The sequence below is a fragment of the Nocardia australiensis genome (genome assembly GCF_020733705.1).
Taxonomy (GTDB): Bacteria; Actinomycetota; Actinomycetes; order Mycobacteriales; family Mycobacteriaceae; genus Nocardia; species Nocardia australiensis.
On record NZ_JAJFZM010000003.1, the window covers coordinates 113767 to 171437 of the forward strand.

General features: G+C 66.4%; 56 protein-coding genes and 2 pseudogenes (2 of these 58 only partly in view). 16 read left to right on the forward strand and 42 right to left on the reverse strand.

The window, feature by feature from the left end:
• The 10 genes from pyk to LKE06_RS19850 all read right to left on the reverse strand — a co-directional run.
• On the reverse strand, window positions 1–314 hold the 5' portion of the coding sequence (gene pyk / locus LKE06_RS19805) for a pyruvate kinase (RefSeq protein ID WP_228000795.1). It extends 1105 nt beyond the left edge of the window; 314 of the gene's 1419 nt are visible here — the first part of the coding sequence; it begins with the start codon at window positions 312–314; its stop codon lies off the left edge, out of view.
• A 103-nt stretch (window positions 315–417) separates the two neighbouring features.
• Entirely contained in the window at window positions 418–1086 is a 669-nt protein-coding gene (locus tag LKE06_RS19810) for an amino acid ABC transporter permease (protein WP_228000796.1), read from the reverse strand.
• A gap of 11 nt (window positions 1087–1097) precedes the next feature.
• Window positions 1098–1850, reverse strand: a complete 753-nt coding sequence (locus LKE06_RS19815) for a transporter substrate-binding domain-containing protein (RefSeq protein ID WP_372477393.1) — start codon at window positions 1848–1850, stop codon at window positions 1098–1100.
• A 193-nt stretch (window positions 1851–2043) separates the two neighbouring features.
• Window positions 2044–2631 carry a TM2 domain-containing protein gene (locus LKE06_RS19820; protein WP_228000797.1) on the reverse strand — a complete coding sequence of 196 codons (588 nt, stop codon included), beginning with the start codon at window positions 2629–2631 and terminating at the stop codon, window positions 2044–2046.
• A gap of 281 nt (window positions 2632–2912) precedes the next feature.
• Window positions 2913–4244 (reverse strand): prolipoprotein diacylglyceryl transferase, encoded by a 1332-nt coding sequence (lgt, locus tag LKE06_RS19825; protein ID WP_228000798.1) that lies wholly within the window; start codon window positions 4242–4244, stop codon window positions 2913–2915.
• A 76-nt stretch (window positions 4245–4320) separates the two neighbouring features.
• Entirely contained in the window at window positions 4321–5121 is an 801-nt protein-coding gene (trpA, locus tag LKE06_RS19830) for a tryptophan synthase subunit alpha (protein ID WP_228000799.1), read from the reverse strand.
• A complete protein-coding gene (trpB, locus tag LKE06_RS19835; protein WP_228000800.1) occupies window positions 5118–6392 on the reverse strand; it encodes a tryptophan synthase subunit beta in 1275 nt (424 codons plus the stop codon). The genes trpA and trpB overlap by 4 nt, the downstream gene beginning before the upstream one ends.
• Complete coding sequence (trpC, locus tag LKE06_RS19840) at window positions 6389–7207, reverse strand: indole-3-glycerol phosphate synthase TrpC (RefSeq protein ID WP_228000801.1); 819 nt, start codon at window positions 7205–7207, stop codon at window positions 6389–6391. Before trpC ends, trpB begins: the two co-directional genes overlap by 4 nt.
• 139 nt (window positions 7208–7346) lie before the next feature.
• On the reverse strand, window positions 7347–8108 hold the full coding sequence (locus LKE06_RS19845) for a TIGR02234 family membrane protein (RefSeq protein WP_228000802.1): 762 nt from the start codon (window positions 8106–8108) through the stop codon (window positions 7347–7349).
• Window positions 8105–9658 carry an anthranilate synthase component I gene (locus LKE06_RS19850; protein ID WP_228000803.1) on the reverse strand — a complete coding sequence of 518 codons (1554 nt, stop codon included), beginning with the start codon at window positions 9656–9658 and terminating at the stop codon, window positions 8105–8107. Before LKE06_RS19850 ends, LKE06_RS19845 begins: the two co-directional genes overlap by 4 nt.
• 149 nt (window positions 9659–9807) lie before the next feature.
• On the opposite strand from LKE06_RS19850, the gene LKE06_RS19855 reads away from it, so the two are divergent.
• The 4 genes from LKE06_RS19855 to LKE06_RS19870 all read left to right on the forward strand — a co-directional run bounded on the left by LKE06_RS19855 (window position 9808) and on the right by LKE06_RS19870 (window position 11994).
• On the forward strand, window positions 9808–10107 hold the full coding sequence (locus LKE06_RS19855; protein WP_228000804.1) for a hypothetical protein: 300 nt from the start codon (window positions 9808–9810) through the stop codon (window positions 10105–10107).
• A gap of 50 nt (window positions 10108–10157) precedes the next feature.
• Window positions 10158–10619: a peroxiredoxin gene (locus LKE06_RS19860; protein WP_228000805.1), complete on the forward strand. Its 462-nt coding sequence runs from the start codon at window positions 10158–10160 to the stop codon at window positions 10617–10619.
• Between the two features lie 91 nt (window positions 10620–10710).
• Window positions 10711–11328: a permease gene (locus LKE06_RS19865; RefSeq protein WP_228000806.1), complete on the forward strand. Its 618-nt coding sequence runs from the start codon at window positions 10711–10713 to the stop codon at window positions 11326–11328.
• A gap of 201 nt (window positions 11329–11529) precedes the next feature.
• Window positions 11530–11994: a MarR family winged helix-turn-helix transcriptional regulator gene (locus tag LKE06_RS19870; RefSeq protein WP_228000964.1), complete on the forward strand. Its 465-nt coding sequence runs from the start codon at window positions 11530–11532 to the stop codon at window positions 11992–11994.
• Between the two features lie 20 nt (window positions 11995–12014).
• Here the strand turns inward: LKE06_RS19870 and hisI are convergent, their stop codons facing one another.
• From hisI to LKE06_RS19945, 14 genes and pseudogenes are all read right to left on the reverse strand, one after another.
• Window positions 12015–12362 carry a phosphoribosyl-AMP cyclohydrolase gene (gene hisI, locus LKE06_RS19875; RefSeq protein ID WP_228000807.1) on the reverse strand — a complete coding sequence of 116 codons (348 nt, stop codon included), beginning with the start codon at window positions 12360–12362 and terminating at the stop codon, window positions 12015–12017.
• A 64-nt stretch (window positions 12363–12426) separates the two neighbouring features.
• The gene (locus tag LKE06_RS19880; RefSeq protein ID WP_228000808.1) at window positions 12427–12567 is read right to left on the reverse strand and encodes a hypothetical protein; all 141 of its coding nucleotides are present in this window, start codon (window positions 12565–12567) and stop codon (window positions 12427–12429) included.
• 68 nt (window positions 12568–12635) lie between these two features.
• Window positions 12636–13817: a serine/threonine-protein kinase gene (locus LKE06_RS19885; protein WP_308188398.1), complete on the reverse strand. Its 1182-nt coding sequence runs from the start codon at window positions 13815–13817 to the stop codon at window positions 12636–12638.
• Window positions 13818–13873: 56 nt separating this feature from the next.
• Complete coding sequence (hisF, locus tag LKE06_RS19890; RefSeq protein ID WP_228000809.1) at window positions 13874–14647, reverse strand: imidazole glycerol phosphate synthase subunit HisF; 774 nt, start codon at window positions 14645–14647, stop codon at window positions 13874–13876.
• Between the two features lie 60 nt (window positions 14648–14707).
• The gene (locus LKE06_RS19895) at window positions 14708–15517 is read right to left on the reverse strand and encodes an inositol monophosphatase family protein (RefSeq protein WP_228000810.1); all 810 of its coding nucleotides are present in this window, start codon (window positions 15515–15517) and stop codon (window positions 14708–14710) included.
• A 4-nt stretch (window positions 15518–15521) separates the two neighbouring features.
• Window positions 15522–16253 (reverse strand): bifunctional 1-(5-phosphoribosyl)-5-((5-phosphoribosylamino)methylideneamino)imidazole-4-carboxamide isomerase/phosphoribosylanthranilate isomerase PriA, encoded by a 732-nt coding sequence (priA, locus tag LKE06_RS19900; protein WP_228000811.1) that lies wholly within the window; start codon window positions 16251–16253, stop codon window positions 15522–15524.
• Between the two features lie 203 nt (window positions 16254–16456).
• On the reverse strand, window positions 16457–17092 hold the full coding sequence (hisH, locus tag LKE06_RS19905) for an imidazole glycerol phosphate synthase subunit HisH (RefSeq protein WP_228000812.1): 636 nt from the start codon (window positions 17090–17092) through the stop codon (window positions 16457–16459).
• Window positions 17089–17721 carry an imidazoleglycerol-phosphate dehydratase HisB gene (hisB, locus tag LKE06_RS19910; RefSeq protein WP_228000813.1) on the reverse strand — a complete coding sequence of 211 codons (633 nt, stop codon included), beginning with the start codon at window positions 17719–17721 and terminating at the stop codon, window positions 17089–17091. The genes hisH and hisB overlap by 4 nt, the downstream gene beginning before the upstream one ends.
• Before the next feature lie 46 nt (window positions 17722–17767).
• A complete protein-coding gene (locus LKE06_RS19915; RefSeq protein WP_228000814.1) occupies window positions 17768–18901 on the reverse strand; it encodes a histidinol-phosphate transaminase in 1134 nt (377 codons plus the stop codon).
• A pseudogene (gene hisD, locus LKE06_RS19920) lies at window positions 18898–20232 on the reverse strand (histidinol dehydrogenase). Before hisD ends, LKE06_RS19915 begins: the two are co-directional and overlap by 4 nt.
• A gap of 609 nt (window positions 20233–20841) precedes the next feature.
• A complete protein-coding gene (locus LKE06_RS19930) occupies window positions 20842–22470 on the reverse strand; it encodes a serine/threonine-protein kinase (protein WP_308188399.1) in 1629 nt (542 codons plus the stop codon).
• Window positions 22471–22555: 85 nt separating this feature from the next.
• On the reverse strand, window positions 22556–24307 hold the full coding sequence (locus LKE06_RS19935; RefSeq protein ID WP_372477394.1) for a penicillin-binding transpeptidase domain-containing protein: 1752 nt from the start codon (window positions 24305–24307) through the stop codon (window positions 22556–22558).
• A gap of 37 nt (window positions 24308–24344) precedes the next feature.
• Window positions 24345–25208, reverse strand: coding sequence for an arylamine N-acetyltransferase family protein (locus LKE06_RS19940; protein ID WP_228000816.1), 864 nt, complete (start codon window positions 25206–25208; stop codon window positions 24345–24347).
• Between the two features lie 191 nt (window positions 25209–25399).
• A complete protein-coding gene (locus tag LKE06_RS19945) occupies window positions 25400–26401 on the reverse strand; it encodes an alpha/beta hydrolase family protein (RefSeq protein WP_228000817.1) in 1002 nt (333 codons plus the stop codon).
• 195 nt (window positions 26402–26596) lie between these two features.
• On the opposite strand from LKE06_RS19945, the gene LKE06_RS19950 reads away from it, so the two are divergent.
• Window positions 26597–27775, forward strand: a complete 1179-nt coding sequence (locus LKE06_RS19950; protein ID WP_228000818.1) for a winged helix DNA-binding domain-containing protein — start codon at window positions 26597–26599, stop codon at window positions 27773–27775.
• A 203-nt stretch (window positions 27776–27978) separates the two neighbouring features.
• Here the strand turns inward: LKE06_RS19950 and LKE06_RS19955 are convergent, their stop codons facing one another.
• From LKE06_RS19955 to nadA, 5 genes and pseudogenes are all read right to left on the reverse strand, one after another.
• Complete coding sequence (locus LKE06_RS19955) at window positions 27979–28842, reverse strand: alpha/beta fold hydrolase (RefSeq protein ID WP_228000819.1); 864 nt, start codon at window positions 28840–28842, stop codon at window positions 27979–27981.
• A 162-nt stretch (window positions 28843–29004) separates the two neighbouring features.
• A pseudogene (locus LKE06_RS33470) lies at window positions 29005–29100 on the reverse strand (carboxylating nicotinate-nucleotide diphosphorylase); the annotation flags it as partial.
• A 40-nt stretch (window positions 29101–29140) separates the two neighbouring features.
• A complete protein-coding gene (gene nadC / locus LKE06_RS19965) occupies window positions 29141–30001 on the reverse strand; it encodes a carboxylating nicotinate-nucleotide diphosphorylase (RefSeq protein ID WP_228000820.1) in 861 nt (286 codons plus the stop codon).
• Between the two features lie 146 nt (window positions 30002–30147).
• Window positions 30148–31791, reverse strand: a complete 1644-nt coding sequence (locus LKE06_RS19970) for an L-aspartate oxidase (protein WP_228000821.1) — start codon at window positions 31789–31791, stop codon at window positions 30148–30150.
• A 70-nt stretch (window positions 31792–31861) separates the two neighbouring features.
• On the reverse strand, window positions 31862–32869 hold the full coding sequence (nadA, locus tag LKE06_RS19975) for a quinolinate synthase NadA (RefSeq protein ID WP_372477397.1): 1008 nt from the start codon (window positions 32867–32869) through the stop codon (window positions 31862–31864).
• 124 nt (window positions 32870–32993) lie between these two features.
• Between nadA and LKE06_RS19980 the strand changes: the two genes are divergently transcribed.
• Window positions 32994–33752, forward strand: a complete 759-nt coding sequence (locus LKE06_RS19980; protein WP_228000822.1) for an NUDIX hydrolase — start codon at window positions 32994–32996, stop codon at window positions 33750–33752.
• A 179-nt stretch (window positions 33753–33931) separates the two neighbouring features.
• On the opposite strand, the gene LKE06_RS19985 is transcribed toward LKE06_RS19980, so the two are convergent.
• The 4 genes from LKE06_RS19985 to bioB form a co-directional block, all read right to left on the reverse strand.
• Window positions 33932–34111 carry a hypothetical protein gene (locus LKE06_RS19985; protein WP_228000823.1) on the reverse strand — a complete coding sequence of 60 codons (180 nt, stop codon included), beginning with the start codon at window positions 34109–34111 and terminating at the stop codon, window positions 33932–33934.
• A gap of 431 nt (window positions 34112–34542) precedes the next feature.
• Window positions 34543–35214 (reverse strand): DUF2567 domain-containing protein, encoded by a 672-nt coding sequence (locus tag LKE06_RS19990; RefSeq protein WP_228000824.1) that lies wholly within the window; start codon window positions 35212–35214, stop codon window positions 34543–34545.
• Window positions 35214–35441: a biotin synthase auxiliary protein BsaP gene (gene bsaP / locus LKE06_RS19995; protein ID WP_228000825.1), complete on the reverse strand. Its 228-nt coding sequence runs from the start codon at window positions 35439–35441 to the stop codon at window positions 35214–35216. The genes LKE06_RS19990 and bsaP overlap by 1 nt, the downstream gene beginning before the upstream one ends.
• Window positions 35442–35475: 34 nt before the next feature.
• Complete coding sequence (gene bioB / locus LKE06_RS20000; protein ID WP_228000826.1) at window positions 35476–36489, reverse strand: biotin synthase BioB; 1014 nt, start codon at window positions 36487–36489, stop codon at window positions 35476–35478.
• A 138-nt stretch (window positions 36490–36627) separates the two neighbouring features.
• Here bioB and LKE06_RS20005 point away from each other — a divergent pair, with 138 nt between their 5' ends.
• Window positions 36628–37212, forward strand: coding sequence for a TetR/AcrR family transcriptional regulator C-terminal domain-containing protein (locus tag LKE06_RS20005; RefSeq protein ID WP_228000827.1), 585 nt, complete (start codon window positions 36628–36630; stop codon window positions 37210–37212).
• Window positions 37213–37288: 76 nt separating this feature from the next.
• On the opposite strand, the gene LKE06_RS20010 is transcribed toward LKE06_RS20005, so the two are convergent.
• Window positions 37289–38449, reverse strand: coding sequence for a lipase family alpha/beta hydrolase (locus LKE06_RS20010; protein ID WP_228000828.1), 1161 nt, complete (start codon window positions 38447–38449; stop codon window positions 37289–37291).
• A gap of 230 nt (window positions 38450–38679) precedes the next feature.
• Between LKE06_RS20010 and LKE06_RS20015 the strand changes: the two genes are divergently transcribed.
• From LKE06_RS20015 to LKE06_RS20025, 3 genes are all read left to right on the forward strand, one after another.
• The gene (locus LKE06_RS20015; RefSeq protein ID WP_228000829.1) at window positions 38680–39711 is read left to right on the forward strand and encodes a FecCD family ABC transporter permease; all 1032 of its coding nucleotides are present in this window, start codon (window positions 38680–38682) and stop codon (window positions 39709–39711) included.
• Complete coding sequence (locus LKE06_RS20020) at window positions 39708–40487, forward strand: ABC transporter ATP-binding protein (RefSeq protein WP_228000830.1); 780 nt, start codon at window positions 39708–39710, stop codon at window positions 40485–40487. Before LKE06_RS20015 ends, LKE06_RS20020 begins: the two co-directional genes overlap by 4 nt.
• A 163-nt stretch (window positions 40488–40650) precedes the next feature.
• Window positions 40651–41676 (forward strand): ABC transporter substrate-binding protein, encoded by a 1026-nt coding sequence (locus tag LKE06_RS20025; RefSeq protein WP_228000831.1) that lies wholly within the window; start codon window positions 40651–40653, stop codon window positions 41674–41676.
• Window positions 41677–41754: 78 nt separating this feature from the next.
• Here the strand turns inward: LKE06_RS20025 and LKE06_RS20030 are convergent, their stop codons facing one another.
• Together LKE06_RS20030 and LKE06_RS20035 are read right to left on the reverse strand one after the other, a co-directional pair.
• The gene (locus tag LKE06_RS20030; protein ID WP_228000832.1) at window positions 41755–42222 is read right to left on the reverse strand and encodes an SRPBCC family protein; all 468 of its coding nucleotides are present in this window, start codon (window positions 42220–42222) and stop codon (window positions 41755–41757) included.
• 71 nt (window positions 42223–42293) lie between these two features.
• Window positions 42294–42887, reverse strand: coding sequence for a TetR/AcrR family transcriptional regulator (locus LKE06_RS20035; RefSeq protein ID WP_228000833.1), 594 nt, complete (start codon window positions 42885–42887; stop codon window positions 42294–42296).
• A 69-nt stretch (window positions 42888–42956) separates the two neighbouring features.
• Between LKE06_RS20035 and LKE06_RS20040 the strand changes: the two genes are divergently transcribed.
• Complete coding sequence (locus tag LKE06_RS20040) at window positions 42957–43874, forward strand: TIGR03620 family F420-dependent LLM class oxidoreductase (RefSeq protein ID WP_228000834.1); 918 nt, start codon at window positions 42957–42959, stop codon at window positions 43872–43874.
• Window positions 43875–44101: 227 nt separating this feature from the next.
• Here the strand turns inward: LKE06_RS20040 and bioD are convergent, their stop codons facing one another.
• From bioD to LKE06_RS20055, 4 genes are all read right to left on the reverse strand, one after another.
• Entirely contained in the window at window positions 44102–44764 is a 663-nt protein-coding gene (bioD, locus tag LKE06_RS20045; RefSeq protein ID WP_228000835.1) for a dethiobiotin synthase, read from the reverse strand.
• Entirely contained in the window at window positions 44761–44892 is a 132-nt protein-coding gene (locus LKE06_RS32650) for a hypothetical protein (RefSeq protein WP_255649457.1), read from the reverse strand. Before LKE06_RS32650 ends, bioD begins: the two co-directional genes overlap by 4 nt.
• On the reverse strand, window positions 44889–46043 hold the full coding sequence (locus tag LKE06_RS20050; RefSeq protein ID WP_228000836.1) for an 8-amino-7-oxononanoate synthase: 1155 nt from the start codon (window positions 46041–46043) through the stop codon (window positions 44889–44891). Before LKE06_RS20050 ends, LKE06_RS32650 begins: the two co-directional genes overlap by 4 nt.
• Before the next feature lie 169 nt (window positions 46044–46212).
• Complete coding sequence (locus LKE06_RS20055; RefSeq protein WP_228000967.1) at window positions 46213–47475, reverse strand: adenosylmethionine--8-amino-7-oxononanoate transaminase; 1263 nt, start codon at window positions 47473–47475, stop codon at window positions 46213–46215.
• 268 nt (window positions 47476–47743) lie between these two features.
• On the opposite strand from LKE06_RS20055, the gene LKE06_RS20060 reads away from it, so the two are divergent.
• The 4 genes from LKE06_RS20060 to treY all read left to right on the forward strand — a co-directional run bounded on the left by LKE06_RS20060 (window position 47744) and on the right by treY (window position 52770).
• Complete coding sequence (locus LKE06_RS20060; RefSeq protein WP_228000986.1) at window positions 47744–47998, forward strand: cupin domain-containing protein; 255 nt, start codon at window positions 47744–47746, stop codon at window positions 47996–47998.
• Complete coding sequence (locus tag LKE06_RS20065; protein ID WP_228000837.1) at window positions 47988–48131, forward strand: hypothetical protein; 144 nt, start codon at window positions 47988–47990, stop codon at window positions 48129–48131. Before LKE06_RS20060 ends, LKE06_RS20065 begins: the two co-directional genes overlap by 11 nt.
• Before the next feature lie 83 nt (window positions 48132–48214).
• Window positions 48215–50335, forward strand: a complete 2121-nt coding sequence (gene glgX, locus LKE06_RS20070) for a glycogen debranching protein GlgX (RefSeq protein WP_228000838.1) — start codon at window positions 48215–48217, stop codon at window positions 50333–50335.
• Window positions 50332–52770 carry a malto-oligosyltrehalose synthase gene (gene treY / locus LKE06_RS20075; RefSeq protein WP_228000839.1) on the forward strand — a complete coding sequence of 813 codons (2439 nt, stop codon included), beginning with the start codon at window positions 50332–50334 and terminating at the stop codon, window positions 52768–52770. Before glgX ends, treY begins: the two co-directional genes overlap by 4 nt.
• Here treY and LKE06_RS20080 read toward each other — a convergent pair.
• Together LKE06_RS20080 and LKE06_RS20085 are read right to left on the reverse strand one after the other, a co-directional pair.
• On the reverse strand, window positions 52663–53925 hold the full coding sequence (locus LKE06_RS20080) for a T6SS phospholipase effector Tle1-like catalytic domain-containing protein (RefSeq protein ID WP_228000840.1): 1263 nt from the start codon (window positions 53923–53925) through the stop codon (window positions 52663–52665). The genes treY and LKE06_RS20080 overlap by 108 nt on opposite strands.
• A gap of 124 nt (window positions 53926–54049) precedes the next feature.
• Window positions 54050–54871: a methyltransferase domain-containing protein gene (locus LKE06_RS20085; RefSeq protein WP_228000841.1), complete on the reverse strand. Its 822-nt coding sequence runs from the start codon at window positions 54869–54871 to the stop codon at window positions 54050–54052.
• Between the two features lie 258 nt (window positions 54872–55129).
• Between LKE06_RS20085 and LKE06_RS20090 the strand changes: the two genes are divergently transcribed.
• Window positions 55130–57671, forward strand: partial view of an ATP-binding protein gene (locus tag LKE06_RS20090; RefSeq protein ID WP_228000842.1) — the 5' portion only. Its footprint extends 182 nt past the window's final position; 2542 of the gene's 2724 nt are visible here — the first part of the coding sequence; it begins with the start codon at window positions 55130–55132; the stop codon falls past the right edge of the window.

Consider the following 57671-nt stretch of genomic DNA (forward strand, 5'->3'; position numbering starts at 1 on the left):
ACACGATCGTGCGTGCCGACGATGTCGTCAACGGTGATCCGGACCTCTTCGCCGGTCGCCCACACCGTGCGGTCCTCGACGAACCTGCCGAGCCGGATCTTCGGGCCCTGCAGGTCAGCGAGAATACCGACGGCACGACCGAGGTGGTAGGAGGCCTGTCGCACCTTCTTGTAATTCTCGGCGTGGTCGGCGTGTTCGCCGTGGCTGAAATTAAGCCGCGCCACATCCATGCCGCTCTCGACGAGTTCTCGAATACGGTCCTCGGTGGCAGTGGCCGGGCCGAGAGTGCACACAATCTTCGTCCGTCGCATCACGAGTAGAGCCTAGTCCCGCATGGGGTGGTCGACATGTCGCGGCCTCGGTGAAACCTGGGTGAAAAATATGCACCGCGCCTTGGCGAACGATACGAACCCGGCCTCATCGCGCGATGTGCCGACTCAGCCGCGTTTCCAGACGGGTCTGCGCGAAGCCGAGGATCAGGCAAATTACCCAGTAATAGATCGCCGCGACACCATAGAGCGCGAAGAAATCGAACGTCGGAGCCGCCGCGATCTGAGCCACCCGCAGCAGTTCGGTCACCAGGATCGTCGAGGCCAGCGAGGTGTCCTTCACCAGGGAGATGAGTGTGTTGGACAGCGGCGGCACTGCGATGCGCGAAGCCTGCGGCAGGATGATCAGCCGCATCATCTGCCGATACGACAGGCCCAGTGCCTGCGCGGCTTCCCACTGTCCCTTGGCCACGCTCAGGATCGCCGCGCGAACCACCTCCGCCGCGTAGCCGCCGACATTGAGGCTGAATGCGATCACCGCCGCCGGAAACGAGGCCAGCACGATATGGAATTGCGGCAGTGCGTAGAACACGATGAACAGCTGTACCAGCAGGGGCGTTCCCCGGATGATCGAGATATAGAACTGGGCGATGGCCGAGACCAACCGCACCGGCGACATTCGGGCCAGCGCCACAATCACCGCGAGAACCAGGCCGATCGCGAAACTGATCGCGGTCAGCGGGATGGTCTTGGTGATCGTGGCCTGCAACATCGGCCACAGGTTGTGCCAGATGAGTTCCCGCGTAGCGGCATCCATGGCTGTGGCTGCTACTTGCTGACGTCGATGCCGAAGTACTTCTCGGAGATCTGCGCGAGCTTGCCCTCGGCGCGCAACTGATCGAGCGCGGTGTTCACCTGCCCGATCAGCGCGTCGTCCTTGCGGGCCGCGAAGGCCTGCTGGCTGGTCTCGCCGGTCTTGCCGGAGACCTTCACACCGGTGTCGCCGGTCTTTTTGGTGTATTCGGCGACAGCGAGGGTGTCATTGAGGGTCGCATCGACGCGACCGTTCTTCAACAGCTGGATTGCCTGCACGAAACCTTCGACGGCTTCGACTTTCGCGCCCGCGCCGGAAGCGACCTTGCTCCAGTTGCTGGTCGAGGATTGGGCGCAGGTCTTGCCGTTCAAGTCGGCCAGGGTGCCTATTCCATTGTTGTCGGCGCGCGTGACGATAACGCCCTCGGAGGTGGTGTAGGGCTGCGAGAGCGAATACTTGTTCTTGCGCTCGTCGTTGATCGTCACCTGGTTGGCGACCAGGTCGAAGCGGTCGGACTCCAGACCCGCGAAGATCGCATCCCACGGAGTCTGCACGAATTCGACCTTCTTGCCGAGTTTTTCGGCCACCGCCGTCACCACGTCGATGTCATAGCCGGTGAGTTTGCCGTCGGATCCCTGGTAGCTGAACGGTGAATAGGTCCCCTCGGTGCCGACCTTGATGACGTTCGGATCGTCACTGGCGCACGCGGACAGCCCGGTGGTGGCGACGATGGCGAGCATGGCGGCGGCGAACAGCTTGCGACGCACGGGATCCCTCTCTTCGGTGCGTGGAGTGTCCACACACGACACACAGAACGGCCACAGTACGCCCGGATTGTTTCGCTGAACAGTATCGCGATCACCGTGATCGAATCGGTTGTACCACCACGCTCGCGCCGAAAGGCACCACACCGTCGAGGTCGAACGGTGCGGCGCCCCCCGGGTGCTGCTCGGAGCGACCTCAGTCGCGCAGCGGGCGATTCTCGCTGTCGGGCACCTTGCCGGTCAGCATCATGATGCCGTCGATCAACGGCCAGATGGCACCGATACCACAGGTGAGCCACGTGACGGCGATCTGCGCGATCGCGATACCGGTGTGACCGGTATAGAACCGGCCCGCACCGAAGCTGCCGAGGAAGATCTCCAGCAGACCCGCGACCAGCTTCTGCTTGTCCGAGTACGGCACACCGAACGGGTCACGGCCCCACGGGGCTTCGGGATCATTCGGGTTGTAGCCCTGCGGTGCTGGGTATGGCGCGGGCGGGTAACCGCCCGGCTGCTGCCCGTACGGGTCCGCAGGCTGACCATACTGGGGCTGGCCGTACTGCGGCTGACCGTACTGCTGCGGTTGACCGTACTGCTGCGGTTGACCGTACTGCTGCGGCTGAGCGTACGGGTCACCCTGCGGGGGCTGCGGCTGACCATACTGATCGGGCTGCGGGAGTTGCGGCTGGCTCGGCTCGGCCTGCTTGTTCAAGTCCGGACCCGTACCGGGCGGGCCGTACTGGGGGCCGCCCACTCCTGGGTTCTGCTGGTAAGGGTCGGTCACTAATGTCCTCCTCATTCGTGCGGGCACCCTGTGCTGGCCCCCGGCCTTTCGAACCGCCGAACAGCGTCGCCCCCGACGATCACGGATATTCTTGCCGCAATCGACGTCGTTGTCGCATTGTTGCCCGACGCTGGGCAGTCCTGCGGCATGGCCGCAGGACTCCGTTTGGTTATCGCGGTGCGGGCGCATGGTGTTGCCGCCGCACCGGATCTACTTGCCGCGCTGAATTTCCCTCTGGGCTCTCGGCTGCTGGGTTTCGGCAGCGCCCGGAGAAACGGGAACTATTTCTTGCCGGGCTCGGCCGCGGCCTCTGATTCGACGGGCTTCGCGGACTCGACGGGCTGCTTCGATTCGACCGCGGTCTCGGACTCGGTGTCCGCCGACTCGACGGACGTCGCGTTCGTCGCGGCCTCGACCGTTTCACCCTCGACGGGCTCGGCAGGCGACTGCGACTCATCATCCCGCGCAGGTTCTGCAGCCTCGTCCGAGTCAGCAGCCTGCTCCGAAACCGCGGAGTCCCCGGCATCGGCGGAGTCCCCGGCATCAACGGAGTCCACTGCCTCGGAGGTCTTCCCGGAGACGTCCTGCGCCGACTTCTCGCCAGATTGCTCCGATCCGGCGGCCCCGTCCTTCCCGAGATCCTTCTCGCCGTCCTTCTCGAGCTCGACCGCCTGCTCCTGCTCGGCGGCGTTTGCGGCATCGGCGGCGGCCGCACGCAGGGCACCGAACTGCCACGGCCACGGTCGCGGCCCGCTACTGGGCTGCAGCTGCTGAGCGGCCTCACGGCCCTTCGTGGCGAACACGAAGTACGCGATTGCCGCCAGGAACACCAGCGCCGAGGTGAACGAGTTGATGCGGATACCCGCGATCTTGGTCGCCTCGTCATCGCGCATCAGCTCGACGAAGAAACGACCGAGGCAGTACCCGGCTACATAGAGCGCGAACAGTCGTCCGTGGCCGATCCGGTAGCGCTTGTCCAGCAGCACGAGCAACACCACGATGAGCAGGTTCCACAGCATCTCGTAGAGGAAAGTGGGGTGCACGACCCGATCGACGACACCGGTAGAGACGCCGTTCATCATGTCCAGCTTGCCGTCGTCGCCGACCCGCCGATAGATCTCCAGCCCCCAGGGCAGGTCCGTGTCGCGGCCGTACAGCTCTTGATTGAAGTAGTTGCCGAAGCGGCCGATGGCCTGGGCGAGCAGGATCGGCGGCGCGATGGCATCACCCAAAGCGGGCAAAGGAATTCGATATACCCGGCAACCGATCCAGGCGCCGACACCACCGAGGAAGACTGCGCCCCAGATGCCGAGACCACCCTGATAGATCTTCAACGCGTCGATCGGATGACCGTCGGCGCCGAAGTACTTCTGCCAGTCCGTGGCCACGTGATAGAGACGACCGCCGACCAAGCCGAAAGGCACCGCAAACATCGCGACATCGAGCACCGCGCCAGGTTGGCCGCCGCGCGCACGCCAGCGCCGCTCGCCCCACCAGATGGCGACAATGATGCCGACGATGATGCACAGGGCGTACGCCCGCAGCGGGAATGGCCCGAGCTGCCATACGCCCTGGGCGGGGCTAGGAATGTAGGCCAGAACGTCTGATGTCACGGGGCCACCGTAGCGGAGCACGGCCGCGTGGCTGTTATCGGCCGTATCGGTCGCCGCCGATTACCGGCACGACCTGCTAGGAGGCGACAGTCGCCGAACGTACGCCCTCGGCGAGTTCCGAAGTCAACTTGCGAACCGCGTCGAGACTCTCACCTGCCGCCGTCACCAAGGCCGAGCCGACGATGACACCGTCTGCGTACGAAGCGATTTCGGCCGCCTGGGCACCGGAGCGAACACCGAGCCCGACACCGATCGGGATATCGGAGTGGGCTCGGATCCGCGCACACAGCGCGGGCGCCGCCGAGGACACCGCACTGCGGGCGCCGGTTACCCCCATGGTGGAGGCCGCGTAGATAAAACCGCGACTGGCTTCGAGGGTCTTCACCAGTCGCTCCTCGGTGGAGGACGGCGCGACCAGGAAGATCCGGTCCAGATCGTGCGCGGCCGAGGCGACGAACCAGTCGTCGGCCTCCTCCGGGATCAGGTTCGGAGTGATGATGCCGGACCCACCGGCGGCGGCCAGGTCACGCGAGAAGCGGTCGACACCATACTGCAGCACCGGATTCCAGTAGCTCATCACGACGGCCTCGCCGCCCGCGGTGGTGATCGCCTCGACCACCGAGAACACGTCGCGCACCCGGACACCACCACGCAATGCCTGCTCGGCGGCGACCTGAATGGTCGGCCCGTCCATCACCGGATCGGAGTAGGCGACGCCGACTTCGACGATGTCGCAACCGGATTCGACCATGGCGCGCACCACGTCGATGGAGCCGGCCAGGTCAGGGTAGCCCGCGGGCAGGTAACCGATCAGTGCGGCGCGATTGTCGGCGCGGCAGGCCGCGAAGGTGTCGGCGAGGCGGGACTGCTGGCTCATTGCTGGATCTCCTCATCGGCGTCGTGTTCGTCGAACAGCCCGAACCACTTCGCCGCGGTGTCCATGTCCTTGTCGCCGCGACCGGACAGGTTCACCAGGATGATCGCGCCCTCGCCCAGTTGCTGGCCCAATTTCAGCGCGCCCGCCACCGCGTGCGCGGACTCGATCGCCGGAATGATGCCCTCGGAACGGCTCAGCAGCAACAGCGCGTCCATCGCCTCGGTGTCGGTGATCGGCTCGTATTCGGCGCGGCCGATGTCCTTGAGGTAGGCATGCTCGGGTCCGACGCCTGGATAGTCCAGGCCGGCGGAAATGGAATGCGATTCGATGGTCTGGCCGTCTTGGTCCTGTAGCAGGTACGAGTAGGCGCCCTGGAACGCGCCGGGCGTGCCACCGGTGAAAGTAGCCGCGTGCCTTCCGGTTTCGACACCATCACCAGCCGCTTCGTAACCGATCAGCCGGACGTCGGGATCGTCGAGGAAGGCATGGAAGATGCCGATGGCGTTGGAGCCACCGCCGACGCATGCGGTGACCGCGTCGGGCAGCCGACCGGTGAGCGCCTGCACCTGGACGCGAGCTTCCAGGCCGACAACACGCTGGAAATCGCGCACCATCAGCGGGAACGGATGCGGGCCCGCCGCGGTGCCGAAACAGTAATAGGTGTCCGCGGCGTTGGTGACCCAGTCGCGCAGTGCCTCGTTGATGGCGTCCTTGAGGGTCTGCGAGCCGGTGGTCACCGAGACGACCTCGGCACCGAGTAGCCGCATCCTGGCCACGTTCAGCGCCTGCCGCGCGGTATCGACCGCACCCATGTAGATGATGCATTCGAGACCGAGCAGCGCGCACGCGGTGGCGGTGGCGACACCGTGCTGGCCCGCACCGGTCTCCGCGATCACCCTGGTCTTGCCCATGCGCTTGGCCAGCAACGCCTGCCCGAGCACATTGTTGATCTTGTGTGAACCGGTGTGGTTCAGATCCTCGCGCTTGAGCAGAATGCGCGCGCCACCGGCCTGCTCGGCCAGCCGACGGCATTCGAACACCGGGGACGGGCGGCCGGTGTAGTCACGCTGTAGCCGATCCAGCTCGTCGAGGAAATCAGGATCGAGCCTGCACTTCTCATACTCGGCGGTGACCTCCTCGATCACCGCCATCAGCGCCTCGGGCACATGCCTGCCGCCGTAGACGCCGAAGTGACCGCCCGCGTCCGGCTCATGGCCGCTGCGCTGGTGTACGCCTTCGCTGGCCTTGGGTAGGGCTGTCACCGGCGTCACCGGCCCCGCCGCGCGGGCTTCGGGCAGGACGGATGGGTACCCGCGGTCGCCAATTCCGATACGGCGGCACGCGGATCACCACTGATGACCAAGCCCTCGCCAACCAGCACCGCGTCGGCGCCCGCGCCGGCGTAAGCCAGCAGATCGGCGGTGCCGCGAATACCGGATTCGGCGATCCGGATGACCTCGGTGGGCAGACCGGGAGCGATCCGCGCGAACACGTCGCGATCGACTTCCAGGGTCTTCAAGTCGCGGGCGTTCACGCCGATCACCGAGGCGCCTGCCGTCAGCGCGCGGTCCGCCTCTTCCTCGGTATGCACCTCGACCAGCGCGGTCATGCCGAGCGATTCGGTGCGATCGATGAGCGAGGACAGCACATCCTGTTCCAGCGCCGCGACGATCAGCAGGATGACATCCGCGCCGTGCGCGCGGGCCTCGTGAATCTGATAGGGGCCGACCACGAAATCCTTGCGCAGGATCGGAATACTCACCGTGGCACGGACCGCGTCGAGGTCGTCGAGCGAGCCGTGGAAGCGACGCCCCTCGGTGAGCACGCTGATGATGCGCGCGCCACCGTCTTCGTATGCCTTGGCCAGGCTGGCTGGGTCCGTGATGTCGGCCAGTTCGCCCTTCGACGGGCTGGCCCGCTTGACCTCGGCGATGACGCCGATACCGTCTTCGAGGAGCGCGGCGCGCGCGTCCAACGGCGACGGCGCCGCGGCAGCGGCGGCCTTGATCGCCTGGAAGTCCAGGAGGGCTTCCCGAGCGGCCACATCCGCACGGACCCCGTCGAGAATCGAGTCGAGTACCGTCATCTGGCTCGAATCCTTTCTGGGGAGACGCAACATGCTGCCTGAGAATCCCCCCAGGCGCTGTCTCACCGATGCTGTCAAAGAATAAATGGCTGCTTGCGGCGCACCTGCGCCGGGGTTTGCGGGGATCCGCTCATCCTCCTTACGGGGCATGTTTGCCCTGATCATCCTCGGCCGAGTGCGCGGCGGCGCGGTCGGGTTGCCCAACCTCCTCGGTCGGGTCGGTGCCCGCATCGAGCGCGTCCCACAGCACCCGCTCGGAAAGTTGCGCCGAGGACGAATTCGCCCCGGCGACAGCCTCTTCGGTGCGCCGCTGGGTCACCTCTTCGGTGGCCGCGGCGCGACGGAACACCGGATTGTCGTATTTGCCGGATAGTCGCGCGGAGTCCTCCGGCATGCGGGCCAGCAGCACGGCCGCCGTGAAGGCCGCCAATGCGCCGGCGAGCGAGAGCACCGCCGGGAAGGGTGCGGTCACCACCTCGGCTACCGTCGCGCGGCCGGGTAGCTCGGCGAGGGTCGCCGCGCGGGCGGCGGTCGCGGACGACTTGGTCAGCAGGGCGAAGGCGGGCACCGCTGTCACCGCCGCAAGCAGTCCGATCAGCACGCCGCACATCCGTCGCAGCCACCCACGGGTGGCAAGCACGGCCGCGATCGAGGCCAGCAATACCAATGCCAATGGCGTCAGCGCGCCGAACCAGACACCGCCGTTGAGATGGTCGGTCCGTGCTTCGGTGAGCCCGTCGGCGGAGGTCACCGTCACCCAGGTCAGCCGCGACGAGCCCCACAGTGCCGCCGCGCCGAGAGCAAGCAGCACGATCGCGACGATCGGGTACTTGCGGCGCGGAGCCGGAGCCGCCGCGTCCGGGTTTGGTGACGCGTCCGGGGTTGGTGACGCATCGGTCATTGGGTGCCGCCGGTCCCCGGTTCCGAGCCGAATACCCGGACGGTCTTCGCGGCCGCAACGGCTTTCAACACCGCCATCGCCTTGTTGCGGGACTCGACATCCTCGTAGTCCGGATCGGAATCGGCGACGATGCCCGCGCCCGCCTGCACATAAGCGGTGCCGTCCTTGAGCAGTGCCGTGCGAATCGCAATCGCGGTGTCGGCGTCGCCCGCGAAATCGAGATAGCCGACGACACCGCCGTAGACGCCGCGCCGGGTGGGCTCCAACTCCTCGATGAGTTCCATCGCCCGTACCTTCGGCGCACCGGACAGCGTGCCCGCCGGGAAGCAGGCCCGCACCACGTCCAACGCGATCTTGCCGGGCGCCAACCTGCCCGACACGGTCGACACCAGGTGCATGACATGGCTGTATCGCTCGATGTGCCGGTACTCGGTGACCCGCACCGTCCCCGGCTGACACACCCGGCCCAGGTCGTTGCGCCCGAGATCGACGAGCATGAGGTGCTCGGCGTTCTCCTTCTCGTCGGCCAGCAGGCCCTTTTCCAATAGCAGGTCGTCCTCCTCGGTGACGCCACGCCACCGGGTGCCCGCGATCGGATGTGTCGTCGCGACACCCTCTTTCACCGTCACCAGGGATTCGGGGCTGGAGCCGACGATGGAGAACGCGGTGCCGCCCGCGCCGTCGGGAATGTGCATCAGATACATGTACGGGCTCGGGTTCGACGCGCGCAGCATCCGGTACAGATCCAGTGGTTGGCCGTCGTAATCCATCTCGAAGCGCTGCGAAAGCACCACCTGGAACGCCTCGCCTGCCTCGATCTCCTTGACCAGCCTGCGCACCCCGACACCGAACTCCTCCGTGCTGCGCCTGCGCAGGAACTCGGGCTCGGGTTGATCGAAGACCGACACGGTCGATTCCGACGGCGCGGCCAACGCGCGGGTCATCCGGTCCAGCCGGGCGACGGCGTCGTCGTAGGCCTCGTCGACCCGTTCGTTGGTGCCGTTCCAGTTGACCGCGTTGGCGATCAGCGTGATCGCGCCCTCATGATGGTCGAACGCGGCCAGATCGGTGGCGAGCAGCAGCACCATTTCGGGCAGCCGCAGATCGTCGGCGGCCAGGTTGGGCAGCCGTTCCATCCGGCGCACCGCGTCGTAGCCGAGGTAGCCGACCATGCCACCGGTCAGCGGCGGCAGGCCGGGCAGCCGCTCGGTCTGCAACAACCGCAGTGTCTCACGCAACGCGACCAGCGGATCACCGCCCGATGGCGCGTCGACCGGAATGTTGCCCAGCCAGGTGGCGGCACCGTCGACGACGGTCAGCGCCGACGGACTGCCCGCGCCGATGAACGACCAGCGCGACCACGATCGCCCGTTCTCCGCGGACTCGAACAGGAAGGTACCGGCCCGATCACCGGCCAGCTTGCGATAAGCCGACAGTGGAGTTTCGGAGTCCGCCAGCACCTTTCGGGTCACCGGAACCACCCGATGTTCCGCGGCCAGCTGGTGGAACTGTTCGCGGGTCGTGGTGGTGGGAGTCGACGCGCCAGGCATAACACCATCATCCCAGGGCACAATCCCGTGCTGCGCCCGGCCCGTCGTGAGGCCGCTCGCCGCCCCGCGAGTGATCCCGCTGTGGCGGCCGTCACTACACTCGCCGCATTCCCTTATCCCGCGGTATCCATTTCGAGAGGAGACAACTGATGTACCCCTCGCAACCGGTTGCGCCGGAGGGGCGGCATGCCGCAGGACCGGGTACGCCCGGTCAGCCTATGCGGATGGCCGCCCTGAAGTCGGTGGATGGTTCCACCGCCTCGAATGCGCTGGCTTCCTTCGTCACCTATGTGAAGGCACTCGAAGCACTCGACAGACACCACTTTCCCGACGAGTACGCCACGCACAGCGACCGCATCAGGGAGCTACGGCCTTTCCTGCACGCGCACGGAATTCTCGACGTCATGGAGATCAAGAACCCAGAGATCGCCGCGCTCATCGGCGGCTGACGTCGCTGGCAGGTACCGGGCACCGGCCCGGCCCGGTACTGTCCAGCTCTATGGAAACAGGTCGGCTCGCACCGCAATTCGAGCTTCCCGATCAGTCCGGCACGCCCCGTTCGCTCGACGCGTTACTCGCCGACGGTCCGGTGGTGCTGTTCTTCTACCCCGGCGCCAACACTCCGATCTGCACGGCGGAGGCCTGCCACTTCCGGGACCTGGCCGCCGAATTCGCGGCACTGGGCGCTTCATGCGTCGGCATCAGCGCCGACGGTGTCGATACCCAGGCCGGGTTCGCGGCCAAGCAGAATCTCGGCTATCCCCTGCTCTCCGATAGCGATGGCACGGTCGCCGCGCAGTTCGGCGTCAAGCGTGGGCTGCTCGGCAAGCTCGCTCCGGTGAAGCGGCAGACCTTCGTCATCGACCCTGACCGCACCGTCGGCAAGGTCATCACCGGCGAGCTGCGGGCCAACGCGCACGCCGACGAGGCATTGAAGTTCCTGCGCGAACGCGTGCGGTAACGGCGTTTCCGCCGCGACATTCGAGACGGTCGTATCAAAACGCCGTGTGGATGATCGACTGCCCGCCACGCACCCGACTTAGGCTGAATCCATGACTTCGACGCAAGGTCGTCCGGAAGCCCAGAAATCCACGTTCACCACGTGGCGCACTCGGATCATCGGCGGCGCAGCGGTCCTCGCCGTCCTGGTCATCGTGTACTTCATCCTGGCGGCATTCATCCCACGCTGGTGGGCACAACGCGTGGCATCTATGGTGCACGGCAGTTTCGGCAAAGGGATCGGCTGGGGGCTGTTCTACGGCGGATTGCTCACCGTCATACCGCTTTTTCTGCTGTTGCTGGCCGCGCTCACGTGGCGCCGCAAGGCGGGCAAGGTGATCGCGGGCGCGGCGGGCGCGCTGGCGGTACTGATCGCCATCCCGAACCTCATGACGTTGAGCATCGTGCTCGGTGACAACAGTGCCGCCCATGCGGGCCAGCGGATTCTCGATGTCGACGCACCAGCGTTCCGCGGCGCCGCGCTGGTCGGTGCCATCACCGCGGCGATCGTTTTTCTGTTCGCGCTGGCGCTGGTCGCCCGCCGAGGCTGGCGGCGCAAGCATCCGGCTAAGCCGGTGCCGGAGACTCCTGCGGTCAAGTCGGCGCCCCTGTCCGGGGACTTGGCCGCAACGACTGAGGACACGAGGGCAACACATCAGGAAGGTATGTGAGTAACCTCACGACAACCAGCACCGTTATGACGGTCGAGCGAAGTCGTGGCAAACTTGTTGTCGCAAGTGACTATGAACATTACTTTCAATAATCGCTAGGCTCACTAACAAGAACACGTCACTTGGCTCGAAAGAAGGCAACCAGTGACGAAGTGGCTCGACCCCGTCGAACAACGAGCTTGGCGCGCGATCGTGGCGCTGATGACCCGACTACCAGGCGGCCTTGATACGCAATTGCAGCGCGAATCCGGCGTGACGCATTTCGAATACTGGGTCTTGACCCTGCTGTCGGAAGAACCGGGCCATCGACTGCAAATGAGTGAGCTTGCCCACAAAGCAAATGCATCGCTATCACGACTTTCCCATGTGGTGTCGAAGATGGAACGCATGGGCTGGGCGCAGCGGTCGGCAACGACCGGGCGACGCGGCGTGCAGGCAGTACTGACCGAGGACGGCTACTCGAAGGTCGTCGAGGCGTCACCGGGCTATGTCGATGCCGTACGCCGGTTGGTGTTCGACGGCTTGGACGCCGGGCAGACGGCACAGTTGGCCGAACTCAGCGATATCCTCGCCGTCCAGGTCACCGAGACGCTGATCAATATCGAGGAAAACGCGGGTAGCGCGGACAAACAGACGAAGTCAGCGGACAAGCAGACGAAGTCATAGGGCGGGAACACCCGCCCCGTTCAGGACTGGCCGGCCAGGAGCACATCGGCGTCGAAACAGGTGTGGGCGCCGGTGTGACAGGCAGCGCCCTCCTGATCGACGACCAGCAGGATGGTGTCGCCGTCGCAGTCGAGCCGGACCTCATGCACGTACTGGGTATGCCCGGAGGTCTCCCCCTTGACCCAGTACTGCTGGCGGGAACGCGAATAGTAGGTTGCCCTACGGGATTCCAGCGTCCGAGCCAGCGCCTCGTCGTCCATCCAGGCCACCATCAGCACATCACCGGTTCCGCGTTCCTGCGCCACGGCGGACACGAGCCCGGCGTCGTTGCGTTTGAGCCGGGCGGCGATGGCGGGGTCCAGAGTCATGGCACCGTTATAACAGGACACACAGGGCGTCCATTCCACGCGGTCTGGTGTTCGCACTCATTATTCATGTGAGCGCGGTACGCAATGCCGCACCGGTGTCGCCGGTCTCGTCCAGTGCGGCGGTGAGCCATACCCGGTATGGCTGGGGCTCTACCTCGACATCGCCGTCCGCGAGAATCACACATTCCGGCGCGGCGGGTTTCACTCAGACCGATTCGAACGCACCGATCGGGTCCGATCCAGCGGACCGGGTGCCGGTGGCCGGTTCGGTGGTTATATTCCGAGCAAGGACTGAGCCACCAGGCCGATAGCGATGATAACGACGGTGAACGCCACGATGCCGCCGACGATGAGAGCGACCCTGTCGTTGGATCCACCGCCCGGCGGCTGGTTGTAGCCGTAGGGCGGCGGAGCCGCCTGATAGGCCGGTGGCGGCGCGGGAGCGGGGTATGCGGGCCGGACGGGGTACGGCTGCGAACCCGGGCGCTGTTGCGGCTGATGCTGATTCTGCGGCTGATGCTGCGGGCCGGAATGCGGATTCGCCTGCGGCATTTGGCGTACTGGCATCGGCGGCGCCGTCGCGGTCGGCTGCGGGGCACCGGTGACGGGCATCGCGTGCGGCGCCGACATCCGCAGCGCGCGATACACGGCCTCGGCGAATTCGGTGCATGACCCGAACCGGTCATCGGTACGTTTGCCGAGCGCACGAGCCAGCACCTCGTTCATGGCGGGTGGCAGATCGGGACGCAGCGCGGTTACCCGGGGCGGTGGCGATTGGAGATGGCCCTGGATCACCGCGGGTGGACTCGGCGCGGCATACGGTGCGGTGCCGGTCAGCAGCCAATACAACGTGCACGCCAGCGAATACTGATCCGATCGGCCGTCCATCTCGGCGCCGGTCAACTGTTCGGGCGCCGCGTAGGCCAGCGTCGCGGTAAAGGTTCCGGTCAGCGTGAGGTGGCCCGCGTCGTCACGCAGGCGTGCGATACCGAAATCGGTCAGGAACACCCGCTCTTGGCCGCCGGTCGCGCGAGCCAGCATGATATTGGCAGGCTTCACATCGCGGTGCAGGACGCCGCTGCCGTGCGCGAAATCCAGGGCCTTCGCGGTTTCGGCGACGATCTGCGCAGCCCTGGTCGGCGGCAGTTTTTTCGGGTCGATCGTCGAAGCGTCGATGCCGTCGACGAATTGCATCGAGATCCACAGCTGATCATCGTCGACGCCACGGTCGAAGACGGTGACGATATTCGGATGATCCAGCTGCGCGACAAGATCCGCTTCGCGTTCGAACCGTGCGCGAATCTCGCTATCGGAGAACAACTCCGGGTTCAGCAGCTTCAACGCCATCGATCGTGGCAGCCGCGGATGCCGAGCCAGATACACCGAGCCCATGCCACCGCGGCCGAGGACGCGCTCGATGCGATAGCCGGCGAACACCTCGCCGTTTTGCAGCACGCCGCACCTCCGATCGCAGACTTCAGCCGAACCGACCCTAGTTGATGCGGGCCAACCTATCGAACGACGATCTTCTCCTCGCGCATGGCGCGCTTGACCTCGAGAATGCTGAGGTCACCGAAGTGGAACACGCTGGCGGCCAGCACCGCGTCGGCACCCGCGTGCACGGCGGGGGCGAAATGCTCGACCGCGCCCGCTCCCCCGCTGGCGATCACCGGCACCGTGACCGCCGCACGCACCGCGCGGATCATCGGCAGGTCGAAGCCCGCTTTGGTGCCGTCGGCGTCCATCGAATTGAGCAGGATTTCCCCGACACCGAGTTCGGCTCCGCGCGTGGCCCATTCGATCGCGTCGATACCGGTGCCGCGTTTGCCGCCGTGCGTGGTGACCTCCCAGCCCGACGGGGTGTTGGGTTGGCCCTGCGGGACGGTCCTGGCATCGACCGACAGCACGATGCATTGCGAACCGAATCGTTCGGACATCTCACGTAGGACCTCCGGCCTGGCGATGGCGGCGGTATTGACCGACACTTTGTCCGCGCCCGCGCGCAACAGCCGATCCACGTCCTCGACCGTGCGGACGCCACCGCCGACGGTGAGCGGTATGAAGATCTGCTCGGCGGTGCGGGTCACCACGTCGATCATGGTGCCGCGGTCGCTGGTGGAGGCGGAGACGTCGAGGAAGGTCAGTTCGTCCGCGCCCTGTAGATCGTAGGCGGCGGCCAGTTCGACGGGATCACCCGCGTCGCGCAGGTTTTCGAAGTTGACGCCCTTGACCACCCGGCCCGCGTCGACGTCGAGGCACGGAATCACGCGTACCGCCAAACTCATCGGCTCACCCTTTCCCTCATGCGCAATCGCCGCATCGGCATTGCCGCTTGCCGGGTACCCTCACGCATCTTCTGCGACCGCGCAAATCATTTCGAGCAACTCTTCGTGCACGCCCGGCGCGGCGGCGAGCACCGAGCCGGAGGTGATGGTCCACGGCCGGCCCGCCAGATCGGTCACGACACCGCCCGCCGCGCGCACCAGCGCCACGCCCGCGGCGTTGTCCCACGGATGATGCCCGAACACGATCGCGCCGCCGAGTACGCCCGAAGCGACGTAGGCGAGATCGATGCCGGTGGAGCCATGCATACGCACCCGCGAGGACAGCCTGCTCAGCGAGCCGAGCAGGTCGAAACGGAACCGGCCGGGAATGCGTCCGGCGGAATCCATATTGAACGCGCCGAAGCCGATCATTGCCTCACCGAGGGTGCCTTGCGGCAACGGCGGCAGTGGCTTGCCGTCCAGCAGCACCGGGCCGCCGGACATCGCGGCATAGCGACGGCCGAGCACCGGCAGCCAGGTCAGCCCGAGCAACGGGTCACCGTCACGCACCAATGCGAGCAGCATGCCCGAAAGTGGGTGTCCGGATGAGTAATTGAAGGTGCCGTCGATCGGGTCGAGCACCCAGGCGGTGCCGGAGGTGAGCTGTGGTCCGCCGAATTCCTCGCCGTGCACCTCGATGCCGGTACGCCGCTCGAGCTGGGCGGTGATGGTGCGTTCCAACTCCAGGTCGAGCTCGGTCGCAAAATCGTTGCACCCCTTGGCGACCGCGCTCGGCGCGCCGAGACCTTCGACGAAACGCGGACCGGCGGAGTCGAGAACGTCACCCGCGATGGCGAGCAGGTCGGCTAGGTCATGGCTGTTGGCGGACACCGTTTCAGCGCACCGCGGCGAGGGCGTCGGGCAGCGTGAAATGGCCCGCGTACAGCGCTTTGCCGACGATCGAGCCCTCGACGCCGTCGGGAACAAGTTCAGCGATCGCGATCAGGTCCTCGATGGTTGATACGCCGCCGGAGGCGATGACCGGCGCGTCGGTAGCGGCGCAGACCTCGCGAAGCAGATCCAGGTTGGGGCCGGTGAGGGTGCCGTCCTTGGACACGTCGGTGACCACATACCGGGTGCAGCCGTCACGTTCCAGGCGCTCGAGCACCTCCCACAGGTCACCGCCGTCGCTGACCCAGCCGCGACCGCGCAGCCGGTGCTCGCCATCGACGATGCGCACATCCAGGCCGACCGCGATCCGGTCACCATGTTTGGCGAGGGCGCGCGCACACCACTGCGGATCCTCCAGTGCGGCGGTACCGAGATTCACCCGCGCGCATCCGGTGGCCAGTGCGGCCTCCAGGGAATCGTCGTCACGAATACCGCCGGACAATTCGACCTGCACGTCGAGTTCGCCGACGACCTTGGCGAGCAGTTCACGATTGGAGCCGCGCCCGAACGCCGCATCGAGATCCACCAGGTGCACCCAATCGGCGCCTGCCTCTTGCCAAGCCATCGCCGCATCGCGGGGCGAGCCGTAGCTGGTTTCGCTACCCGCCTCCCCCTGCACAAGGCGCACGGCCTCTCCATTGGCGACATCGACAGCGGGTAGCAGCACAAGACTCACAGCAGCAGCTTAGTAGCTCGCCGCAGCCGTCCGCGCTTCGGCCTGCGGATATGCGGCCGTGACTACCCTCGCCGTCGACGTGGCCCGCTGGCTGCTCGACCGTTCGGCGGGCTCCATCACTGCGAATGTCCTGGCTCCCGGCCGGTCCCGCTCAACCGTTGCTGTGATGGTCAAGGATCCGGTTGAGCAGCCGGCAATGAGTGCTATAGCGTGTCGATCCAATTGCGCAGCAGGTGCGCGCCCGCGTCGCCGGACTTTTCCGGATGGAACTGGGTGGCCGCCAGCGGGCCGTTCTCCACGGCCGCGAGGAAGGGCACGCCATGTTCGGCCCAGGTGAGTTTCGGCGAGGCGAAGTGTTCGCTCGGCGGTAGGTCCCAGCTTTGGGCGGCATAGGAATGCACGAAGTAGAAGCGAGTGTCGGCGTCCATGCCCGCGAACAGGACGCTGTCGTGGGGGGCCGAGATGGTGTTCCAACCCATATGCGGCAGGACGGGTGCGGAGAGGCGTTCGACAACGCCAGGCCATTCGGCGCAGCCATCGGTTTCGACACCGAATTCGACGCCGCGCTCGAAGAGGATCTGCATGCCGACGCAGATGCCGAGCACCGGGCGGCCTCCCGCGAGGCGCTGGCCGATGATGCGCTCCCCGCGCACCTCGCGCAGGCCGGCCATGCAGGCGGCGAAGGCGCCGACACCAGGGACTACCAAGCCGTCGGCAGCCAATGCCGCCTCCGGGTCGGCGGTGACCTCGACCCGCGCGCCCGCACGCACCAGAGCCCGCTCGGCGGAGTGCAGATTACCGGAGCCGTAGTCGAGTAGAACGACGGATCTCGTTGTCACAGTGTGCCCTTCGTCGACGGCACACCCGCTACTCGCGGATCGAATTCGACGGCGGCACGCAAAGCCCGTGCCACCGCCTTGAATTCGGCCTCCGTGATGTGGTGCTGGTCGCGGCCGTAGAGCACCCGCACATGCAGCGCGATGCGGGCGTTGAGCGCGATCGACTCGAAAACATGCCGGTTGAGCACGGTGGAATACGGTGCGCCCGCCGCGCCGCGGCTCGACACGGGCGAACCGGGAATCACCGCGTGCAGCAGGTGCTCAGGTTCGCCGGTGTGCACGCAGTACGGCCTGCCGGATACGTCGACCACGGCATGCGCGAGGGTCTCGTCCATCGGAATGAACGAGTCACCGAAGCGGCGGATACCCGACTTGTCGCCCAATGCCTGACCGAGCGCCTGACCGAACACGATGGCAGTGTCCTCGACGGTATGGTGCGCCTCGATTTCGATATCGCCCTCCGCGCGCACGGTCAGGTCGAAGCTGGCGTGCGTGCCGAGCGCGGTCAGCATGTGGTCGTAAAACGGGACACCGGTGGAGATCTCGGTCTTGCCGGTGCCGTCCAGGTCCAGTTCGACGAGGATGCTGGATTCCTTGGTGACCCGCTCCACCCGCGCAGTCCTGCTCATGCTCGTTTCCAATCGCTTCCAAAAGCTGTGTTCGTCATGCCCGCGTTCATCGCGGGGTCAGATCGGTGCCGACCAATGTGGCGCTGACCCGCAGTAATTCGTCGTTCTCCGCGGCCAGGCCGATAGTCGTGCGCAGATAGCCGGGGATACCGACATCGCGGATCAATACCCCCTGATCCAGGTAACGCTGCCAGGTTCGGCCCGCGTCGAGGAAACGGCCGAACAGCAGGAAATTGGCGTCACTGGGGATCACTTCGAATCCCAGGTCACGCAGTGCCGCCGCGACGCGGTCGCGCTGGGTGGCCAATTCGTTGACGCTGGCGAGGGTTTCGTCGGCGTGCCGCAGCGCGGCACGGGCGGCCGCCTGGGTGACGACCGACAGGTGATACGGCAAGCGCACCAACAGCATTGCGTCGATCACCGCCGGCGCCGCGACCAGGTAGCCGAGCCGTCCGCCCGCGAAGGCGAAGGCCTTGCTCATGGTCCGCGTCACCACGAGTTTGGTGGAGAACTCCTCGATCAGCCCGATCGCGCTCGGCGCCGAGGAGAATTCGCCGTACGCCTCGTCGACCACCACGATGCCCGGCGCCGCCCGCAGAATGCGCGCCAGATCCTCGCCCGGAATGCTGTGGCCGGTGGGGTTGTTGGGGCTGGTCACGAACACCACATCGGGGCGGCGCTGGGCGATGGCGGTCAGTGCGTAGTCGACATCCAGGGAGAAGTCCGCATTACGTTTGGCCTCGACCCATTCGGTGTCGATGCCCTCGGAAATGATGGGGTGCATCGAATACGAGGGCACGAAACCCAGTGCGCTGCGCCCGGGTCCGCCGAACGCCTGCAACAACTGCTGCAGGATCTCATTGGAGCCATTGGCTGCCCACACATTGGCGGTGTCGACCATGACACCGGTCTGAACTCGCAGATAGGCGGCCAGATCCGACCGTAGCGCCACCGCGTCCCGGTCCGGATAGCGGTGCAGATCGGCGGCGGCGGCACGAATGGATTCGGCTACATCGTCGATCAACGCCCGGGTCGGCGGGTGCGGGTTCTCGTTGGTGTTGAGCTGCACCGGAACCGTCAATTGCGGTGCGCCATAAGGCTTCCTGCCGCGTAGGTTATCGCGCAGCGGGAGATCGTCCAGGCTCACGCCGCAGCCGGGGACAGTGATCTCCGGTGTCATGACAGCGCCTCGAATCGCGCCTGCACAGCCTGACCATGTGCGGGAAGATCCTCGGCGTTGGCGAGTGCGACCACGTGCCCGGCAACATCTTTCAGCGCCGCCTCGGTGTACTCGACAACATGGATGCCACGCAGGAAGGTCTGCACGCTCAAACCCGAGGAGTGCCGGGCACATCCGGCCGTCGGCAACACGTGGTTGGAACCAGCGCAGTAGTCGCCGAGACTGACCGGCGCGTACGCGCCGACGAAAATCGCTCCGGCACTGCGGACGCGGGCCGCGACGGCGGCGGCGTCCGCGGTCTGGATCTCCAAGTGCTCGGCCGCATAGGCATTGACGACGCGCAGGCCCGCAGCGATGTCGTCGACGAGAACCGTGCCGGACTGCTTGCCCCGCAATGCCTCTGCCACCCGGTCCGCGTGCTTGACCACCGTCATCTGGGTGGTGAGCGCCGCGTCGACGGCATCGGCGAACTCGGCGCTGTCGGTCACCAGCACGCTGGCCGCGAGCACATCGTGCTCGGCCTGACTGATCAGATCGGCGGCGACGTGCACGGGATCGGCGGTCGCGTCGGCGAGGATCGCGATCTCGGTCGGCCCCGCCTCCGCGTCGATTCCGACCAGGCCACGGCACAGCCGCTTGGCGGCGGTCACATAGATATTGCCGGGGCCGGTGATCAAATCGACCGGCTCCAGTTGGGCGCCATCGGTATCGACGCCACCATAGGACAGCAGCGCGACAGCCTGCGCCGCCGACCGCCCACACTTCTTCGACACCGAGCAGCTTCGCCGCCGCCAGAATCGTCGGATGTGGCAGGCCGCCGAACTGGGCCTGCGGCGGCGACGCGACGACGAGCGATTCGACACCGGCGGCCTGCGCGGGCACCACATTCATCACCACGCTCGACGGGTAGACCGCATTACCGCCGGGGACATAGAGCCCGACCCGCTCGACCGGCACCCAACGCTCGGTCACAGTGCCGCCCGGCACAACCTCGGTGGTGGTGTCGGTGCGCCGCTGATCCGCGTGCACCTTGCGGGTGCGTTCGATGGCGACCTCGAGTGCGGTCCGCACCGCCGGGTCGAGCTGTTCGAGCGCGGAATCGAGCTCGGCGGCGGGCACCCGCACACTCGACGGGGTCACGCGATCGAACTTCTCGCTGAACTCCAGCGCCGCCGCTACCCCGCGATCACGAATCGCCTCCACCACCGGCCGCACGTGATGCAGCACCGAGTCCACGTCGACTCCCCCCGCGGCAGCGCGGTGCGCAGCTCGGCAGCGGAAGGAGTGCGGCCGCGCAGATCAACGCGGGCGAGCTCGATGCGGGATGTCATGGGGTCAGCGGTCCTGTCTGTGGCGATACGTGAACGGATACCAGCTTATCGGGCCGCGACCACCGGATTTCCGGCGCGGGTCAGGCGCGGCGATCCGGCACGGCCACGGCGGCGAAACGCATTGCGGTGGCGCGGTCCGGCCGCCGAGAAAACATCGCACACCAGCGCGAACCTTGAATACGATGGCCGCATGTCCATTCCGCGCGTTCAGCGGCCCGAAATCCCCGACCGCATGACGTGGGAGGAACTGCAGCGACTTCCCGAGGAGATCGCCGAACAGATCGAGCTATGGGATGGTCGTGTGGTGTGGGGGCGGCGGGGCCCAGCCGAACATCAAAAGTGCCGGCACGCTTGCGGAGGATCGAGACACCGTCTCCCTCGAGGCCGGCGGGCACGACGGTGCGGCCGACCACTGCCAACGCGATTGCTTCGGCCGGGCCGTGGACTTCCTGCCCCCGCGCCGGTGAGGGTTACCGCGTGCGCGACCTCGTCGAAACCCTCCGGCGTCAGACGGCGAACACACTACTCGCGACATTGACGGCAACCTCGCCCCGGACGAATACGCACTGACCAGGGTGCCGGTCGCACAGGAAAATTCGAGCTACACCGTTATTTGGTGTCGCTGTCGATGAGCAACTTGCCGCCGCTACCACTGACAACCCGCAACATCAGCTGCTTGGTTTGACCGTCGACGGTCAAACTGCCGAGGCGCATATCGATGGACCCGTCCGAATTGTTCTTACCGGAGGGCGCATCGATGCTGGAGAACGTGTCGATGGTGCGCGCACCCCAGTACTGCCGGAACGCCTGTTCGCTGCCGTACACCTTCTGCGCCGCGGGCGTGAGCAACGACCAGGAATCCGACGGGCTGCTGTAGAAGTCGACGACCAACTGGCCGGCCGGTCCCCATTCGACGGTGCTCGTACTGGCCGTCTGGCCCAGCGCGCCCGGTGCCTGTGAGGTGCTCGCGGACGCGGACGTGCTCGCTGACGGCGGGCTGGCCTGCACTGCTGGAGTGCTTCCTCCGGAGGTGTTCAGTGCGCCGATCGCCAATGCCACCACGGCGACCACCGCACCCACCGATGCACCGATCAGCACGGCCTTGCGCTTGCCACGGGGATTGCTAGGTGCCGGTCTCGGCTGGGTTGTCGTTCGCGGGTGTGTCGCGGTCGACGGATGTGCGGCGGTGTCGGTTCGCACGTTGTTTCGCGGCGGTGGCGCCGGACGCGACTGCCGCTCGGTCGGTGTGTGCTGCGGTGCCGAATTCGCCGATGGGCGCAGTGCGCGCGTCGCCGATTCCGGCGCGTCGGCCTGCCGCCTGCCGAAAGCCTCACTGGCAGGGACGAAACCAGCGGGCACCGGTGCGGCACCGGATTCCGCGAGCGCGCCGAGATACTCGTGCGCGGCGCGCATCGTCGGCCGGTCCTCGGGTTCCGGGCTCAGCAACCGCAGTAGAAAATCGGTGGCCGGACCGGCGTGCCGTGGTTCGCTGACCTGCCCGTTGGCCGCCGCGTAAAGCACGGCAAGCGGATTGGCGCTCGAACCGTAGGGCGGCTCGGCCTCCAGCGCGTGGAAAAGTGTTGCACCCAAGGCGAATACATCCGAGGCGGGAGTCGGATCCGCGCCACGTGCGCACTCCGGCGCGAGGTAGGCGGCGGTACCGCAAATCAGGCCGGTCTCGGTGAGGGTGACGTCTCCGGTGGCGCGGGAGATCCCGAAGTCGGTGATCTTCACGGTGCCGTGGTCGTCGAGCAGGATATTGCCCGGCTTGACATCGCGATGCACGATGCCCGCCTGGTGCGCGGCGATCAACGCCGAGGCGACCTGCTCACCGATCCGCGCCACCTGCGGTAACGGCAACATGCCCTGCGAGGAGATCACCGCCGCCAGGCTGCGGGATTCCATATACTCCATGACCAGGCACGGGTCGCCGTTGTGCTCAGTGATGTCGAACACAACGATGGCGTTCGGGTGCTGGAAGCGGGCCGCGTTCCGCGCTTCGCGGATCGCCCGCTGACGCATGATGTCGCGGTCCACCTCGGGCAAACTGGGCTGGATGTGAATCTGCTTGACCGCGACCGAGCGCTGGAGACGTTCGTCCATGGCACGCCAGACGACACCTGTGCCGCCGCTACCAATCCGCTCGACCAAGCGGTAGTGTTCCGCGATCAACTGACCGGTATCGATGGCGCCTACTCCGAACCTTCTCGAAATTGTGACATACCGCGTATTGACCACTCACGCGTTCGGCACGAGTGTAGCGGGCCGGAAACCCGGGCATGCGACAGCAGCCACATATCCGCCACCCACACACCGGCGATGACTACCGCCGCGTGCGCAGCATACGGCCCGCAGCCTCCACCGCTGGACCGGAACTGCCCGCATCGCTGACGAATACCGCTAATGCCAGATCCCCGGCGATGCCGACGAACCAGCCGTGTGCGTGGGTGTCGTCGATGTATTCGGCGGTGCCGGTCTTACCGAGCAGGCCAGGAATATCGCGCAATGATGTCGCGGTGCCGCCGGTAATCGTCTCGCGCATCATGGATTTCACCTGGTCAGCAGTGGTGGGCGGCAACGCGTCCTGCGCCGCGTCGGCGACCCCGGGCTGTCCCTTCACGATCGCCGGTGATGGCACCGACCCATGCGCGAGCGACGCGGCGACCAGCGCCATCCCGAATGGCGAGGCCGTGACCTGGCCCTGTCCGATGCCAGACTCGACACGCTGGGCGGGAGTGCCCGCGGGCGGCACCTTGCCGGTGACGGTGGTCAGGCCGGGTGTGACGTAATCGACGCCGAGACCGAGTTGGGTTGCCGCCTTCGTCAGCGCGTCCACCGGCAACTTCACGGCTAAGCCGGCCATCGTGGTGTTGCAGGAGCGCGCGAAGGCGGTGTGCAGCGGAACCTGGCCGAGATCGAAGTTGTCATCGTTGGGGATGCGGCGTCCCTCGATATCCGCGACTCCTGGGCAGGGCAACACGGTGTCGGGAGCGACCTCGCCCGCTTGCAGTGCGGCGGAGACGGTGACGGTCTTGAAGGTCGAACCGGGCGGGTACAGGCCGGTGAGCGCGATCGACCCCTGCGCGTCGGCGGCGTTGTTCTGTGCGACCGCGAGCACGTCACCGGTGGAGGGTCGCAACGCGACGATGGCGGCGGGCTGGGCGATCGGGGCCAGCGCGTCCTCGGCGGCATGCTGGAGGTCGATGTCGAGAGTCGTGGCGATATCGGAGGTCGGGCGCGGATCTTGACCGGCGGAACGTTTCGAGTCGTCCTGCCCTTGAACCTGCACCGCCCAACCCGCCGACTCGTCGACGGAGCGCTGCCACATATCCGACAAACCAGACAGGGCCGGGGACGCGAGCGTCTTGTCAGTAGTCAGTAGCCGGGTCTGTGGCGCGAGGCTGACTCCGCGGGTCGCCTCCAGCGCGCCCTGGACCGGCGCGATGTCGGCGTCGCGCAGCGTGATCGCCGTGATCGACTTACCCTGCGCCGCGGCGAGATCCGATTGCAGCGACTCCGTGGTGAGGCCGGGCGCCAGCGGTCCGATCAGACCGGCGACCGCGGCGGTGTCGGCGCCAGGGGCCACATTCACCAACGTCACCACCTGCTGGGTCATGAGCTCGCCGCCTGCGGCGTCGAGAATGCGGGCAGGCCGGGGATACACCGGCGCATAGGTCAGCGGACCGGTTTCCAGACCTGGTGCGACCACGGCCGGATCCCAGGTGACTTTCCAGCTGTCGCCGGTTTCGTTCGCGGATCCGGTGGTGGCGTAGGTCCACTCGTTCTTGCCGTCCGAGCCGAGTTTCCAGGTGGCCGCGAGGGTGAAGGAGTTCTTGTCGGCGGAGCGGACGTCGAACGTCACCTCTTTGCCGAGACCGTCATAGAGCCCCTGTAGTGCCTGCGACGCCTTGGCCGGATCGTCGGTCAGTGCCGCCGCTGCGGCGATATCGTCGCGATTGAGTGCGTCTGCGAATTGTCCTGCGACGGTGTCGGGCTGGTCAGGGCCGGAACTGCAACCGGTCAGCGCCAGCGTCGGCGCCGCGAACAGGACTAGAAGCTTCCGGTGAGTGCGCACCCCGCCGACTGTATCGGTCGAGGAACTCGCGGCTCGCTCAGCCCATTCGCCATGGCGCGGCGGCGAGTACGGCGGCATCGGCGAGCTCGAGGTCGATATCGAACACTTCGGTCAAAATCTTCGGCAGCTGCGCGGGTTCCAACTCGCGGACCTCGCTGGAACCGTCGGGATGTTCGGTGATAAGGGTGGTGCCGTCGAGAATGTGGTGGACGCCGGGGTGGAAGCGTTGCACGAACGGCCGTGCCGTGAAAGGCGAACGCGGCGAGGTGGAGACGAAATGGTTACCGACGGCGTAGTCGATGCGGTACTGCGGGTTCGTGCTGAAGGTGTAGCGGTCGATCCAGCCCTCGCGGCCGAATTGATGCAGCACCCACAGGTCGGTGTCCAGTTCGCCGCTGGTGCGTTCCAATCGGAATCGCCAGTCGCCGAGGCTGAATTCACCGCTCGCGGCCAGCTCATAGGGCTCCAGTGGGCCGGAGCCGAAGCCGACATCGCACAGCCACACCCGCTCGTCGTCGCTGGTCGTCACGCGCAGCAGCGCATGGGTGGCGGGCCGGATGCCGCTCTCGGCGCCCATGCTCACCCGGCCGCTGATACCGGTGACCCCGAAACCGAGTCGTTCCAGCGCCGCCGCGAACAGGCCGACATTCTCATAGCAGTAGCCGCCGCGACGCCGCCGGACCATCTTGTCCTGCAACGACTTCACATCCAGCGGGATCACGCGGCCGAGAATGACCTCCAGATTCTCGAAGGGGATCGCGGTGGTGTGCGCGTACACCAGCGCACGCAGCGTCGCCAGCGTCGGCGCGCGGTCACCGTCGTAGGAGATCCGCGCCAGATACGCGTCCAGGTCGAGCTCGGCGCCGTCCCAATGGTAGGCAGGGTCGTGCGGTTTCGTCATCGCGCCTCCTCGTGTCGGTCTACCCGGGGCAACCACAGGTGGGCCGGAAGTGTTCCGGCGCTTTGCCGAAACCACCGGGCGTCGGTCCGCGTGTCCGGGCGGTACGGGGATTCGGCTGGCCGGTTGCTACTGGTTGATCGTTCGCACACGTTGCGACCGGATTACCCATCGGATGCCCGCGTTGGGTGAATTCATGCGGCGCACTTGGCATTCGGCGGTGCGGCGGGCGCGGTGACCACGCCGTGTGCGACATCCACCACGTAGTCGCGATCGGGGCCGTCGACAGGTTCGGCATCGGTGAGCAGCCGCTCGACGACGCAACCGCCCTCGAAGTACGCGGGGCCGACACTGTGATCGCCGGGCACGATGGCGCCATTGAGATCACGACCGGTGACGATGGTGTACATCGAGGTGGGCTTGCCCGCGGCGAGCAGCCCGGCACGCATTTCGACACTGGCCGCGTAGGGCACCACGCCATCGGAGGTGCCGTGTATCAGGAAGGCACGCTTCATTCCCATGCGCGCCGCGAGCAGCACCGGTGAACGTTCGGCGTAGGCCTGCGGGCAACTGACCGGTGGACATCCGCCCGCATCGTGTTCGATCTGTGCGGGCAGCTTCGGGTCGACCCCCGCCGATGCCGCCCACATCGTGAAATCGTCTGCGGGACCGTAATTATCGACCCAGAAATCGAACAGTCCGCGCGGACCGTGCGCCACCGCGAGCCCACTCATCGTGCCGCCCTGACTCCACCCCCACAGCACGGTTCGCGAAATCGACCGATGCTCGTCCTTGTACAACTGGGTAGCGGCGACGATATCCTGCCAGCCCGCCCACAGGTTCCATTCACCGGTCTTCCAGCTGCTTGTCGCGCTGCGCAGGTCCATCGACACGATCGGTGTCGCGGTCCGCTGGGCGATGGCGGTCAGATAACCCGCGTAGTCCGCGGACGAGCCGTCGTGGCCGTGTACGGCGGTAACCATATCCCCCGCCACCAGATCACCGGGTGCGCACCGGTACGGCTCGTACACCCGGCCGGTCGCGTCCTCGCCGACCACGCTCAGCGTCACCGGCCGCACCGCGACCCGCACCGGGCAGTCCGGCTCCGCCGAAACATACGGTGGTGCAACGGTTGTCACCGCGAACACACTCAACAGCACACCGCACAGCGCCAGCAGCCCGACTTTGCGTGTCATCATCGAATGATCCCACGCGCTTTTGCGGTGTGTGCCACGGGAGCGACGAATAGCGGCGCCTTCCAACAGCGACGCTCGACCGACTATCGCCGAGCGGGGCACTGGTTGCGCGACAGCGAGGACAACACACTCGGCATCTGCCGGCCGGTTGCTGATGTTCGACTCATGGCGTCGAACCGCGGCTAGGATTCGCTTATGCGTTCGATAGATAACGCCCAACGCCGGGCCCGACTCGCGAACCGGCACCGTCTCGCCGCAGCGGTGCGCACCGACGAGATCTCCGAGGTGGCCCGCTCACTGGTCGTGCTGCACGCCACCGATCCGGCCACGGTGTATCTGTCGATCGGCGCGCGCAGCAACACCGCCACCCCCGAACACGTCGAACGGTCTCTCTACGAAGACCGCACGCTACTGCGGCTGCTGGCCATGCGGCGCACCATGTTCGTCGCGCCGGTCGAATTGCTGCCGGTATTGCAAGCATCGTGTGCTGATGCGCTCGCCGAGAAACAGCGCCGCACCTACAGCAGGTTCATCGAATCGGCCGGCGTGGTCGACGGCAATGCTCGCGACTGGCTGGCCGACGTCGAAGACGAGACCCACAAGGCGCTGCTGTCACTCGGCGCCGCGACCGGCGCACAACTGAGCAAACAGGTGCCGCGGCTGCGCACCCAGGTGAATCCCGCCCCGGACAAGTCATATTCGAAGCCGACCAGCATCACCACCTGGGTGCTCGTCATCCTCGGTGTCGAGGGACGGATCGTGCGCGGGCGGCCGAACGGCTCCTGGACCAGCAGCCAATACACCTGGGCGCCCGTGGAATCCTGGCTCCCTGGCGGCGCGGCGAGGATCCCCGCCGATCGCGCCCGCGCCGAACTGGTCCGAAAGTGGTTGTCCGCGTTCGGTCCCGCGCCCGTCTCCGACATCAAATGGTGGACCGGCTGGTCACTGGCCGAGGTCCGCAAGGCCCTCACCCAACTCGATGTGGTCGAGGTCGATCTCGACGGCGGCACCGGCATCCTGCTCGCCGACGACCTCGAACCGGACCCCACCCCCGACCCGTGGGTGTCGCTACTGCCCGCCCTCGACCCCACCCCGATGGGCTGGCAGTCCCGCGACTGGTACCTGGGCCCGCACGGGGCGAGGCTGTTCGACCGCAACGGCAATATCGGCCCCTCGATCTGGCACAACGGCCGCATCGTCGGCGGCTGGGCCCAACGCACAGACGGCGAACTCGTATACCGCCTCCTCGAGGACGTGGGCTCGGACGCCACCGCCATGATCGAGGCCGAACTCGCCCGCACCGCAATCTGGTACGGCGACGTTCGCGCTATCCCCCGCTTCCGCACTCCCCTCGAACGCGAACTCACCGCATAAGCGTTGCACGCTATGCACATACCGAGCACACGGCCGAGCGCGAGTTGGATAACCGTTTTGTCGATGATTCGTCGGCCCGCCCGAGCAGCGTTGTCATGCAGTGCCGCAACCTTTTTCGGCCTATCCACGTCGACTACAACGAGCCACGCCGCATCGACAGCTGGTGCCGCGCAGCACTTCCTCACCGCTGCCGAGAAGGCGTGTCAGTGTGTCTCCACGCCTTGTTGCATGTCCGGTCGAATGCTGCTCGGTCCGTTCGCTGGATCGTCGTCGAGTTCGCTGAGGAAATCGGCCACCACACGGGCCATGCCGTCTGGGTCGTCGTCGTGAATCCAGTGTCCTGCGCCCGGGAACTGCACCAATCGGCCGGCGGGCCGCCGGGCGACCATCTCGTAGGCCAGTGGCTCGGGTAGCAACGTACTGTGCTCGCCGCGCAATACCAGGGCGGGGCAGGCAGAGTCCAGCCAATCGCTCCACCAATCACCCACGCCACTGATCTGGACAGCCATCATCTCGTTCCAGTCGAACAGCAGCCGCCATCGGCCGTCTGCTGTTGGTACAGCACTTTGCATGAAATACCCGGGCTCGGGAATTCCTCGCGCTCGAATCGCCTCGGCCAGCGCCTTTTTCGTGGCTGCCGTCTCGGGCCAACCGCGCACATCCAACACCGGGTGTTCGATCTCCGGCGTGCGCATCAACGGCCCCACGTCCTCGATGACCAATGCTGCCACCAGTTCCGGGTGCCGCGCGGCCAACTGGTAGGCGGTGATACCGCCACGTGAATGACCCAAGACCACGACCGGTCCGAGATCCAAATGCCGGACCAGACCAGCGATATCGGCGACGAAGTCATCGTTGGTGTAGCTGTCGGTATGGCTGCTGTAGCCATGACCGCGTTGATCGGGTGCGATCACATGCGCGCCGGAGGCAAGGTCGTGGGCGAGGCGAGTGAAAACAGCGCCTCGACCGAAACTGCCGTGCAGGGCGACAACTGGTCGGCCGGTGCCAACAAAGTCCGTATACGCCATATCGATGCCGTTTACCGCTACTGATTTCAGTTCTGCCACTTCAACCATCCTGCCGACCCACCAACGGATCTACACTACTGACCACCAATACAGGGAAGTGGCTTATAGTCGACGCCGACACAATGTAGACGCCCACGTCGACGAAGCGCGCAGCCGCGAAAATTCGAGCTCGGTCCACCATGAGCGTTTGCGCGGTGTCCAGATATCCAGCACGCGGAATGAGTGGGTCAGCGCACCGACAGCGAGGTAATCGACGCCGGCGCGGGCACAGTCGGCGGCGGCAAGACACAGACCGCCAAGGAATCGAGCCAAGTCCACCCGACCATCGCACGCCGTCCTACATATCCAGCCCGAGGTCCAGCACACGCACAGAATGGGTCAGGGCGCCGACGGCGAGGTAATCGACGCCGGTGCGGGCGTAGTCAGCGGCGTCGGCGAGGCGAAGGCCGCCGGAGGATTCCAGCTTGGTCTGCGGCGCCATGCTGTCGCGGCGCTGGACTGCGGCCTGGGTCTGCCAGAGTGGAAAGTTATCCAACAGAACGAGTTCCACGTTTTCGGCGAGGACGGCATCGAGCTGCTCGAGGCTGTCCACCTCGACCTCGCAGTCGATAGCGGGGGCCAGTTCACGGACGGCACGCAGGGCTTCGACCACCGAACCAGCGGCCACCACGTGATTGTCCTTGATCAGCGCCGCGTCGCCGAGGCCCATACGGTGATTCACGCCGCCACCGACTCGGACGGCGTATTTCTGCAGCGCACGCAGGCCGGGCAGGGTCTTGCGGCTGTCGCGAATCCTGCAGGCCGTGCCCGAAACCTCATCCACCCATGCGGACGTCGCGGTAGCGATGCCGGACAGGTGGCAGACCAGATTGAGCATGGTGCGTTCCGCGGTGAGCAGCCCGCGCGTCGGCGCGACCAGACCGAGGACCGACTGTCCCGGCCGCACCCGGGTACCGTCGGCGACCCGATCGGTGATCTCGTAGTTCCCCACGCCGATCACCTCATCGAGCACGAGCAGCCCGACGTCGAGCCCCGCGACGGTCCCCGACTGCCGGGAAACCACCGACGCCTTCACCACCGCATCCGCCGGAACCGTTGCCGCGGTAGTGACATCGGCCCCATACCGCAGATCCTCGTCGAGCGCGGTCCGAATAAGCCCGACCACTTCATCACGCCCGAGACCACTATCAAGACCCATCAAAACACTCCTAGTTCACGAGCCCGCACATCAACTTACGAGCAGTACTGAATCCCCTTGGTACTCAATTCCATAGAGCCCCACCCCCGCAGCGCCGTCGCTGCTCGAGGTATAGGAGCGGGATGGGGCGGTGTGGGCGACGTTGGTCATGATGCGCTCGGGAGTGAGTCGCGAGACCAGGGGTCGGCTACTGCGAAACCGTCGGGTGCCGCGACGGGTTGGCCTTCGGAGCCGAGGCGGAATGCGGTGCTGTAGTGCTGCGACTCGGTCGAGTGCGGGTGGTCGGATCGGGTATGGCAGCCTCGGCTTTCGGCGCGAGCCGCGGCAGCGTGCAGGAGCACTCGGGCGGCGAGGGTCAGGGCGGCATCCTCGAATTCGGTGATCCGTTGGGCCGCAGGTATTGCGGTGCCCACCGCACCGCCGGTCCGCGGCACACGGTGCAGTACCGCGTTTTCTAATTGTCTTGCGGCATCGGCGAGGCCGTCGGCCTCGCGGATGACGGCACCGTGTGCGGTCATCAACCGCTGCACCAGGTTTCGATCGGCCCTTGGCACTGACCGGAGCGGGATCTGCGGGATCGGTACCTCCTCACCGAGCCGTTCGACCGCGGCGGCCCCGGCGCGTTCACCGACCACCAGGCCCTCGAGCAAGCTGTTGGAAGCCAACCGGTTTCCGCCGTGCAGGCCGGTACGCGCCACCTCTCCGGCGGCATAGAGGCCGGGAACGGCGGTGCGCCCGTGTGTGTCGGTGACTACTCCACCGCACTGGTAGTGCGCGGCCGGGGCAACGGGGACGAGGTCGGTCCTCGGGTCGATCCCCGCGGCCAGACAGGACGCGGTGATGGTCGGGAACCGTTGCGGGAAACCGTCGATGGCACGAGCGTCGAGATACACGTGGTCGGTCCCGAGTACGCGCATTCGGTCGGCGATGGCACGCGACACCACATCCCTCGGCGCCAGGTCGCCGCGCGGGTGCACGCCCGCGGTCACCGAATCTCCTTCTGAATCAACGAGTATCGCGCCCTCACCGCGAACGGCCTCACTGATCAACGGCCTGCGTCCGGTCCCACCCGGCGTGTACAGCACGGTTGGATGGAACTGCACGAACTCGAGATCGGCCACGGTCGCCCCGGCCCATAGGGCCAACGCGATCCCATCCGCGGTCGCACCGGGCGGGTTGGTACTGAGCGCGTACAACTGGCCCAGCCCACCGGTGGCCAACAGCACCGCAGGCGCGTGCACAACCCCGAATCCACGCTCGGACACCGCGATCACGCCCTGCACGCCACCACGGCCGGTGACGATCTCCAAAGCCGCAGTGCCGAACAGCACCGGCAGATCGGCGGCATTAAGAGCTCGCTGCACCTCCGCGCCGGTAGCGTCGCCACCGGCATGGATGATCCGCCGCGTGCTGTGTCCGCCCTCGCGGGTGCGCGAAACCTGGCCGTCGCGACCGAGATCGAACACCGCACCCAGGTCGGTCAACGCCGCGACGGCGTCCTGCCCGCCTTCGACAATTGACCGAACCGCGTCCATATCACAGAGCCCGGCCCCGGCCTCGACCGTGTCGCGCACATGCGATTCGACTGAATCCTCATGTGGCGCAACGACCGCGATCCCGCCCTGGGCGTACTGCGTCGAGGTATCTGTCGCGCCGCCTTTACTGAGAATAAGCACCCGAAGCCCACGCAGCGACGCGGTGCGTGCTGCCGTCAGCCCCGCCACTCCACCTCCGATCACGACCAGGTCGGCGTCTTCCTCCCAGTCGATCGGCGGCCGTCCGGCAGTCATGCGACCCCGCCGTCACGGGCGAACACCGGAGTCTCGACCTCGTAGCGCCCTGGTGTGGCAGCGAATCCGCTCATTCCCCACCGCCGGGGTTGCCGATCTCGATCATCCGTTGCACTGAACCACGGCCGCGCGCAGCAGTTTCCGGGTCGACATGCACCTCATCGCGTCCCTCCACCAGGCAGCGCAGCAACGCGGCGGGGGTGATCATCTTCATGTACTTGCATGAGGCGCGATCGTTGACGGCCTGGAAGTCGATGCCGGGGGCAGCCTTTCGCAGCTGGTGCAACATGCCGATCTCGGTGGCTACCAGCACCTGGTTCGAGGTGGCGGCCTTGGCCGCGTCGATCATGCCGCCGGTGGACAGGATGTGCACCCGCTCGGCCGGGAAGGCGCCCTCGCCCGCGAGGTACAACGCCGATGTGGCGCAACCGCATTCGGGGTGCACGAACAGTTCGGCGTCGGGGTGGGTGCGGGCTTGATCCTGCAATTCGTCGCCGTTGATACCCGCGTGCACGTGGCATTCGCCTGCCCAGATGTGCATGTTCTCGCGGCCGGTCACGCGCTTGACATGTGCGCCGAGGAATTGGTCGGGCAGGAACAACACCTCACGGTCGGGGTCGATGGAGGCGACCACGTCGACGGCGTTCGACGACGTGCAGCAGATGTCGGTGAGCGCCTTCACCGCGGCGGTGGTGTTCACATACGACACGACCACCGCGTTCGGAAATTCGGCCTTCCACGCGCGCAATTCGTCGGCGCTGATGGAATCCGCGAGCGAGCAGCCTGCCCGCTGGTCCGGGATGAGGACGGTTTTTCCGGGGCTGAGAATCTTCGCCGTCTCTGCCATGAAGTGCACACCGCAGAACACGATGGTGTCCTCGGAGGCCTCGGCCGCGATGCGCGAGAGCGCCAGCGAATCACCGACGTGATCGGCCACGTCCTGAATCTCCGGCAGCTGGTAGTTGTGCGCGAGAATCGTGGCGTTGCGCATCCTGGCGAGTCGCTTGATCTCTTGCGCCCAGCCCGACGTGCCCTCGACTCCGGTGAATCCCGACGGCCCGTCGGTGACCTGCTCCATCAGCGTGGTGCCAGGCGCGGTTACGAGCTTCGCTCCCATCGTCGCCATGATGGCTCCTTCCTCCATGCGCTCGACAACACCGCCGATTCGCATCAAACCAGGTTTTCGACTTATAATCGAAAACGTGCCCCATAGTAACACCATCCACGAATCGCTCACTGCGGTGTTCCAGGCTCGGCGCTTCCCTACCGACATCACCGCAGGTTGCAGCCCCGCGGAACTCCCAGCCGAGGTAAACCGGCGCTGCCCGCCCGATCAGCGCACCGAGCTCGCCGTGCTGCTATGGCAGCGCGCACTCGACCCGCAGCGGGGCACCTGGTCGCTGCCCGGCGGTCGGCTGCGCGATGACGAGGACCTCGACACCTCCGCGCGGCGTCAGCTCGCTGAGAAGGTCGATGTGCGCGAACTGACACATCTGGAACAGCTGTCGGTATTCAGCAAGCCGGACCGCGTGCCCGATCCGCGTCGTATCGCATCGGCCTACCTCGGCCTCGTCCCGCTCACCGCGGACCCACAACTACCGTCGGATACCGCATGGCATCCGGTCTCCGCGCTGCCACACATGTCCTTCGACCACGGCACCGTCGTCGACCACGCCCGCACCCGACTGGCCGCCAAGCTCTCCTACACCAACATCGCCTTCGCGCTGGCCCCCGACCGTTTCACCATGTCGACGCTGCGCGAAATCTACTGCGTAGCACTGGGTTATGACGTCGACACCACCAATCTGCAACGAGTCCTCAGTCGTCGCAAGGTCATCACCCCGACCGGCGCAACCGCCGCACCAGGCCGCGCGGGAGGCCGCCCTGCCGCGCTCTACCGTTTCAGCGACTCCGGGCTTCGCGTCACCGACGAATTCGCCGTATTTCGGCCGCCTAATTGATCGCGACGGCCACCGACCCGGCCGACGAGCATCGATTCTGCCGAAGGGCACGCCGTGTTCGCATACTTCGGCAGCACCGCCGATCGGGGCGCGGCGGCGGGACATCCACACCGATGTAGCGCGCAGATGCGGCGGTGGACTAGCAATCCAGGGGCCGATCCAGAAAGTAGACCGCGGCCTCAATCGTGCGAACGGTTGTGATGCTTGCTGGTGCGCCGATACTGCCGCTTGCTGGGGATGGGTTGCGCGGCGCTGGACCGGCGCAGCGCATTGCGCCGTCGCCACGCCACCAGATCCGGCCGTTCCCCACCCTGCTCCCGCACCGTCTCCGACAGCGCCGCCTTGTCACATTTGTTCATTGCCAACACTTCCGCCCCTTCGAATCGACCGCAACGGTACTCACGCAATCACCCCGCCTGCCAGTCATTTTCCGGCCACCCCGATAACAGATCGTCAGCTCACCGTTGGCGATGCCCACTGCGGCGGCGAATCTCATCACCGATGAGATCCGCCGATCCCGTAGAACCCCCTGCGCGCCCGGAATCGGCGGAACCTCACCGTGCTAGGGACATCCTCGAAAACCATTGCGCCATATATGTATTCGGCACCATCGGGGTCACGGACATGTCCGCGATCGATGACGAGCGGCTCAGGCGGTCTTCATCTGCGGTGCGGGCGGAGGCTGCGGAGATGGCCTGCGGCCGACGCCCCCAATGGCCCAGAACACCAACTCAACCAGCCAGAAAAGGAGTAGGAACAGGGATTGGAGCCGATCATCCCAGCCGACGCGTCAGCCGGAACGCGACTCCCCGACCGGTTCGTATCCTTCAGCATGAGCCACGCTGTCGCCCGCATGTCCATCGGCGCGGTAGGTCCCGTAAGTTATTGCCGTGAAATGGGTTCGATCGCCGATCGGCCGCGACGCTCCGAATGGTCCAGCGAATCCGGTGCCGAGATCCTCCGACGAACTGAGCGCGGCAAGAAACAGCAGGATCAATGCCGCGATCAACGGCTGCACGATCAACGCCAACCAACTGCCAACCTCGGCCGGCAAGTCCACGATCTGCCCGACGGGCGGATCGTGCGGGCGCGGATGATGCCACTGCGCGACCTGCTCACCCAGCCGCGACATCGCGAACGCACCGACCACCGACCCGACCACCAACGCCAGCTGCATGATCGGTCCGCGCACCGCGCGCCACCGCCACGCGCCCACCGCGGAAAGCAGTCCGGTCACCGCGCCGATACAGACGAAGATCGCCAGTGCGTCGAATTGGTGCACGCTCTCCCCGGTCAAAGTTGCGCCGCGCCCGGGTTGTGTCACCAGCAGCTGTTCGGTCGGCGCCAACCAACCCCACACCACCGCACCGACCACGCTGAGCAGTAGCACCGCGACCACGATGATCACGGCGGCACGCACCTCACGCCGAATCCCCGCCGAAGGTATCGAATCCGTCGTCACTAGCGCAGTCCCAGACTCGCCGAGTCCAGCACGCCGTGGCGGGAGCACTTCGCCCACCAGCCGTCCGGACTGACCTGCACGATCATCCGGCGACCACACTGCTCGCAGTAGCGTGGTGGCTCGAGGCCCAACGCGGCGGCTGTCGGCACCGGGTCAGCGAGACCGGTCACGATCCGTTTGCCGGTGAACGGGTTGTAGCGCTCGTCCATGCCCATGACAGTACTCATGACGCCTGCCCTGTTCTCTCGCGACACCGGCGGGTCAGAGCGTTTCGTTGAGCGCCTTGATCGGCATCTTCAATCCGTCGAGCAGATCCAGGTCCTGTTCGGCGGGCCGGCCGAGGGTGGTCAGGTAATTGCCGACGATGACCGCATTGATGCCGCCGAGGATGCCCTGCTTCGCACCGAGGTCGCCGAGGGTGATCTCGCGACCGCCCGCGAAGCGCAGCATGGTGCGCGGCAGCGCGAGCCGGAACGCGGCAACAGCGCGCAACGCGTCGGAGGCGGGCAGCACCTCGAGGTCGCCGAAGGGGGTGCCCGGACGCGGGTTGAGGAAGTTCAGCGGCACCTCGTCGGGCTCGAGCTCGGCAAGGTTCGACGCGAATTCCGCGCGCTGCTCCAGGGTTTCGCCCATCCCGAGGATGCCACCGCAGCACACCTCCATGCCTGCCTCACGGACCATACGCAGGGTGTCCCAGCGCTCTTCCCAACTGTGTGTGGTGACCACGTTCGGGAAATGCGAGCGTGAGGTCTCGAGGTTGTGGTTGTAGCGGTGCACACCCATCGCGGCGAGCTGGTCGACCTGCTCCTGGGTGAGCATGCCGAGCGAACAGGCCACCTGGATGTCGACCTCGTTGCGGATGGCCTCGACACCCGCCGCGACCTGCGCCATCAACCGCTCATCCGGACCGCGCACCGCCGCCACGATGCAGAACTCGGTGGCACCGGACTTGGCGGTCTGCTTGGCCGCCTCGACCAGGCTGGGAATGTCGAGCCAGGCCGCGCGCACCGGTGACTGGAACAGTCCCGACTGGGAGCAGAAGTGGCAGTCCTCGGGGCAGCCGCCGGTCTTCAGGCTGATGATGCCCTCGACCTCGACCTCCGGGCCGCACCACTTCATGCGCACCTCATGGGCGAGAGCAAGCAATTGCTCCAGGTGGTCGTCGTCGAGCCGCAGCACCTCGAGGGTCTGCTCCTGGGTCAGGCCGATGCCCCGCTCGAGCACTTGCTCGCGGGCGGTAGCCAAGATGCCGATCTGAACGGGTGCCTGGGTCACTGCACGAATCCCTTCGTCCTGCACAGTGCACGGCCATCGACTGCGGGCGCTGCGCCCGAGGTAGCCGTACAACTTGAACGGTGTTCAGGCTAGGGTAGTGGTAAGAGTGAGTCAAAACATGACCGGGAAGGAATTCGGGTGCAGCTACACAGGACCGACGTGGTCGACGGCGCTATCGCCATTCTCGACGAATACGGTCTGGCCGACCTCACCATGCGGCGACTGGCCGGATCACTCGAGGTGCAACCGGGCGCGCTGTACTGGCACTTCCCCAATAAGCAGGCGCTGCTCGGCGCGGTCGCCGACCGCATCCTCGCACCCATGGACGACCCGATCGAGGCCACCGAATGGTCCGGCCAGATCACCGAATTGGCACACCGCCTACGCGACCGGCTGCTCTCCTATCGCGACGGTGCCGAACTCGTCTCGGCCACCTACGCCTCCCGCCTCACCACAAACAAGGGCCGAGAACGATTGGCCGGCGCGGCAATTCGCGCGGGGATGCCCCGTCATGAGGCCGAACTGGCCGCATACACCCTGCTGCACTACGTCCTGGGCCAGACCGTCGATGAGCAATCGCGCATGCAAATGGATTCCGTCGGCGCACTCACCGATGGCGATTCCCCCCTGCACGAAACCCCTGACGCCACCGCCCGTTTCGACTTCGGCCTGCAACTTTTCGTCGGCGGCGTCCGGCATCTGCTGGGCTCGCGCGTCCGCTGACTACGGGTGGCAGCCGCTGAGCACGCGCAACAACCGCCGACCGACGAGCCTGATTCCGAGGGTATCGCGGTGGCTGTCACCGTGGCGCGGTGGCGGTGTTCGCTGACCGGACCTGCTGCTGGAATCGCTGGACAAAGGGCAAGACCTGCTGCTCGATGACCGTGTTGTACTCGCGCGGTCGTTGCATTGGATTGGCGTGGCCGGTATTGCGCGCCAGCACCACAAGCAGGGTGCCGTCGACGCCGCCCGCCCGTTCGATCAACACCTGATGGGAGTACTCGACATCGACGACCGGATCATTGTCCGGATCACGCGGACGGATGAATACAATCGCCGGGCGTGGTTTGCCCAGCGCCGGATGCGACAGCGCGCGTAGGTCGCTGGTCGCTCCACCCGCCACGATCGCGAGGAACTGCGATTCGATGAGTCCATTGCTTGCCGCGTCGCGGGAAAAGATCTTCTCCCGCAACACATCCGATATCACCATCCGCAACTTGTCGAATCGGATGCCAGGCACACCCGCACGATCGAGGAAGCGGTCGCGGCGCGCGTAGGTTTCCACCAGTGATCGCAGCCCTCGGCTCTCCCGGGCCCCGGGCAGCCAGGCCATCCAGCGCACCATGTCCTCCCCCGCACCGCGGCTCTCGGGGCGCACCGCGTTCAGATCCATCGGCGTGCAATCCAGGATGACCGCGACCAGGCGCCGGTCGCTGATGGTATGAATGTGCCTGGCCACCTCCAGCGCGATCACCCCGCCCATGCTGTGCCCGACGAGCACCACATTCTTCAGACCGGACATCTCGGCCGCGCGAATGATCAGCTCCGCGATCACCCTGGTGTCGATACCGCGATTGTCGTATTTGATCGCCCACACCACGCCCATTCGACGCAGGGAGGGCAGCGCCGCCGCCGTATTGCTCGCATTGAGCCCGCCCAAACCGACCATGTCGACGACGACCGTGTCCCAGTTCTCGGTGCCCGCCGGGATGGCGACCGGGAGCACGGCGGGCTCGGTCATGGCCAGCCGTGCCCGCTCCGGGGCAACATCGTGCACCCAGTACTGGGCGAACAGCACCAGTCCGGCGACCAGTAGTGCGGCGACCCGCAGCAGCGCCACTCTGGTCCGGCGCAACGACTTCCACCCGTGACCGACGCGGGTTTCCCGCAGGCGGGCTTTGCGTCGCGCGTTGTCCCAGTCCGTGACAGTGGAGGGGTGCCGTTCCTCCAACGGCGACATCTCTTCACTGTAGGCACGTTTTCGGACCGTGCCAGGCGAGCACCGCCCACCCGGCGGGACCGAAAACCCGACCGCCCGGTAAAGTTCGGCTGGTCATCCCCGGCGGGTGCGGGAATCCCGGTGAAATTCCGGAACGGTCGCGCCACTGTGATCGCCCTCGCGGCGAAAGTCAGACCTCCCTCGCCTAGACAACTCTAGAGAGGCCGCGACTTGCCTATGGAGCACCGACGATGATCCGTATGCGGACGTCGATCGTCATTCCAGTTCTCGGGATACTGCTGTTGTGCGCGATGATCATCGCGACCGGATTCGGTGCCGAGACCCTGCCGGTGTCATCGGTGCTCGAGGTATTGAGCCACCGGCTGACCGGCCGCGCGGCCACCGATCTGAGCCTGGACACCATCGTGTGGCAGTTGCGGGTGCCACGCACCCTGCTCGCCGCCATCGTCGGTGCGGGCCTGGCCCTCGCGGGTGCGGCAATGCAGACGCTGGTGCGCAATCCGCTGGCCGACCCGTACCTGCTCGGCGTGTCGTCCGGTGCCGGCGTGGGGGCGGCGGCGGTCATCACGTCCGGGCTCTTCGCGGGCGCCGGAGTGTGGGCATTATCCGGCGGAGCGCTGGCGGGGGCGTTCGCGGCCGCGGCGCTGGTGTTCGTGATCGCCGTCGCGCAGGGCGGGCTGACGCCGCTGCGGCTGGTGCTGACCGGCACCGTTCTCGGCTCGGCGTTCGCGGCATTGAGCAGCTATCTGGTCTTCCGCAGCTCGGATCCCGCTGCGGCACAATCGGTCCTGTTCTGGCTGCTCGGTAGCCTCGCGGGCGCCGACTGGACGAAGATCGTGTTACCGCTGTGCGTGGTCATCGCCTGCGGCCTCGCGCTGCTGGCGGCCAGCGGCTGGCTGGACGGGCTCACTCTCGGCGCCGAAACCGCTGCGTCCGTTGGTGTCCCGGTCAAGACACTGCGCATCGGTCTGTTCGCGCTACTCGCGGTGCTGGTCGGCGTGCTCGTCGCGGTCTCCGGCGGTATCGGTTTCGTCGGGCTGGTCATTCCGCATGCCGCCCGCCTGCTCGTCGGCCCCCGCCACCGCATCCTGCTACCCAGTTGCGCCCTGTGCGGCGCACTGTTCCTCGTCATCGCCGACGCGGCGACCCGCATCCTGGTGCGCCCCACCGAGATTCCGGTCGGCGTACTGACCGGCCTCATCGGCGCACCCGCATTCCTGATCCTGCTCGGTCGCCGCCGCTACCAGTTCGGTGAATCATGATCACGTTGCAAGTGAATGGCCTGACGTGTGCGGCCGGGCGCCGAACGATAGTTACCGACGCGAATTTCAGCGTCCGCGCCGGGGAGATCATCGGCATCGTCGGCCCGAACGGCAGTGGTAAGACCACACTGATACATGTGCTCGCCGGTATCAAGCGGCCGAAGCAGGGGCAGGTGCTCGCGAATGGGCAGGTGCTGCACGAGCTTTCGCAGCGGCAACGCGCCAGGACCGTAGCACTCGTAGCGCAGGACGAACGGCCACCCGCCGATCTGCGGGCGGGCGAGGTGGTTTCACTGGGGCGCACGCCCTACCTACCACCGTGGGGTGCGGGTTCACCACGGGAACACCGCACGATCGAGGAGGCGCTGGCGGCCGTCGATCTGGCCGGGTTCGCCGAGCATCCGGTGCACCGGCTCTCCGGCGGTGAGCGACAACGCGTATTGCTGGCCAGGGCGATGGTGCAGGACACGCCACTACTGCTACTGGACGAACCGACCAACCACCTGGACATCACCCATCAGCTAGAGCTACTCGCCCGCACCCGCACGCTGAACCGCACGGTGGTCATGGCCCTGCACGATCTCTCGCTGGCCGATCGGTATTGCGACCGAATTCTGGTGCTACACAAAGGCCGTGCCCACCCGCTGGAACCACCGGCGGCCGCATTGCGGCCCGACATCGTCGACGAGGTTTTCGACGTTCGCGCGATCCGCGTCCCGCATCCCGATACGGGCGACTCGCATCTATTGATCACCCCGCGCGAGGCGCGCTCGTGAACCACCGATCGCGGCACTCGGCAAACCGCCGATATCGGCTATCCAGCGACGGCCACCTCTTTCGGCCTCGGGCCTTCGATCAACGACCGGCACGCCCGGCCGCTCCTGACCCGCAGCGACCGGTGAGCCGACGCGCTCGATCAACCCTCCGAAAGGCGCACCCATGAAACCTATTTCCCGAGCTCTTGCCACGTCCGTACTTGTCGCGGCATTGGCAGCATGCGGCAGCCAGACCCAGGCGACCACTGGGCTGACCCTGCGCAATTGCGATACCGACGTACTGTTTCCCGCACCCGCGCAGCGCCTTTTCGTCAATGACGGCAACCTGATCTCGATGGTTCTCGCGCTCGGCGCGCAGGACAAGGTCGCTGCGGTCTCGAGCCTGCAGCGCGACGCGGACACCTTGCGCAAACATTACGGCCCGGTGGTAGATGAGTTGAAAACGGTTGCCCCCGAGTATCCTTCGCGCGAAACAGTGCTCGCTCAGCGTCCTGACGTCATGGTCGCGGGCTGGAGTTACGGCTACGACGAGGCCAAGAACCTCACCCCGGCCACATTACGCAAGGACGGCGTCGCCGCCTACGTGCTCACCGAGAGCTGCCGCCAGCTCGACGGTGAACGCCAGCGCGGCATTACCGATCCGTGGACCGCACTGCGCACCGACCTGACCAATCTCGGCACCATCACCGGCCACACCGACCACGCCACCGAGGTAACCGCCGACCTCGATCGCAGGCTCGCGGCCCTGAATTCCGCACCACAACCAGATCGCGAACCGACCGTCTTCCTATTCGACAGCGCCAGCGACACCATCTACTCGAGCGGCAAATTCGGTGCGCCCCAGGCGATCCTGGAGGCAGCGGGCGCCCGCAATATCCTCGACGACGTCGAGGACAGCTGGACCACGGTTTCCTGGGAACGCCTCGCCGCCGCCGACCCCGACGCGATTATGTTCGTCGACTACCCACAACAGTCCTTCGCCGAGAAAGTCGACCTGCTACGCGCCAAACCGGGCATCAATCAACTCCGCGCCATCACCGAGGGCCACTTCCTGAACCTGCCCTACGCGATGTGGACCAGCGGTCCGCTCAATATCGACGCCGCCGAACAGATCCGCAAGCAGTTCGAACGCTGGAACATGGTGCCCGCCTCCACCGTCGAGCCACGCGCCGACGACGCCGTGCGGTAACGCACCACGCTCATGACTGCGCCTCGCGAGGGTTCGGCTCCGTCACGAGCGACTGCTCGGCTGTGCCCTGTTGTTCGCTCATGGCACCTCGCCGGTCTCTGCGAGTGCGGCGAGCTTGCCGAGCGAGATGCGCCAGCCGAGCTCGTTGTCGTCGAGCGGGACGCCGCCGGGCAGGCCGTCGTGCATGGCCATGATGTCGGTGCCGCCGTCGGCTTCGGTGAGCCGGTAGGTGATGGTCATTTCGCCGCGCACCGCCGGGTCGTCGGTCTCGAATTCGACCATCTGAACTACCTGCTCGTCCGGCACCAATGTCACGAATCGCCCGTGAAAGGTGTCGGTCTGCGCGCTGGTCTTGCCCGCTTCGGTCGGCTCGTCGTAGGTGAGCGAGATCCGGAATGCGCCGCCTTCCCGCGCATCGAATTCATGCACTCGACTGGTCATCCCCGTCGGCACCTGCCAAATCGCCACCGCCCGCGGGTCGAGGAGCAGCCGATACACAACTGCCCGCGGTGCGTTCACATGCCAGCCGATTTTGGTACTGCCCATGGATAAACCCTAGTACCCACCGCCGCCCGGGCTCGGGTGAATAACCAGGCGCGGCCACCCGATCCATCGAGCTATGGCCGCGTAGCGCGCGGCGACGAGTGCTTCTCGTAGAGCGCGTCCAAGACGAGGTCGAGGAGGCGTTCGGGCCGGTCGGGGTCGGGGCCGTGCCGGGCGGTGGTCAGGGCGATGCCGACAACGAGCTGGATGACATCGCCCGCGCGGGCATCCTCGCGCACGCTACCCGCCCGCTGGGCGCGTGCCAGCACGGCATGGGCGGCTTCGTGAATCGCGGCATGACAGTCGAACCCTGGATCGACCGGGTCGGTCAGTGCGACTCCACCGAGGCCGTGGTCGGTCCGTGCGTGGGTCAGGAATGCGCGCAACCATTCGCGTAGTGCGTCATCCGGGTCAGTGGCCGACATCAATTCGTCCGCTCGCGCGCGTAATGCTTCGATGCGCTCGCGCAGCACCGCCCCCAACAATGCCTGCCGGCTGGGGAAGTGCCGGTAGAGCGTGCCCGGTCCGACATTCGCGCGACGGGCGATCTCGTTGAGCGACGCGTCTGGGCCTTCCTCGGCGAACGTCTCGGCGGCGGCACTCAGCACGCGCTGGTAGTTGCGCTGCGCGTCGGCTCGCATACCGGCCCCTTCGTCAATTCTTGTCATCCGGAGAAGTTCTCCGTATCGTATCCCAAGTTAAACGGAGAACCTCTCCGGAACGATCTGGGAGATGTAATGACAGAACAGCAACTGGGCAGTGTCGGGATCTGGACGTTCGCGTTCGAGAGCCAGCCCGCCGGACGAGTCCGTGATGCGGCCGCCGAACTCGAGGAACTCGGTTACGGCACACTGTGGTTCGGCGAGGCGTTCGGCCGGGAAGCAATGGGGCAGGCGTGGCTGCTGCTCACCGCGACCGAGCACGTCGTGGTCGCCGCCGGAATCGCCAATGTCGCCTTCCGCGATCCGATCGCGATGGCGACCGCGGAACGCACGCTCGGCGACGCGTTCCCCGGCCGCTTCCTGCTCGGACTCGGCGGTCACCGGGTCGGGGGGCAAACCGGCGTGCTCGACGGCTATCCGATGCCCGCGATCGGGAGCAGGCCACTGACGGTGATGCGTGACTATCTCGACGCGATGGACGCGGTACCGCACCACGGCCCAGTTCCAGACCCGGCGCCGCGCCGCGTGCTCGCCGCGCTCGGACCGAAGATGCTCGAATTGGCCGCTGAGCGCACGGGGGGCGCACATCCGTATTTCGTGCCCGTCGAACACACCGAACTCGCCCGCCGGATCATGGGTCCGCACGCCACCCTGGCCGTAGAGCAGGCCGTAGTCCTGGACACCGACCGAACCCGTGCGCGGGCGGTGGCCCGTGCGCATGTCGCCGGGTATGTCGAATCGGCACCGCATCAGCAGGCGAATGTGCGGCGGCTCGGATTCGGTGACGCCGATATCGTCGGCGGTCCAAGCGATCGCCTTGTCGACGCGATCGTCGCCTACGGAGACATCGACGCGATCGAGCGGCGGGTGCGCGAGCACCTCGCGGCCGGTGCCGACCACGTCTGCCTCCAGGTGCTGACCGCCGATGCCGCCGAGCTGCCGATGCCGCAATGGCGCGAACTCGCGGGGCTGGCGGCCACTGTGTCCGCGTGAATCACAGCGCTGGACATGGCCCGAAGGCGAAGTAGCGCAGTCTATTACGTCACGACGTCGCCGCATGCGGCCGGTCATCGGCCGCTGAGAACGGCACGGAACTCAGATACCACCCGGTACCTGCCAGGCATGGAACCACCCGGGAGCCTCAGCAGTGAAGTGTTTGCGATCCTTCACGTCCACACGCGGGCACAGGCACCGAAAGCCGTCAGATGCGCACCGACACGTCACCAAGCGCGGGTGAACCACCCAGGAGCCGCGGTAGTGAAATGTTCGCGATTCATGGCGGCCGCACCGGCGGGGACAGCGCCGATAATGTCTACGCCGGTTACCGTCGGCAGATCTGTGCGATTGCACTCGGCTGCCAGGTCCGGGTGCGACGGCCAGGAGCCGATTACCAGGCCGGCGCACTCGACGCCCGCCGATCGCAGTGCACGCGTAGTCAATTCGCTGTGGTTGAGGGTTCCCAGACCGGCGGCTGCGACGACAAGCACCGGGGCCGTGAGTTTTTGGGCGAGGTCGAGGAGGGTGAATTCACCGAATCGGACCAGCAGGCCGCCCGCGCCCTCGACCAGGGTCAGATCGGCGTCGGCGAGATCGTCTATGGCGGCGACGGTTTCACCGAGTGTCAATGCGGGCTGTCCACATCGCCGTGCCGCGGTGTCGGGGGCCAGCGGGTCGGGGTAACGCGCCAGTTCGACTGCTCTGGGCACCCCGGTAAGGCGTTGGATTTCGGCGAGATCGCCGGGTTCGCCTGGGGCGATGCCGGTTTGGGCCGGTTTGCAGACAGCCACGGATCGACCGGCGGCATGCGCGCTCGCCGCGATGGCGGCAGTGACGATGGTTTTACCGACATCGGTCGAGGTTCCGGTGATCAGCAAGACGCTCATGCCGCGCCCGCCGATCCAAGGATGCCCACCGCGACGATCATGTTGGCACTCAGACCAACCGACGGCAGTTTGTTGATCGCAGCGATACGTGCCGGTGCCGGTGCCGGTGCCGCAGTGTCATCACTCATGCGCGCAACACATCCAATCCGCGCGCCTCGGCCAGTACCTCGCCGAGAACCGTTGCGATGACGTCGAGTTCATCGGCGGTGAGGTCGGCGCGGGCAGTGAGCCGCAGCCGCGAAGTACCCTCCGGCACCGACGGCGGCCGGAAACAGCCGACATCCAGACCACGCGCCCGGCAGTTCTGCGCGGCGTCGTAGGCGAGCCGCGCCTCGCCGAGCACCACCGACACCACCGCCGAATCCGGTGCCGCCACACCGGCAATGCGTGCGATATCGGCGGCCCGCTCCAGAACCCGGCCCGCCATCTCCGGTTCACGACGTAACAGTGCCAGCGCCGCGCGCGCGGCACCGACAGCCCCGGGAGCGAGTCCGGTGTCGAAGATGAAGGTGCGCGCGGTATCGATCAAATGCGCGCGGACACGCGCGTCGGCCAACACCACACCACCCTGTGCGGCCAAGGCTTTGGAGAGCGTCGCGGTGATCACCACATCCGTGGCTCCGGCCAAACCGACCTCGTGCACCAGCCCGCGCCCACCACTGCCGCGCACCCCCAACCCGTGCGCCTCGTCCACGATCAGCACCGCGCCATTGGCCCGCGCAACCCGATGCAATTCGGCCAACGGGGCCAGGTCGCCGTCTGCGCTGAACACCGAATCGGTGAGTACGAGTGCGCGCTCCTCCGTACGCTCGGCCAGCAGCCGATCGACCGCGTCCACATCCCGGTGCGCCGCGATCTCGACCCGTGCCCGCGACAACCGGCAGGCATCAACAAGCGAGGCGTGACTGCCCGCGTCGGAGACGACCAGCGACCCACGCCCGGCCAGCGCGGTCACTACCCCGAGATTCGCCGCATACCCCGACGCGAACACCAATCCGGTCTCCGCCCCGACGAATTCGGCGAGCTCGGCTTCGAACAGCTCATGTTCGGCGGTGGTGCCGGTGACCAACCGCGACCCGGTCGACCCGGCCCCCCAGCGTCGTACCGAGTCGACCGCGCCCTCGATCACCTCCGGGTGGCGCACCAGCCCGAGGTAGTCATTGGACGCGAGGTCGATCGACGACGACAACATCGCCCGTGGTCGTAGCGCACGACGCAATCCCGCCCTCACTCGCTCGGCGGCACGCTCGTCCAACCAGCCCAATGGATCGGTAACCACAGCTCCGGAGCATACTTGAACACCGTTCAGGATTCACTCTCGGGTGTCGTCGACGTTCAGCGCCGACAACTGCCCGGCACCGCTCGCAGCGCCACTGCCACCCCGGCGACCACCGACAATGCGACGTTCAGGTGACCGGGTCGCGATATCGGGCCTGGCAGCCGCCCGATCAGGCGATCGCCGCCGCGACCATGGCGGTAGTAATGCGCTCGACATCCTCGGTGCTGCTGATGAACGGTGGCATCGTGTAGATCAGATCGCGGAAGGGCCGCAACCAGACACCCGCCGCGACGGCCGCGTCGGTCGCCTTTCGCATATCCACCGGATGATCGAGCTGAATGACGCCGATTGCCCCGAGCACTCGCACCTGCGCGACCCCGGGCAGCGCGCGGGCAGGTGCCAGCCCTGCGGTCAGCTCGGTTTCGATGCGGTCGACCTCGCCGCGCCAATCCCGTTGCCGCAGTAGTTCTATCGAGGCCACGGCAATCGCGCAGGCCAGTGGGTTGCCCATGAACGTCGGGCCGTGCATCAGGCCGCCGTGCTCGGCGCTGATGGTCTCGGCGATACGAGTGCTACACAACGCGGCGGCCAGGGTCAGATACCCGCCGGTCAACGCTTTGCCGACACACATCACATCCGGGCTCACCCCGGCATGGTCGGCCGCGAAGAGCCTTCCGGTGCGGCCGAATCCGGTGGCGATCTCATCGAAGATCAGCAGCACACCGTGTTCGTCACACAGTCGGCGCAGCTCGGTGAGGTAGCGCGGATCATGCCAGCGCATACCACCCGCGCCCTGCACCACCGGTTCCACGATGACGGCGGCGAGTTCGCCGGCGTGCGTGGCCAGCACCCGCTCGAGCTCGGCCACATAGCCGGGCCGGTAGTCGCGCGGCGGCGCGGGTGCGAAGATCTGGGTGGCCAGTACATCGGTCCACAGCGCGTGCATGCCGCCGTCTGGGTCGCAGACGCTCATCGGGGTGAACGTGTCACCGTGATAGCCACCACGCCAGGTCAGCAGCCGCCGCTTGTCCGGCTTGCCGACCGCACGCCAGTACTGCAGGCACATTTTCACCGCGACCTCGACCGACACCGACCCCGAATCGCACAGGAACACCTTGTCGAGCCCAGACGGCGTGAGCTCGACCAGCAGTTCGGACAGCCGGGTCGCGGGCTCATGGGTGAGTCCACCGAACATCACGTGACTCATCCGCTGCGACTGCTCGACCAGCGCCGCGTCCAGTACCGGATGCCGATAGCCGTGAATGGCCGCCCACCACGAGCTCATGCCGTCGACGAGTTCCCGCCCATCGGCCAGCGTCAGCTTGGTGCCGGACGCGGAGGCCACCACGAGCGGCTCGGTCGTCGCCGGGAAGCCGCCGTAGGGATGCCAAACATGTTCGGCATCGATTGCCGTGATCTCGTCGGGGGTCATTGCCACAGGGATTCCTCGCGGTCGAGCGAAGGCCCCAGCCTCTCCGGGGCGAGCTTGAACAGCGTTCAAGTTACCACCGGAGGTGGGCGAGTTCGACGGGCTATGGTGATGCACTCGTGCGACGAGCGCGCCGGACGCTGCCGAGGGCGGCTGGGTAGTCGAGACCGGCATACCGGTTCCCGACCCGAGGGGCGACGGCTTAGCGACTGGCGCCGGTTGGATAGCCAGGGTGGCGACCCCGTACTCTCCGGTGCCAAATCCGACGCCGGTGACACGAAACTACTCGCCGACCTGGTACGCACCGACCGGCCGGCTGCCCGTCATCGTCGACGGCACCGAAACCATCGTGAATCCCGGCGATTCGATGACGGCCCCACCCCATGTCGTGCACGAATTCTGGAGTGAGACAGCCGACACCGAGTTCGACCACGAAATCCGTCCACCACTGCGGCACTGGGCCATGTTCGAGCTGTGGCACAACCTGGAGACCGCGGGAACCCACCCGCTCGCGCATGCCGCGTGACCTGCTGGCCCTCGCGTTGCTGTGGGATTACCAGGACGGTTATCTCGCGGACATCCCCGCGTGGCTACAACGCGCCGCACTGGGCAGTCTTGCCCGCGTCACCAGGCGGGCATGCTACCAGCATCGCTGGTAGAAAACCAGCTACGACCAGGACTGACGCCCGCGGCCCTCACCACGCGGACAGAACGCGACACCGCTGCCGCTAATCTCGTTGCTATGGTTCAGCCCGACGCAGCACCCGGTGACGTGACGCCACTAGGTGTGTGGCCCGGCACCGCCTACCCGTTGGGCGCGACCTACGACGGGGCAGGCACCAATTTTTCGGTGTTCTCCGAGGTCGCCGCTGCCGTAGAGCTGTGCCTGATCGCCAGGGACGGCACCGAGACCCGGGTGCCACTCGACGAGGTCGACACCTATGTGTGGCACGCGTATTTGCCCACCGTCGGCCCGGGCCAGCGCTACGGTTTCCGAATACACGGGCCCTACGACCCGGATCGTGGATTGCGGTGCGATTCAAGTAAATTGCTGCTCGATCCCTACGGCAAGGCGTTCGACGGCGAATTCGACAATGATCCGTCGCTCTACACCTACGGCCTGGATTCGCTGGGGCACACCATGACCGGCGTCGTGATCAACCCATTCTTCGATTGGGGCGCCGACCGCGCGCCGAAGCGGCCCTACCACGAGACGGTGATATACGAAGCGCACGTCAAAGGCATGACGATGACGCACCCCGATATCCCGGAGGAGCTGCGCGGCACGTACGCGGGCATCGCGCACCCGGCCATCGTCGGACACCTGAAGAGCCTCGGCATCACCGCGATCGAGCTGATGCCGGTGCACCAATTCCTGCACGACCATGTCCTTTTGGACCAGGGCCTGCGAAATTACTGGGGCTACAACAGCTTCGGCTATCTGGCACCGCACAACGAATACGCCGCCAGCCCGCGCGGCGGCGCGGCGGTCACCGAGTTCAAGGCGATGGTGCGCGCTCTGCACGCCGAGGACATCGAAGTGATCCTCGATGTGGTCTACAACCACACCGGCGAGGGCAATCACCTGGGCCCGACGCTGGCGTTTCGCGGTATCGACAACGCCGCCTACTACCGGCTGACCGACGACGACCCGTCGCGCTACATGGATTACACGGGCACCGGCAACAGCCTCAACGTGCGTCATCCGCACGCGTTGCAGCTGATCATGGACTCGCTGCGCTACTGGGTGCTCGACATGCACGTCGACGGGTTCCGCTTCGACTTGGCCGCCACCCTGGCCCGCGAACTGCACGACGTGGACCGGCTGTCGACGTTTTTCGATCTGGTGCAACAGGATCCGGTGGTCAGTCAGGTCAAGCTGATCGCCGAACCGTGGGACGTCGGCGAGGGCGGCTATCAGGTCGGCAACTTCCCGGGACTGTGGACCGAGTGGAACGGCAAATACCGCGACACCGTCCGCGACTATTGGCGCGGCGAGCCCGCGACACTCGGCGAGTTCGCCTCCCGCCTCACCGGCTCCTCGGACCTCTACGAAGACACCGGCCGCAGACCGACCGCAAGCATCAACTTCATCACCGCGCACGACGGCTTCACACTGCGAGACCTGGTGTCCTACAACGAGAAGCACAACGAGGCCAACGGCGAGGGCAACCGCGACGGTGAAACCTGGAATCGCTCCTGGAATTGCGGTGCGGAAGGCCCCACCGACGATCCGGAGGTGCTCGCGTTGCGCGACAAGCAAAGTCGCAATCTGCTGGCGACGCTCGTACTCAGCCAGGGCACCCCGATGCTGGCACACGGTGACGAAATGGGGCGAACCCAACAGGGGAACAACAATGTGTATTGCCAGGATTCCGCGCTGGCTTGGATGGATTGGTCACTGATGCAGACGAATTCGAGCCTGCTCGACTTCACCCGCAACGTCATCACATTGCGCACCGAGCATCCGGTCTTCCGGCGCAGGCGATTCCTGAAGGGCGGGCCGATCCGGTCCGAGGAGCATGCCCGCGATATCGCCTGGCTGACGCCGGCCGGTCAGCAGATGACGCCCGCCGATTGGGACAGCGGCTTCGGCAAATCACTGACCGTGTATCTCAACGGGCGCGGCATTCCCGAACCCGGCCCACGCGGCGAGCAGATCACCGACGATTCATTCCTGCTGTGCTTCAACGCGCACGACGCCGCCCTCGATTTCACCTTGCCCGGTATCGATTACGGCACCGAATGGTCGGTGGCACTGGACTGCTCGGTGCCTGACGGCCGCTCCGAGGCCGACTATCCGGCGGCCGCCACGATCCCCATCCCCGCCCGCTGCCTGCTCGCCCTCCGTTGCACCCCATGACCGACACAGCGATGACCGAGACCAAGACACACTTCACCGATCCGATCTCCCTCGGCCGCACCCAGTCCAGGCAGACCCCGATCCGCAGCACCTACCGGCTACAGCTACGGCCCGACGCGCTGACCTTCGCCGACGCTCGCACCATCGCGGAATACCTACAGCAGCTCGGTATCTCGCATCTGTACCTGTCCCCGATCCTCACCGCGGCGCACGGTTCGACGCACGGCTACGACGTCACCGACCCCACCACCGTGTCGGCGGTGCTCGGCGGCCCGGCCGGGCTCAAGGCGCTCTCGGATGAGGTGCGCAGCCGCGGCATGGGGTTGATCGTCGATCTGGTGCCCAACCATGTCGGCGTCGCCGATCCGCAGCAGAACCCGTGGTGGTGGGATGTGCTGCGCAACGGGCGCGAATCGAAGTTCGCGCACTACTTCGATATCGACTGGAGTCCGGGCAACGGCGCGGGCGGACGGCTGGCGCTGCCGGTGCTACAGAGCGAAAACGACCCCGCCGCACTGACGGTGGATCGCACCGGCGCGGAACCGATGCTGGCACTGCACGATCTGCGATTCCCGATCGCCACGGACACCGATGGCGACAATGCGTTGCGAATCCACGACAAGCAGCACTATCGCCTGGTCAGCTGGAAGGCCGGGCTGTGCACCTATCGTCGGTTCTTCGCCGTGAGCAGCCTGGCTTCGATACGCCAGGAAGACCCCGAGGTCTTCGAGGTCACCCATCGCGAACTCACCGCATGGTGCGAACACGACCTCATCGACGGTGTACGGGTCGACCACCCCGACGGATTGTCCTATCCTGCCACCTATCTGGCGAAGCTGCGCAGGCTCATCGGCCCGCAACGGCTACTACTCGTCGAAAAGATCCTCGCGAACCGCGAACCCCTCGACACAACCCTGCCGATCGACGGCACCACCGGCTATGACGCGCTCGCCGATTTCGGCGGGGTGCTCATCTACCCGGACGGCGAGAACACGCTGACCGAACTGTCGCGCCGGATCGCCGGGCACGGCAGCGATCGCACGTGGATCGGCGAGACCGAACATCGGATCAAACGCGCGGTAGCGGAAAGCATTCTGGCGCCGGAGATCCGGCGGCTGGTCAGCGCTGTCAAACGCGACGCGCGCGCCGAGAGTTTCGACACCATGGCGCTGACCAATGCCACCATCGAGGTGCTGGCGTTCATGCCGGTGTACCGGGTCGACTATGCGCCGCTGGCCGGTATGACCGGCGCGGTCGTCGCCGAGGTGGAGAAACGCAACACCGAACTCACCGCGCCGCTGGCAGTACTGGTTGCCGCGCTGGCCGCGGGCGGCGAGGCCGGTGTGCGTTTCAGCCAGGTCTGCGGGGCGCTGACCGCCAAGGCTGTCGAGGACACCATGTTCTATCAGGCGGCGCGGCTGGTGTCATTGCAGGAGGTCGGCGGAAACCCGGCCCGATTCGGCCACTCGCTCAACGAGTTCCACCTGTCCAATAGCGAACGCGCACAGCGCTGGCCGGCCACGATGACCACCCTGTCCACCCACGACACGAAGCGCGGCGAGGACGTACGCGCCCGGATCGGAGTGCTGTCCCAGGTCGCGGAGACCTGGTCGCGGGCGGTCGAGTCCTGGCAGGAGTCCACGCCGGGTCCCGACGGCGCGACGACACTGTTCCTGCTGCAGAACATGTTCGGTGTCTGGCCCGCCGACGGGCGACCCGCCTCATCGGTATCCGGTCTGCGCGAGCGATTGCACCGGTTCGCCGAGAAGGCGATTCGCGAAGCGGGCGTCCACACCTCATGGGAGGAACCCGACGCCGAGTTCGAGACGAAGGTGCACGGCTGGCTCGACACGGTGATCGATGGCCCGGTCGGCTCCGAAATAGGCGATCTAGTGCACGAAATGGCACCGCATGCCTGGTCGGATTCGCTGTCGCAGAAGCTTTTACAACTGTGCGGCCCTGGCATCCCGGACATCTACCAGGGTTGCGAGTTGTGGGAAGACTCCCTTGTCGATCCTGACAACCGGCGCCCGGTGGATTTCGGGGCGCGGGCCGGACTACTGCAATCACTCACCGGCACACCGGCTTTGAATACCAACGGCGCGGCGAAGATGTGGATCGTCGCCTATGCGCTGTGGTTGCGCCGGGAACGCCCGGATTGCTTCGTCGGCGGCACCTACCTGCCGCTGTTCGCCACCGGTGACCACGCGAGCAGACTGGTGAGTTTCGCTCGCGGCCGAGCCGGTGAGACACCCGAGGTGATCGTCGCGGCCACCCGGCACAGTGTGGGCCTCGCCGAAACCGGTTGGGGCGACACTACCTTGGAGCTACCACCGGGCAGCTGGACCGACCGGCTGACCGGCCACACCTTCCAGGGCCGCGCCCGGCTCGAAAAGCTCTTCACTCGCCTGCCCGTCGCCCTGCTCGTGCGGTGACGGCGCCGTCACCGCACCGGTCTGCTCGATGACGTACTCCGGGAACATACCGCCGAACTCCGCACGCCAGCGCCGCAGATTCGCGGGCTCGTAATCGGGCATGTCCTGGGTGCTCGACGCGACCCGCACGCATTGATCCCGCGGCGTCTCAAGTCGCCGCCAAGAGTTCCACAGGAAGCGGTTACTGCGCGGATGACGGAGCGCCCGAACCAGATTCAGGATTCGGTAGCCGACGCCAAGGGAATCATGCAGCTTGGCGTGTTCGGCGCCCCTCGCGGCGCGACACTGCTGTGCCAGCGTCTCGAGTCGCTGCCTGTCGAAGGTGAGACCGACCGACTCGGCCTCGGTCACCATCCACTGCAGGGTGATATCGGACAAGCCACACTCGGTGTAGCCGCCACCCACGTCGCTGTGCACACCTTCGAACCACACCTGCTTGACCCGCTGGAAGTTGCGGCGGTACTTGATATTCGGCTCGATCGGCACCTCCCAGAGACACGGCTCGAAATTGCGCCGCCGCTCGTCGATCGCCAGGGCGTGCCGCGCGCAGTGCACATTCGACGAGAGCTTCACGTCGTGGAATCGGTACCGTAGCGAGGTCAGCCCGGGTACACCGAGCGCGCCGACGGTGTCGAACACGCCGAGGAAGTCGATCTTGGCGGGATGACGGCAGTGCTCGCGGCGGAAGTCGATCCACTCCGGCGGCTCCGGCGGTGCCGGGTTCTCCTTCGTCCGCACCGGCGCGGGCTGCTGATGAATCCGCAAGGCGTCCGGGTATTTACCGGCGATCATCGCATCGGGAGTCATGATCCCGATGCGACCGATCAGCCCGGCCAGGCTGCGCGCGGTGAACGCGCCGCGGCTGAAGCCGAAAATGTAGATCTCGTCGCCCGGCTCCCAGTTCAGCGCCAGATGCCAATAGGCCGAGGACAGATTCGCCTCGAGCCCGAGCCCGAAGGCACCGCCCATCAGGCGATCGGCGAGGAATCCGCGTGCGCCCGGCCCTGATACGTAGCTGACCCACTGCTGGATCGTCTCGCCCGAGGGCCCCTTCGCCTCGAAACTGATCGTCTGCGCGATCTTGATAATGTTCGATACCGTGTTGCTCGATTCGGCCTTCCAAGTGCCGTCACAACAAATCACCAGACGTTTCATGGGCTAATTCTCCCGCCACATCCCCGTTCGAAACCTGCGTACCGGACTACTCGAATCATCGCTGTCCACGCTCGGGATGTTAATGAAAACAACGCACTTCACCTCGATTGGGCTCAGTCATCGGCTACCGCTTGTGCGCCGATACCGCGAACATCGTCACCGACAGGTGGTAGTCGCCGGCGGCGAAGCCCGCGTCCAGATCGGCGCGAAATCGATCGTGCTGCTCGGCGGTGATCGCACCGGCTTCCACCGCACGCCTGGACATCTCGCCGAACAGCGGCAGCGCCGTGGCGGGCTCCCAGATCACCGCCTCGGAGCCCATATCGTCGATCACGAAGTTCGCGGCCACCAGCAGGCCACGTAGTCGTCGACCAGAGCGCGGATTGGGGGTACTCACCAGCAACGACGCCGACATCGCCGCGACGACCGACGGATCACCCGGATGCGTGATGGCGGTATGCCAGTCGGTATCGATGAGCAGCACCCGACCGCCAGGTCGCAGCACCCTCGCGATCTCGGCGGTGGCCGCCACCGGATCGTCGAGATGCTGATAGACCCGCTCGCATCGGATCGCATCGAAATACCCGTCCGGGAACGGCAATCGGTACACTGAGCCCTCGGCGAATCGGGCGGCCGAACCGGCTGCTGCGGCGCGACGACGGGCGAGGGCCACCATGGCGGGATTCGGGTCGATCCCGACCGCGTCGCCGTCGGCGCCTACTCGCTCGGCGAACGTCATCGCCTCCGACCCGGTGCCCGACCCGATGTCGAGGGCACGCTCCCCCACTCCGACCGCGAGCGCGTCGTGCGCCCATCGGCGCATCCGTTTGATGCCCGGCAGCGCGGCCTGCGCGTCGAGAAGGGCGACGAGCATGTCGATCTGTCCCGAATCGACCTGATCGGCGTGGAACGACGGTCCCCGGCTGCTCATGTCCTCGTGTGCCATATGGCCGACGCTACTCCGGGAACGCCAATGCGCGAGGCAGTCTGACCAGCACGTATTCATGCAGCGGAACTCGGGTACCTGTGTGATGCGACCGCCGCAACCGTGACATCCAGACCGACCTCAACCGCGCGACGGCCTGCCTGACCCAGCTCCCAGGTGCGGCGCACCTGATCGTGGTGCGCGTCGATGCGGACCGGCCAGGGTGAACGCCCACCTGGAGCTGCGCTCCCACATATGCCTGGCGGCTACGGTGGGCAGATGCTCCATGGACGAGAAGCCGAGCAAGCACATATCGACCGGCTTCTGCACGATGCGCGCGAAGGTCACAGCGGCGCTCTGGTGCTGCGCGGCGATCCGGGAATCGGGAAGACGGCGCTGCTGGACTACGCGGCGGCCCAAGATATTCCGACGGTGCGAAGCGCTGGTATCGAGTCCGAGGCCGAATTGCCGTTCGCGGCATTACACCTGCTGGTGCGCCCAGGGATCCAGCTGGTGCAGACGCTGCCCGGCCCACAGCGCGACGCACTGCGCGGCGCTTTCGGCCTGGATTCCGGTCCGGTCGCTACTGGTGCGGCACAGCACAATCCGGCCGACCGCATGCTGATCGGGCTGGCGGTGCTTTCACTATTGGCCGAAGAAGCCGCCGACGGGCCGATACTGTGCCTGATCGATGATGCGCAATGGCTGGATCGGGCGAGCGCCGAAGCACTGCGGTTCGCCGCGCGGCGCCTGGACGCCGAGGGTGTTGTCATCATCTTCGCGAGCCGTCGGGGGGACAATGATTTTCCCACCTCAGGGCTGCCCGAACTGTTGGTGACCGGACTGCGTCAGGACGCCGCGGCGGCGCTGGTGGACAGCCGCACCGCCGATCTCGCCCCCGCGCTGCGGTATCGACTGCTCGCCGAGGCGGCGGGTAACCCGCTCGCATTACTGGAATTGCCCGTCGTGCTGGCCACCGAGGCACCGGGATCGGCGGCGGGAATGAACCCCTTACCGCTGACACAGCGCCTACAGGTCGCCTTCCACGGCCAGGTGACCAGGCTGCCCGCGCCGACGCGCACGCTGCTGCTGATTGCCGCGGCCGCGGGTACCGACGAACTCGCGACGGTGTTGCGCGCGGCGGAGTCATTCGGTGTCGGGCTGCTCGACCTACAATCCGCCGCGGACGCCGGACTCGTGCACAGCAACGGGCAGACGCTGAACTTCCGTCACCCCTTGCTGCGTTCGGCTGTGTATCAGGGTGCCCCGCTGGCCCAGCGCCTCGCCGCGCACAACGCGCTCGCCACCGTTTTGACCGATGCCACCGACGCGGACCTGCGCGCCTGGCATTCGGCCTCGGCCGCAACGGGTCCCGATGAAGCGACAGCGGCCGCGTTGGAGGACACCGCCGAACGTGCGCGGCGGCGCAGCGGATACGCCGGCGCCGTCGCCGCCTACGAACGCGCGGCCGGATTGAGTATCGACCCGGTCGCCCGAGTCCGCCGTCTCGTACTCGCCGCCGAAACCGCCGGCGAGGCAGGACAATTGGATCGTGCCCGCGCGGTAGCCGAGCGCGCCGCGAGCCAGAGCGCCGACCCGTTGTTGCACGCTCGGCTCGATCTGGTCCGGGCGACCGCGGAATTCGGTGCGGGTAAACCGCTTTCGGCACACCGCCTGCTGCTGGCCGGTGCGGAACTGGCGCGCGAGGACGCACCGGTACGAGCGGCTCGGATTCTGCTGCAGGCGGTGCACACAGCCTGGTATCTCGGTGCGCCGGAATTGACCGAGGTCGCCGCCCACCTGACCGAGCTGGCACTGCCCGCGTCCGACCCGATCACACCGATCGCCGAGTACACCGTCGCCGGTATCGATGGCAGACGGATCGTAGACCTGCGGGCTGCCGCAACCGCCGCACGTGACCGTGGCACCGACAGTCCCCGTGATCTGGTGCAAATGTGTGGCGTTGGCCTGGTTGTCGGACAGGACGAGCAGGTCGCGGATCTGGCGGCCACGCTCATCGCCGAGTGCCGCGAGCAGGGTCGTATCGCGCTGTTGCCGACGCTGCTCTTCTTCCGCGCCGAGGCCGAACTGTTCCTCGGCAGGCCGGGTGAGGGCCGCGTCGCCGCGACCGAAGGACTGCGGATCGCCGAGGACATCGGCCACAACCACTGGATCAGCCAACTCTGCAGCTTTCTGGGCTACCTCGCCGCGCTCGAAGGACGCGAACGCGAGTGCCGCGAGCTGGTCGAGCGCGCACTTGCCGAGGAATTCGGCGGCGCCGCCGCCCCGGGCGCGCCGTGGACGCACGCCGCGCTCGGCATACTCGAGCTCGGTCTCGGCAAGGTCGACAGCGCCATGTCCCGGCTGGAACTACTCACCTCCGAACCCGCCCGCCATCATGTCGCGGGTCTGCGCGCGATACCCGATCTGATCGAGGCGGCGACGCGGCTCGGCGACCAGGGGCGAGCCGGTGACGCACTCGCTCGACTACAGACCTGGGCCGAGAGCTCCCACCAGCAGTGGATCGCGGCCCTCGCCGCACGCTGCCGCGCCATCATCGGACCGGAGGCAAAGGCGGAGAACAGCTTTCAGGACGCGCTGCGGCTCGGCGGCCGCCCGTTCGAACAGGCGCGAACCCAACTGCTGTTCGGTGAATGGCTACGCCGCAACCGCCGCAAGATCGACGCACGCAACCAACTCGGCCCGGCGCTGGAAACCTTCGAACGGCTCGACGCCGCGCCGTGGGCCGAGCGCGCCCGCACCGAACTCGCCGCACTCGGCGTCGGCTCCGCCGTCCGCCCCGCAAAGGGCATCCTTGCCC

Bases quoted from the DNA above. Each gene is read 5' to 3' on its own strand.
- LKE06_RS19810 (WP_228000796.1), bottom strand. From the start codon at position 1,086: ATGGATGCCGCTACGCGGGAACTCATCTGGCACAACCTGTGGCCGATG.
- trpA (WP_228000799.1), bottom strand. From the start codon at position 5,121: ATGAGCCAGCAGTCCCGCCTCGCCGACACCTTCGCGGCCTGCCGCGCC.
- trpC (WP_228000801.1), bottom strand. From the start codon at position 7,207: ATGACGGTACTCGACTCGATTCTCGACGGGGTCCGTGCGGATGTGGCC.
- LKE06_RS19845 (WP_228000802.1), bottom strand. From the start codon at position 8,108: ATGACCGATGCGTCACCAACCCCGGACGCGTCACCAAACCCGGACGCG.
- LKE06_RS19850 (WP_228000803.1), bottom strand. From the start codon at position 9,658: ATGCCTGGCGCGTCGACTCCCACCACCACGACCCGCGAACAGTTCCAC.
- LKE06_RS19855 (WP_228000804.1), top strand. From the start codon at position 9,808: ATGTACCCCTCGCAACCGGTTGCGCCGGAGGGGCGGCATGCCGCAGGA.
- LKE06_RS19860 (WP_228000805.1), top strand. From the start codon at position 10,158: ATGGAAACAGGTCGGCTCGCACCGCAATTCGAGCTTCCCGATCAGTCC.
- LKE06_RS19865 (WP_228000806.1), top strand. From the start codon at position 10,711: ATGACTTCGACGCAAGGTCGTCCGGAAGCCCAGAAATCCACGTTCACC.
- LKE06_RS19870 (WP_228000964.1), top strand. From the start codon at position 11,530: ATGACCCGACTACCAGGCGGCCTTGATACGCAATTGCAGCGCGAATCC.
- hisI (WP_228000807.1), bottom strand. From the start codon at position 12,362: ATGACTCTGGACCCCGCCATCGCCGCCCGGCTCAAACGCAACGACGCC.
- hisF (WP_228000809.1), bottom strand. From the start codon at position 14,647: ATGAGTTTGGCGGTACGCGTGATTCCGTGCCTCGACGTCGACGCGGGC.
- hisB (WP_228000813.1), bottom strand. From the start codon at position 17,721: ATGAGCAGGACTGCGCGGGTGGAGCGGGTCACCAAGGAATCCAGCATC.
- LKE06_RS19915 (WP_228000814.1), bottom strand. From the start codon at position 18,901: ATGACACCGGAGATCACTGTCCCCGGCTGCGGCGTGAGCCTGGACGAT.
- LKE06_RS19940 (WP_228000816.1), bottom strand. From the start codon at position 25,208: ATGACGAAACCGCACGACCCTGCCTACCATTGGGACGGCGCCGAGCTC.
- LKE06_RS19945 (WP_228000817.1), bottom strand. From the start codon at position 26,401: ATGACACGCAAAGTCGGGCTGCTGGCGCTGTGCGGTGTGCTGTTGAGT.
- LKE06_RS19950 (WP_228000818.1), top strand. From the start codon at position 26,597: ATGCGTTCGATAGATAACGCCCAACGCCGGGCCCGACTCGCGAACCGG.
- nadC (WP_228000820.1), bottom strand. From the start codon at position 30,001: ATGGGTCTTGATAGTGGTCTCGGGCGTGATGAAGTGGTCGGGCTTATT.
- LKE06_RS19970 (WP_228000821.1), bottom strand. From the start codon at position 31,791: ATGACTGCCGGACGGCCGCCGATCGACTGGGAGGAAGACGCCGACCTG.
- nadA (WP_372477397.1), bottom strand. From the start codon at position 32,869: ATGGAGCAGGTCACCGACGGGCCGTCGGGATTCACCGGAGTCGAGGGC.
- LKE06_RS19985 (WP_228000823.1), bottom strand. From the start codon at position 34,111: ATGAACAAATGTGACAAGGCGGCGCTGTCGGAGACGGTGCGGGAGCAG.
- bsaP (WP_228000825.1), bottom strand. From the start codon at position 35,441: ATGAGTACTGTCATGGGCATGGACGAGCGCTACAACCCGTTCACCGGC.
- LKE06_RS20010 (WP_228000828.1), bottom strand. From the start codon at position 38,449: ATGTCGCCGTTGGAGGAACGGCACCCCTCCACTGTCACGGACTGGGAC.
- LKE06_RS20015 (WP_228000829.1), top strand. From the start codon at position 38,680: ATGATCCGTATGCGGACGTCGATCGTCATTCCAGTTCTCGGGATACTG.
- LKE06_RS20020 (WP_228000830.1), top strand. From the start codon at position 39,708: ATGATCACGTTGCAAGTGAATGGCCTGACGTGTGCGGCCGGGCGCCGA.
- LKE06_RS20025 (WP_228000831.1), top strand. From the start codon at position 40,651: ATGAAACCTATTTCCCGAGCTCTTGCCACGTCCGTACTTGTCGCGGCA.
- LKE06_RS20030 (WP_228000832.1), bottom strand. From the start codon at position 42,222: ATGGGCAGTACCAAAATCGGCTGGCATGTGAACGCACCGCGGGCAGTT.
- LKE06_RS20035 (WP_228000833.1), bottom strand. From the start codon at position 42,887: ATGACAAGAATTGACGAAGGGGCCGGTATGCGAGCCGACGCGCAGCGC.
- LKE06_RS20040 (WP_228000834.1), top strand. From the start codon at position 42,957: ATGACAGAACAGCAACTGGGCAGTGTCGGGATCTGGACGTTCGCGTTC.
- bioD (WP_228000835.1), bottom strand. From the start codon at position 44,764: ATGAGCGTCTTGCTGATCACCGGAACCTCGACCGATGTCGGTAAAACC.
- LKE06_RS32650 (WP_255649457.1), bottom strand. From the start codon at position 44,892: ATGAGTGATGACACTGCGGCACCGGCACCGGCACCGGCACGTATCGCT.
- LKE06_RS20055 (WP_228000967.1), bottom strand. From the start codon at position 47,475: ATGACCCCCGACGAGATCACGGCAATCGATGCCGAACATGTTTGGCAT.
- LKE06_RS20065 (WP_228000837.1), top strand. From the start codon at position 47,988: ATGCCGCGTGACCTGCTGGCCCTCGCGTTGCTGTGGGATTACCAGGAC.
- glgX (WP_228000838.1), top strand. From the start codon at position 48,215: ATGGTTCAGCCCGACGCAGCACCCGGTGACGTGACGCCACTAGGTGTG.
- treY (WP_228000839.1), top strand. From the start codon at position 50,332: ATGACCGACACAGCGATGACCGAGACCAAGACACACTTCACCGATCCG.
- LKE06_RS20080 (WP_228000840.1), bottom strand. From the start codon at position 53,925: ATGAAACGTCTGGTGATTTGTTGTGACGGCACTTGGAAGGCCGAATCG.
- LKE06_RS20085 (WP_228000841.1), bottom strand. From the start codon at position 54,871: ATGGCACACGAGGACATGAGCAGCCGGGGACCGTCGTTCCACGCCGAT.